The 57,671-nt window shown below is 62.8% G+C and carries 53 protein-coding genes (2 of these 53 cut by a window edge); 33 read left to right on the forward strand and 20 right to left on the reverse strand.

The annotated features are described in order from the left end of the window. The 8 genes from acpA to C0Z18_RS22780 all read right to left on the reverse strand — a co-directional run. A protein-coding gene (acpA, locus tag C0Z18_RS22745; protein ID WP_102647708.1) for an acid phosphatase crosses the window boundary here: on the reverse strand, nucleotides 1-92 show its start. The gene continues 1,501 nt to the left of window position 1, outside the view; only the first 92 of its 1,593 coding nucleotides appear in the window; it begins with the start codon at nucleotides 90-92; its stop codon lies off the left edge, out of view. 385 nt (nucleotides 93-477) lie between these two features. Beyond that, nucleotides 478-1,410, reverse strand: a complete 933-nt coding sequence (locus tag C0Z18_RS22750; RefSeq protein WP_332888221.1) for a LysR substrate-binding domain-containing protein — start codon at nucleotides 1,408-1,410, stop codon at nucleotides 478-480. 180 nt (nucleotides 1,411-1,590) lie between these two features. Beyond that, nucleotides 1,591-1,998, reverse strand: a complete 408-nt coding sequence (locus C0Z18_RS22755) for a cupin domain-containing protein (protein ID WP_102647710.1) — start codon at nucleotides 1,996-1,998, stop codon at nucleotides 1,591-1,593. A gap of 59 nt (nucleotides 1,999-2,057) precedes the next feature. Continuing rightward, complete coding sequence (locus C0Z18_RS22760) at nucleotides 2,058-2,537, reverse strand: carboxymuconolactone decarboxylase family protein (RefSeq protein WP_102647711.1); 480 nt, start codon at nucleotides 2,535-2,537, stop codon at nucleotides 2,058-2,060. A gap of 173 nt (nucleotides 2,538-2,710) precedes the next feature. Then, entirely contained in the window at nucleotides 2,711-3,718 is a 1,008-nt protein-coding gene (locus tag C0Z18_RS22765; protein WP_102647712.1) for a bestrophin family protein, read from the reverse strand. Nucleotides 3,719-3,751: 33 nt separating this feature from the next. Next, nucleotides 3,752-5,014 carry a DUF3734 domain-containing protein gene (locus C0Z18_RS22770; RefSeq protein WP_102647713.1) on the reverse strand — a complete coding sequence of 421 codons (1,263 nt, stop codon included), beginning with the start codon at nucleotides 5,012-5,014 and terminating at the stop codon, nucleotides 3,752-3,754. A 10-nt stretch (nucleotides 5,015-5,024) separates the two neighbouring features. Then, nucleotides 5,025-5,807, reverse strand: a complete 783-nt coding sequence (locus C0Z18_RS22775; protein WP_102647714.1) for a 3-hydroxybutyrate dehydrogenase — start codon at nucleotides 5,805-5,807, stop codon at nucleotides 5,025-5,027. An 18-nt stretch (nucleotides 5,808-5,825) separates the two neighbouring features. Beyond that, complete coding sequence (locus C0Z18_RS22780; protein ID WP_102647715.1) at nucleotides 5,826-6,605, reverse strand: acetoacetate decarboxylase; 780 nt, start codon at nucleotides 6,603-6,605, stop codon at nucleotides 5,826-5,828. 410 nt (nucleotides 6,606-7,015) lie between these two features. Here C0Z18_RS22780 and C0Z18_RS22785 point away from each other — a divergent pair, with 410 nt between their 5' ends. Beyond that, nucleotides 7,016-7,312, forward strand: coding sequence for a hypothetical protein (locus C0Z18_RS22785; protein ID WP_102647716.1), 297 nt, complete (start codon nucleotides 7,016-7,018; stop codon nucleotides 7,310-7,312). A 179-nt stretch (nucleotides 7,313-7,491) separates the two neighbouring features. Here C0Z18_RS22785 and C0Z18_RS22790 read toward each other — a convergent pair whose 3' ends face one another. Beyond that, the gene (locus C0Z18_RS22790; protein ID WP_233217441.1) at nucleotides 7,492-8,535 is read right to left on the reverse strand and encodes a LacI family DNA-binding transcriptional regulator; all 1,044 of its coding nucleotides are present in this window, start codon (nucleotides 8,533-8,535) and stop codon (nucleotides 7,492-7,494) included. Between the two features lie 102 nt (nucleotides 8,536-8,637). Between C0Z18_RS22790 and C0Z18_RS22795 the strand changes: the two genes are divergently transcribed. From C0Z18_RS22795 to C0Z18_RS22895, 21 genes are all read left to right on the forward strand, one after another. Then, complete coding sequence (locus C0Z18_RS22795; RefSeq protein WP_102647717.1) at nucleotides 8,638-9,657, forward strand: Gfo/Idh/MocA family protein; 1,020 nt, start codon at nucleotides 8,638-8,640, stop codon at nucleotides 9,655-9,657. 21 nt (nucleotides 9,658-9,678) lie between these two features. Beyond that, a complete protein-coding gene (locus C0Z18_RS22800) occupies nucleotides 9,679-11,274 on the forward strand; it encodes an acyl CoA:acetate/3-ketoacid CoA transferase (RefSeq protein ID WP_102647718.1) in 1,596 nt (531 codons plus the stop codon). Then, a complete protein-coding gene (locus tag C0Z18_RS22805) occupies nucleotides 11,267-12,049 on the forward strand; it encodes an enoyl-CoA hydratase/isomerase family protein (RefSeq protein ID WP_102647719.1) in 783 nt (260 codons plus the stop codon). The genes C0Z18_RS22800 and C0Z18_RS22805 overlap by 8 nt, the downstream gene beginning before the upstream one ends. A 1-nt stretch (nucleotide 12,050) precedes the next feature. Continuing rightward, the gene (locus C0Z18_RS22810) at nucleotides 12,051-13,583 is read left to right on the forward strand and encodes an aldehyde dehydrogenase family protein (protein WP_102647720.1); all 1,533 of its coding nucleotides are present in this window, start codon (nucleotides 12,051-12,053) and stop codon (nucleotides 13,581-13,583) included. 101 nt (nucleotides 13,584-13,684) lie between these two features. Next, on the forward strand, nucleotides 13,685-14,962 hold the full coding sequence (locus tag C0Z18_RS22815) for an ABC transporter substrate-binding protein (protein ID WP_102647721.1): 1,278 nt from the start codon (nucleotides 13,685-13,687) through the stop codon (nucleotides 14,960-14,962). A 76-nt stretch (nucleotides 14,963-15,038) separates the two neighbouring features. Then, nucleotides 15,039-16,007: a carbohydrate ABC transporter permease gene (locus tag C0Z18_RS22820; RefSeq protein ID WP_102647777.1), complete on the forward strand. Its 969-nt coding sequence runs from the start codon at nucleotides 15,039-15,041 to the stop codon at nucleotides 16,005-16,007. A gap of 48 nt (nucleotides 16,008-16,055) precedes the next feature. After that, the gene (locus C0Z18_RS22825; RefSeq protein WP_199189528.1) at nucleotides 16,056-16,919 is read left to right on the forward strand and encodes a carbohydrate ABC transporter permease; all 864 of its coding nucleotides are present in this window, start codon (nucleotides 16,056-16,058) and stop codon (nucleotides 16,917-16,919) included. 4 nt (nucleotides 16,920-16,923) lie between these two features. Continuing rightward, nucleotides 16,924-18,030, forward strand: coding sequence for an ABC transporter ATP-binding protein (locus C0Z18_RS22830; RefSeq protein WP_102647723.1), 1,107 nt, complete (start codon nucleotides 16,924-16,926; stop codon nucleotides 18,028-18,030). Further along, nucleotides 18,027-19,589, forward strand: a complete 1,563-nt coding sequence (locus tag C0Z18_RS22835; protein WP_102647724.1) for an FAD-dependent oxidoreductase — start codon at nucleotides 18,027-18,029, stop codon at nucleotides 19,587-19,589. The genes C0Z18_RS22830 and C0Z18_RS22835 overlap by 4 nt, the downstream gene beginning before the upstream one ends. Further along, nucleotides 19,579-20,364: a 3-ketoacyl-ACP reductase gene (locus C0Z18_RS22840; protein WP_102647725.1), complete on the forward strand. Its 786-nt coding sequence runs from the start codon at nucleotides 19,579-19,581 to the stop codon at nucleotides 20,362-20,364. The genes C0Z18_RS22835 and C0Z18_RS22840 overlap by 11 nt, the downstream gene beginning before the upstream one ends. Before the next feature lie 10 nt (nucleotides 20,365-20,374). Beyond that, nucleotides 20,375-22,084, forward strand: coding sequence for a GMC family oxidoreductase (locus C0Z18_RS22845; RefSeq protein WP_102647726.1), 1,710 nt, complete (start codon nucleotides 20,375-20,377; stop codon nucleotides 22,082-22,084). Between the two features lie 10 nt (nucleotides 22,085-22,094). Further along, entirely contained in the window at nucleotides 22,095-23,267 is a 1,173-nt protein-coding gene (locus tag C0Z18_RS22850) for a dihydrodipicolinate synthase family protein (RefSeq protein ID WP_102647727.1), read from the forward strand. Nucleotides 23,268-23,313: 46 nt separating this feature from the next. Then, a complete protein-coding gene (locus tag C0Z18_RS22855) occupies nucleotides 23,314-23,811 on the forward strand; it encodes a heme-degrading domain-containing protein (protein ID WP_102647728.1) in 498 nt (165 codons plus the stop codon). A gap of 217 nt (nucleotides 23,812-24,028) precedes the next feature. Next, nucleotides 24,029-24,631 carry a dihydroxyacetone kinase subunit DhaL gene (gene dhaL / locus C0Z18_RS22860; protein WP_102647729.1) on the forward strand — a complete coding sequence of 201 codons (603 nt, stop codon included), beginning with the start codon at nucleotides 24,029-24,031 and terminating at the stop codon, nucleotides 24,629-24,631. 3 nt (nucleotides 24,632-24,634) lie between these two features. Further along, nucleotides 24,635-25,024, forward strand: a complete 390-nt coding sequence (dhaM, locus tag C0Z18_RS22865; RefSeq protein WP_102647730.1) for a dihydroxyacetone kinase phosphoryl donor subunit DhaM — start codon at nucleotides 24,635-24,637, stop codon at nucleotides 25,022-25,024. 52 nt (nucleotides 25,025-25,076) lie between these two features. After that, nucleotides 25,077-25,361, forward strand: coding sequence for an HPr family phosphocarrier protein (locus C0Z18_RS22870; protein WP_199189525.1), 285 nt, complete (start codon nucleotides 25,077-25,079; stop codon nucleotides 25,359-25,361). After that, entirely contained in the window at nucleotides 25,354-26,961 is a 1,608-nt protein-coding gene (gene ptsP / locus C0Z18_RS22875) for a phosphoenolpyruvate--protein phosphotransferase (RefSeq protein WP_102647732.1), read from the forward strand. Before C0Z18_RS22870 ends, ptsP begins: the two co-directional genes overlap by 8 nt. Before the next feature lie 49 nt (nucleotides 26,962-27,010). Next, on the forward strand, nucleotides 27,011-27,463 hold the full coding sequence (locus C0Z18_RS22880; RefSeq protein ID WP_102647733.1) for a hypothetical protein: 453 nt from the start codon (nucleotides 27,011-27,013) through the stop codon (nucleotides 27,461-27,463). Next, the gene (gene dhaK / locus C0Z18_RS22885; RefSeq protein ID WP_102647734.1) at nucleotides 27,460-28,446 is read left to right on the forward strand and encodes a dihydroxyacetone kinase subunit DhaK; all 987 of its coding nucleotides are present in this window, start codon (nucleotides 27,460-27,462) and stop codon (nucleotides 28,444-28,446) included. Before C0Z18_RS22880 ends, dhaK begins: the two co-directional genes overlap by 4 nt. Nucleotides 28,447-28,471: 25 nt before the next feature. Next, nucleotides 28,472-29,194 (forward strand): MIP/aquaporin family protein, encoded by a 723-nt coding sequence (locus C0Z18_RS22890; RefSeq protein WP_102647735.1) that lies wholly within the window; start codon nucleotides 28,472-28,474, stop codon nucleotides 29,192-29,194. Between the two features lie 64 nt (nucleotides 29,195-29,258). Further along, nucleotides 29,259-30,977: a dihydroxyacetone kinase family protein gene (locus C0Z18_RS22895; RefSeq protein WP_102647736.1), complete on the forward strand. Its 1,719-nt coding sequence runs from the start codon at nucleotides 29,259-29,261 to the stop codon at nucleotides 30,975-30,977. Nucleotides 30,978-31,056: 79 nt separating this feature from the next. Here the strand turns inward: C0Z18_RS22895 and C0Z18_RS22900 are convergent, their stop codons facing one another. Then, on the reverse strand, nucleotides 31,057-31,584 hold the full coding sequence (locus C0Z18_RS22900) for a hypothetical protein (RefSeq protein ID WP_102647737.1): 528 nt from the start codon (nucleotides 31,582-31,584) through the stop codon (nucleotides 31,057-31,059). 280 nt (nucleotides 31,585-31,864) lie between these two features. Between C0Z18_RS22900 and C0Z18_RS22905 the strand changes: the two genes are divergently transcribed. Further along, a complete protein-coding gene (locus C0Z18_RS22905; protein ID WP_158244280.1) occupies nucleotides 31,865-33,412 on the forward strand; it encodes a methyl-accepting chemotaxis protein in 1,548 nt (515 codons plus the stop codon). A gap of 86 nt (nucleotides 33,413-33,498) precedes the next feature. On the opposite strand, the gene C0Z18_RS22910 is transcribed toward C0Z18_RS22905, so the two are convergent. The 4 genes from C0Z18_RS22910 to C0Z18_RS22925 form a co-directional block, all read right to left on the reverse strand. Then, nucleotides 33,499-34,026, reverse strand: a complete 528-nt coding sequence (locus tag C0Z18_RS22910) for a hypothetical protein (RefSeq protein WP_102647739.1) — start codon at nucleotides 34,024-34,026, stop codon at nucleotides 33,499-33,501. Between the two features lie 156 nt (nucleotides 34,027-34,182). Beyond that, nucleotides 34,183-35,046 (reverse strand): class I SAM-dependent methyltransferase, encoded by an 864-nt coding sequence (locus tag C0Z18_RS22915; RefSeq protein ID WP_102647740.1) that lies wholly within the window; start codon nucleotides 35,044-35,046, stop codon nucleotides 34,183-34,185. 17 nt (nucleotides 35,047-35,063) lie between these two features. Then, on the reverse strand, nucleotides 35,064-35,441 hold the full coding sequence (locus tag C0Z18_RS22920; RefSeq protein WP_102647741.1) for a VOC family protein: 378 nt from the start codon (nucleotides 35,439-35,441) through the stop codon (nucleotides 35,064-35,066). A 4-nt stretch (nucleotides 35,442-35,445) separates the two neighbouring features. Then, nucleotides 35,446-35,622: a CopG family transcriptional regulator gene (locus C0Z18_RS22925; protein WP_102647742.1), complete on the reverse strand. Its 177-nt coding sequence runs from the start codon at nucleotides 35,620-35,622 to the stop codon at nucleotides 35,446-35,448. Nucleotides 35,623-36,275: 653 nt separating this feature from the next. Here C0Z18_RS22925 and C0Z18_RS22930 point away from each other — a divergent pair. Next, nucleotides 36,276-40,523, forward strand: coding sequence for a hypothetical protein (locus C0Z18_RS22930; protein WP_146014076.1), 4,248 nt, complete (start codon nucleotides 36,276-36,278; stop codon nucleotides 40,521-40,523). A gap of 121 nt (nucleotides 40,524-40,644) precedes the next feature. On the opposite strand, the gene C0Z18_RS22935 is transcribed toward C0Z18_RS22930, so the two are convergent. The 5 genes from C0Z18_RS22935 to C0Z18_RS22955 form a co-directional block, all read right to left on the reverse strand. Next, complete coding sequence (locus C0Z18_RS22935) at nucleotides 40,645-42,117, reverse strand: NAD-dependent succinate-semialdehyde dehydrogenase (RefSeq protein ID WP_102647744.1); 1,473 nt, start codon at nucleotides 42,115-42,117, stop codon at nucleotides 40,645-40,647. Nucleotides 42,118-42,176: 59 nt separating this feature from the next. Continuing rightward, nucleotides 42,177-43,265: a tartrate dehydrogenase gene (locus C0Z18_RS22940; RefSeq protein WP_102647745.1), complete on the reverse strand. Its 1,089-nt coding sequence runs from the start codon at nucleotides 43,263-43,265 to the stop codon at nucleotides 42,177-42,179. Between the two features lie 99 nt (nucleotides 43,266-43,364). Beyond that, nucleotides 43,365-43,856 (reverse strand): Lrp/AsnC family transcriptional regulator, encoded by a 492-nt coding sequence (locus C0Z18_RS22945; RefSeq protein WP_102647746.1) that lies wholly within the window; start codon nucleotides 43,854-43,856, stop codon nucleotides 43,365-43,367. A gap of 43 nt (nucleotides 43,857-43,899) precedes the next feature. Then, entirely contained in the window at nucleotides 43,900-45,297 is a 1,398-nt protein-coding gene (locus tag C0Z18_RS22950) for an aspartate aminotransferase family protein (RefSeq protein ID WP_102647747.1), read from the reverse strand. Nucleotides 45,298-45,489: 192 nt separating this feature from the next. After that, nucleotides 45,490-46,350, reverse strand: a complete 861-nt coding sequence (locus C0Z18_RS22955) for a GNAT family N-acetyltransferase (protein WP_102647748.1) — start codon at nucleotides 46,348-46,350, stop codon at nucleotides 45,490-45,492. Nucleotides 46,351-46,795: 445 nt separating this feature from the next. On the opposite strand from C0Z18_RS22955, the gene C0Z18_RS22960 reads away from it, so the two are divergent. The 7 genes from C0Z18_RS22960 to C0Z18_RS22990 all read left to right on the forward strand — a co-directional run bounded on the left by C0Z18_RS22960 (nucleotide 46,796) and on the right by C0Z18_RS22990 (nucleotide 54,883). After that, the gene (locus tag C0Z18_RS22960; protein WP_102647749.1) at nucleotides 46,796-47,464 is read left to right on the forward strand and encodes a haloacid dehalogenase type II; all 669 of its coding nucleotides are present in this window, start codon (nucleotides 46,796-46,798) and stop codon (nucleotides 47,462-47,464) included. 47 nt (nucleotides 47,465-47,511) lie between these two features. Then, the gene (locus tag C0Z18_RS22965) at nucleotides 47,512-48,789 is read left to right on the forward strand and encodes an NAD(P)/FAD-dependent oxidoreductase (RefSeq protein WP_102647750.1); all 1,278 of its coding nucleotides are present in this window, start codon (nucleotides 47,512-47,514) and stop codon (nucleotides 48,787-48,789) included. A 100-nt stretch (nucleotides 48,790-48,889) separates the two neighbouring features. After that, on the forward strand, nucleotides 48,890-50,509 hold the full coding sequence (locus C0Z18_RS22970; protein ID WP_102647751.1) for an ABC transporter substrate-binding protein: 1,620 nt from the start codon (nucleotides 48,890-48,892) through the stop codon (nucleotides 50,507-50,509). Nucleotides 50,510-50,600: 91 nt separating this feature from the next. Next, on the forward strand, nucleotides 50,601-51,557 hold the full coding sequence (locus C0Z18_RS22975; protein ID WP_102647752.1) for an ABC transporter permease: 957 nt from the start codon (nucleotides 50,601-50,603) through the stop codon (nucleotides 51,555-51,557). Next, nucleotides 51,554-52,468: an ABC transporter permease gene (locus tag C0Z18_RS22980; RefSeq protein WP_102647753.1), complete on the forward strand. Its 915-nt coding sequence runs from the start codon at nucleotides 51,554-51,556 to the stop codon at nucleotides 52,466-52,468. Before C0Z18_RS22975 ends, C0Z18_RS22980 begins: the two co-directional genes overlap by 4 nt. After that, on the forward strand, nucleotides 52,465-54,312 hold the full coding sequence (locus C0Z18_RS22985; RefSeq protein ID WP_102647754.1) for an ABC transporter ATP-binding protein: 1,848 nt from the start codon (nucleotides 52,465-52,467) through the stop codon (nucleotides 54,310-54,312). Before C0Z18_RS22980 ends, C0Z18_RS22985 begins: the two co-directional genes overlap by 4 nt. Nucleotides 54,313-54,532: 220 nt before the next feature. Beyond that, nucleotides 54,533-54,883: a helix-turn-helix domain-containing protein gene (locus tag C0Z18_RS22990; RefSeq protein ID WP_408647101.1), complete on the forward strand. Its 351-nt coding sequence runs from the start codon at nucleotides 54,533-54,535 to the stop codon at nucleotides 54,881-54,883. Here C0Z18_RS22990 and C0Z18_RS22995 read toward each other — a convergent pair. Then, nucleotides 54,771-55,718: a LysR substrate-binding domain-containing protein gene (locus C0Z18_RS22995; protein WP_102647756.1), complete on the reverse strand. Its 948-nt coding sequence runs from the start codon at nucleotides 55,716-55,718 to the stop codon at nucleotides 54,771-54,773. The two genes, C0Z18_RS22990 and C0Z18_RS22995, sit on opposite strands and share 113 nt — an antisense overlap. A gap of 173 nt (nucleotides 55,719-55,891) precedes the next feature. Between C0Z18_RS22995 and C0Z18_RS23000 the strand changes: the two genes are divergently transcribed. Together C0Z18_RS23000 and C0Z18_RS23005 are read left to right on the forward strand one after the other, a co-directional pair. Continuing rightward, nucleotides 55,892-56,296 (forward strand): RidA family protein, encoded by a 405-nt coding sequence (locus tag C0Z18_RS23000; RefSeq protein WP_102647757.1) that lies wholly within the window; start codon nucleotides 55,892-55,894, stop codon nucleotides 56,294-56,296. 85 nt (nucleotides 56,297-56,381) lie between these two features. Beyond that, nucleotides 56,382-57,671: the 5' portion of an aldehyde dehydrogenase family protein gene (locus tag C0Z18_RS23005; RefSeq protein WP_102647758.1), read on the forward strand. It continues 168 nt past the right edge of the window; only the first 1,290 of its 1,458 coding nucleotides appear in the window; its start codon is at nucleotides 56,382-56,384; its stop codon lies off the right edge, out of view.

Here is a 57,671-nt window from a genome sequence, read left to right on the forward strand (position 1 = left end):
CCATTGCAGCCCGCCAGCGATACGAGCAGAACCGATGCGGCAAACAGGCTGCGCAGCGCAACGGTAATCGGTCGCAAATGGTTTCCTTCCATGGGTTGTACCTTGTTTTAAAAATAGTAAGCGAGCAGGGCAGAGTTCCGTTACTCGAGCCACCCCAAATCGACGAGACAGTCCGCTAAACGGATGAGTCTGTCGCGGCGACAAAGGCTAAGCGTCGATCGTGACAGTTTCATAAAAAATAATCGCGAATCAAAATAAATCGTCGGGCCGGGAGCCTGATTGAGCGATTCACCCAAAAAAACTAATACCACCATCGGAAAATTTCCATTAATAAAAATATTGCGTTCGTGGTATAGCCGTTTATGGATTGATTCTAAAAAAGCTGATACCTGTATCGGGGAGTTTTTGTGAAGGGAAATGCGGATGTCGCGCGGCTTCGCGAGAGGCCGCGCGGTTACTCGGGGACGGGGGGCGCAGCTATCGTGCGGGTGTCGACGCGCTCTCGCCAACGCACGCGACGTTGGCGATGAAGGCGGAGATGAGCCGGGTGCCGGCGCGGGCATCGAGGTAATACAGGTATTCGCGCATCGATGGCATGTCGTCGGCGATGGCGATTGCACGCAGATCGGGATTCTCGCCAACCTCGCCTCGCGGCATCAGCGTGCAACCCATTTCGCAGCGAACGGCCTCGCGAACCGCCTCTCGGCTCCCGAGCTCGATCACGCTCGGCGGTATATCGACGCCCGCTTGCTCCAATACCTGCTCCATGAGCATACGCGTGCGCGATCCGGGCTCGCGCACGAGCAACGTGTGTTCGCCGACTTCCTCGAGCGAGACGGCATCGCGTAGTGCAAGCGGGTGAGCACGATGAACGACGGCGACGAGCCGATCGTTGGCGATCGTGTGCCGAATGAAGCGCTGATCGTCGTTCTGTTGCGACGACACGGCAATGTCGATACGAAAATCGACGAGGGCCTCGAGCACCTGCTGCGAGTTGCCGATCTGGATGCTGATTCGGACGGCCGGATATTGACGCCGGAATGCCGCAATGGCGGGAAGGATATAAAACGGCCCCGTCGTGCCGACACGTAGGGTACCCGTTCGCAGCTCTTGTTCGTTACGCAGCGTCAAATCGATATCGTTCTCGATTTGCAGCATCTGACCGATCAGCGGCATCAACGACGCGCCGGTCTCACTGAGATCGAGGCGATTGCCGCGACGATGGAAAAGCTCGACGCCATAGTGGCGCTCTAGCTGCTGGATGCGCGAGGTAATCGTCGGCTGGCTCACGTCCAAGCGCTTCGCCGCGGCCGTGACGCTACCCTGGCGAGCAGTTTCGTAGAAAGCGGCAGCAAGCAGCGCGAGCATGGTGGGGCCGGGGATGTAATGCCCGAATATTACAAAAAGCAAATGACAAATCGATGTCGGCTCAATGTAAGAATCGTTTGGGCTTCCGGCAAGGGCGCGGGTGCCCAAGGGTTGGCATAGTCCATAGGCCGATCGGGTCGAAGGGCCGCTGCCGTGCATCAGGGCAACGGCCCCTTGGGCGCTCGGGATCCGCGCGTCAGGCCTGTCTATCGCCGGTCGATATCACTTCACCGGCACCAGCACGGGCGCGTTCTTGTCCTTCAGTAGCAGGACGAGAAATTTTGCCGGCTGCGTCCGGCTTGCGTTGCGTCCCACCGTATGAATGTCGTTCGGGCCTTCATAGAAGGTTTGACCAGGCGTCAAGGTGACTTCTTTGCCGCCCTTGACCTGCATCACGATAGATCCTTCGAGGACATAGACGAATGCGGACGCATTGTGCCGGTGGACCGGATCGACGGCACCGGGCGGGTACTCGACCGCGATCATCACGGCCTCCTTGCCCGGATACTGATCGAGCGCTTTCGTCATGAGCGGCGTGACGACAGCTTCGGGCTCGGCGGCCCACGCCACGCCGATGAACGGACCGGCGACGACGGCGAGGGCCAGTGCGATGCGCTTGAAGCGAACCATGGTGATGTGCTCCCAAAATGACCGGAGGCCCGTACGCGCGGGCCGCCGATGCTGAACGTTCAGGCGAGGTTCGCCTTGTCGAGGCCGTAAGCCTTGTCGGCCGATCCCGGTACGGCTTTGAACGCGATGCTCGCGCGGTTCCATCCGTTGATAGCCATCACTAGGAAGGTCAGATCCGATAGTTCCTTCTCGGAGAGCTGCGCTCGTACGTGCTCGTAGAGGTCGTCGGGCACGCCGTGCTCGGGAAGCTTCGTCAGCACTTCAGCCCATGCGAGCGCGGCGCGTTCGCGTGGCGAGAACAGGGGAGAGTCGCGCCAGATCGCGACATGGTGCAACCGCAGTTCGCGCTCGCCGTGGATATGCGCTTCCTTGACATGCATGTCCACGCAAAAGCCGCAGCCATTGATCTGCGATGCGCGGAGCGTGACGAGATCACGAATAGACGCTTCGATTGCGCTCTCGTGCAACTGATTGTTGAAATCCAGGAACTTCTTGAACAGTTCCGGCGATTGCTGCATGTAGTTGATACGCTGAGTCATGATTTCTCCTGGAAACAGTGGGCGAACGTCCGCGTACCGCGGGTGATGTTGGCGGCAATGCGCCGCGTCGAGTCATAGTACGAGCGAGTGAAGTCCGGGAGTAGAGCGGCGAACGGACTCATCGTGTTGCCTTCGCCGCACCAATCGGCGATGTGCGCAGCGCAGGCGTACGCCTAGAGGATGACGCTCGCCTCGGGCTCGAACACCGGGAGCGCGTCGACTTCGCCTAGGATCTCCTTCAAATCGCGCTCGGCGCGCAGACACAGCATCGAGATCGGCACATCATTGGCGCCGCCCTCGAAGGGGTTTTCAGTGCTGCTCCCCACCTGTTCGAGGGAGGTGTACATCCACGACACGACGACACTGAACGGGACGACGAGCCAGATCATGTTGCCGTGCATGACCCCCGTGACGCTATCGTTGAGCTTGTCGAACTCCTGAAGCAAGCCGAACGGAAAGAACAGGCAAAAGAAGCGAACAAAAAGCGTGTTCACCGTCGCGTATTGACGGGGGTAAGGAAAATTCTTCAGTTGCTCGGCTTTGGCTTGCAGCTCGATCAAATCGCGCAGCGCACGCTCCATTTCCATATAGAAGTTGCCGCTGATCTGCGCGGACGTAAGGAGCAAACGGATCGCGGCGCCTTGCAAACTGATGATCCTCGTGGCCCTGTTCGCGCTTGACAGGACCTGCTTCAGTTCGGCTTCGGGCAAGTACGCGGGCAGCAGGTCTTCAATCGCCGTTTCACGTTCGGGGATGCGGTAGAAGCGCTGGTATTCCATATTGAACGAGCGGTTCATGCTTTCCCAGATACGCGGTTGCCTGAGTTCGTAGCGCAACGCCGTCAGCCAGGCGATGTGCCGGTTCACGAGTTCTTTCGAGCGTGCACGGTCTTCCGGGAAATCTCTTGCGATCATGCCCCACAGCCGGCTTCCACTCAAAATCGCCGTCCAAACGGCTTGCGCTTCCATTGCGCGGTTGTAAGTCTGGACGTTCTTGAAGCCGACGATAAACGATGTCGCGGTGCCCAGCAGTGCAACGACCGTCATGGGAACGGATAACCAGGTGAACCCAAGGAACCGATAAAGCACGACCGGCACGCACCCCCAAATGAGTAGGACGTAGATCTGTCTCCTGGTCCAGATCAAAAACTCAGAAAACTTATATGATTTTCCCAGGTGCATGGCGAGTGGGGCAGGCAACAACGGCTGGTTCGTTCAGGACAACTCTTTCTCGGTCACCGATTCGGACTCCGGCGAAACCCGCTTGACGGGCGGGATCGCTTCGTTGACTTCAGGCCGATAGCGGTGCACGTCGCGCGTGACGAAGCCGACGTCGCGGCTGGGAATGTCGAACCACTCCGGGTGGCCGAAGGAGCGGCGAATATCCTCGAGACCACTCGCCCAATGTTCGCCCATTGTGCTCTTGCTGAACTCATAGTCCTTGTAGTGCCCCTCGAACGCCTTGTTCTTGTAGATCAGATGGACGACGTTTACCGCGCTGCCGTCCGCCGTTTTCTGTGCTTCCTGGACGATGGGATGAGTACGCCGCACATTTTCCGGAATATGCTCGAGCAGCGCCTTGATCATCTGTGCGTGCTTCTGGTTTTGCGACATGAACGCCGTGATCGCCCGCGTACGGCTCGAATACTGAATGTCTTTGGTGCGTTCGCTGACGGCCAACAGGTTGTCCGGCAACTTACCTCGCGAGCTCCACAGATCGACCTGAAAAACGAGCGTGTCTTTATGCTGGCTCTCTCGGACGATCTCCGTGAGGGGAGTGTTCGAAACGAGCCCGCCGTCCCAGTAGAATTCGCCATCGATCTCGACCGCCGGGAACCCCGGCGGCAGTGCACCGGATGCGATGAAGTGCGCGGGCGCGAGGCGCATGGTCGCGTTGTCGAAGTAGACGAGATTGCCCGTCCGCACGTTGACCGCCCCGACGGAGACGCGAATGTTCCCGTTGTTGATGCGATCGAAGTTGGCATATTTCAATAGTGTTTCGCGCAATGCCGAGGTGTCGTAGTAACTCACTTGATCGGGCCGTTTCTTGACGAGCCCTGCAAAAGGCACGTCCACGCGTGGAGCGAAGAACCCCTGCTGACCCTCCACGAGCGTGCGCGTGGCAGCCCAAGCGCTCCACCAGCGGAGCTTCGCATCCTCGAGCCCCGGCCACGCCGGAATGCGCGCACTGAATTGCGAGAAGAAATCGGCTTTTTGGCTGATGGTGGCCCAGAACCCGCGCAGCGCCTCCACCCGATCCGAGGGTGCGTTGCCGGCGATGATCGCGGTGTTCAGCGCGCCGATCGATACCCCCGATATCCGCGTCGGCTCCACCCCGACTTCCGCCAGACCTTCGTATACGCCGGCCTGATATGAGCCCAGGGCCCCGCCGCCCTGGAGCACGAGTCCGATTTCGTCATAAGCGGGAAGCGTCACGGCGTGCGGACGGCGTAGCTTGTTGCGCTGGCTGGGCTGCATGTCCGTCTCCTTATTGCATGTACCAACCGTGGCTGACCACGATCGATTGTCCGGTCAGCGCGCTCGATTCGAAGCCGGCGAGGAATGCGACCGTGTTGGCAACGTCGGCAAGCGATGTGAACCCGCCATCCACCGTGTCCTTCAACATGACGTTCTTCACCACTTCCTGCGGCGAGATGCCCAGTGCCTCTGCCTGCTCGGGGATTTGCTTATCGACCAAAGGCGTCCTGACGAAACCCGGGCACACGACGTTCGCGCGCACGCCTCGGATGCCGCCTTCCTTTGCCACCACGCGCGCGAGACCGAGCAGCCCGTGTTTCGCGGTGACATACGCCGACTTCAGCTGCGACGCTTCGTGCGAATGGACCGAGCCCATGTAGATCAGCGAGCCGCCCTTGTTGGACGCATACATGTGCCGGATAGCGGCCTTCGTGGTGAGGAAGGCACCGTCGAGGTGAATCGCCAGCATCTTTTTCCAGTCGGAAAAGGCATAGTCTTCGATCCGGTTCACGATCTGGATGCCCGCATTCGACACGAGAACATCCAGGCCGCCCACGCGGCTTATGGTCTCGGCCACGCCCTCGTTGACCGCTTCCTCGCTGGTGACATCCATCGCCACGGCGATGGCTTTCCCACCGCTCGCAACGATATCCTCGGCGACCCTTTGCGCGTTCACGAGATTCAAGTCCGCAATGACGACGGTCGCGCCGTCTACCGCAAGCTTGCGGGCACAGTGTTCGCCGATACCGCTTGCCGCGCCCGTAATGAGCGCTACCTTGTCTTTCAGTGTCATACGTCCTCCTTTATGCACTTACTGATTGACCGCGAGCCTCACGGGCTCTGCGGGCGCGAGATAGTCATAAGCCACTTCGCCGAGATCGAGCGTCAGATTCGCCACGATGTGGCGTGCGCCGATGACCTTGCGAACGGGAAGCTCGGCGACCGGCGCGAGCGCGTGCGGGTGCAGCTCGAGCGCCGCGGGTCCCTCCCACGCGCCGATGACCTCCACATCGCGCAGGAAGAAGCGCACCAGTTCGCAAATGCGCGGGGAGCCGTCGACGTGCGGAATGACCTTGAGCAGATAGTTGGGCGTATCGGCAAGCTTGCGGCTTTCGATCGCCGTATCGAGTGCGCGATACTTGTAGCCCATCGTTCCGGTGGCAATGCGCTGCGTCCCGTAATCGAGCGTGCCGAGCACGGTGTCCTTACCGTCGACGCACAATCGCGGCGAAGCGAGCTTCTTCGGAAACCCCCATATTTCCCGGCCGCCTGCGATGGGGCCTTCGTCGTCCAAATACATGGCGTGCGTGAAGTTCGCACGCTTGCCGTCCTCGTCGAGGACCGAAATCACCTGGCCGCTTTCCGTGTAGTCGCCAAACCCCGATGAATCGGGCATGCGGATGAACTCGTAATGGACGATCGCATTGTCGACCGTCAGGGGCTCGGGAACGACCGCCTCCAGCGCGTCCCGGTCCGTCTCATACGAAATGATGAAGTACTCGCGATTGATGAAGCGAAAGGGCGGACGCGGATACGCGGGATTGAGTACCGGCATGGCAAACGCATGCTTGCGGATGTCTTCTTCTGTCACGAATCGCTCCTGGCTAGGGTGTCGTATTCACTGGATCGCCGGCAGCTTGCATAGCCGTCTTGAGCACGGATCATAGGCGTGGGTTTCGGACGAGAGTAGCCTCGCGATAGGGCTCATGATGTTGCCGGCGCGACAACAATCGAGATGGCGGTTTCTTCGGCCACTCGCGATTCGGTTTGCCGAGGCCTTACCGCAATTTCGTTCCGTCGACGGCGTGCCGCACGCCGGCCAATCGGCGCAATTCCGCCGGCATAACAGAAACTATTTAAATATCAAGGACTGACTGCTGACAGATCTATCAGGCCAATATCAATTAGACATTGCTATATTGATTCGGGGAGGCAACTTAGGATGCGGACCGCCTTTGAAGCGGTCAATAGACATCGACCAGGGTACGTGGAGATCATCAAATGAGCAGAATTTTCATCACCGCTGGGGATCTTGAAGACGGCCGGATTCAAGTTTTTGCAATCGACTCGAATGGAAACATCGAGAGCCGCTGGAAGGAAACGTCCGATCCGAATTCCGGGTGGACGGGATGGTCGTCATTTCAAACGCCCCCCGGCGGGGCGTCGACGATGGCGGTCGGTTATCTTTCGGATAAACGCATGCAGTTATTCGTCACGGATAGGGGCGGCAATACGTTGAGTTGCTGGAAACAAACGACGAACCCGGACGCGGCCTGGACGCCGTGGACGGGCTTCTGAGTGCGCGGACACCATCCGAACGCGCAACGACGACCCATTAGCAGCCGCTAAGGCAATGGCCCGGGGAATATAGCCGTCTCCGGGCCGCGCCAATTGGCTTTATATACCGAGGTGCCGAGCACGGGCGGACGTGATCGCGTGTATCGGATCGGCTATTCGGCGTTTCCCTTCCCATCAAGTCACTGAGCTGGCCCTGTGCTCGATTCCCGCACGACGAGTTTTGGCTTGGCGAAATACTGCATGATGGGCTGCTCGTTATGCGCCGACTCTTCGAGGCGCGAAAGCAAGGTTTCGCTGGCGATCGTGCCGAGCGTATCCGCGCCGGCGGACAACGTAGTGAGCGGCGGGTTGGTGTGCTCGGAAGCAACGACGTTGTCGCAGCCCACCACGGCCAGCGCTTTACCCGCGCGCTTGCCCATGCGGTCCAATTCGCGCAGCACGCCGAATGCGACCTGATCGTTGTAACAGACCACGGCGGTCGGAGGAGACGCCAAATCGAAAATGGCGCGCACCGCTTGTCGTCCTCCCTCCGGCGTCAGCTCCACGTCGATGATCCATCTCGGGTCCACCTTCAAGCCATGATCGGCCATCGCCTTCAAATATCCCTGCCTTCTTTGCGTGGCGACCGTATAGCCGGCGCGATTTCCGGCGAATGCGATGCGCGTATGGCCCTGTTCGATCAAATGCTCAGTCGCGAGCTGGAACCCGACGAAGTTATCGACGCCGATCGTGTCGACGTCCGTCCCCATCGGTCGCATGACGAGCACCAGCGGAATGCCCCACGAGCGAATCTCGGCGGGAAGCGAATCGGGCGTGCCGAGCGCGGGCGACATCACCAATCCGGCGACGTTTTGTTCACGCATCGACTGCAATACGCGGGTTTGCATCTCCAGGTCTTCCGCCGTATGCGCCATGAGCGTCGTGTAACCCGATTGAGCCAGCACGCGTTCGATTGCGACGAGCAGCTCGACGAAGAAGGGGTTCGTCAGGTCGTTGATGACCATGCCGATCGTCGTGCTGCGCCTGCCGCGAAGGGTAGCCGCGCCCCGGTTGTAGACGTAGCCGAGCGCACGCGCGGCTTCGCGGACCTTTTCCGCCGTTTCCGCGCGGATCTTCGGGCTTTGCTGCAGCACGAGCGACACCGTGGACTTAGAAACCCCAGCAGCCGCGGCGATGTCCTGAATCGTCGGACCAGACTTCACATTGCTTTGCACAATTGGCACGTTCCAAAAATCGTTTGACACAGTAGGGTGAGTCTACTACAGTTCGTTGGAACGATCCAACGCAGCAATTGGAACGATCCAATAAATGAAACGGAGGACGACATGACGAAGACGATCGGTTGGGCGCTCGTCGGGGCGAGCACCATCGCCGACGAATGGATGGTGGACGCGATTCGCACCCAGCGCGACGGCATCGTCAAGGCGGTGGTGAGCGCAAGCGCGCAGCGAGCACGCGAATTCGCCGACAAGCATTCGATCGAGCGAACCAGCACGGCGCTCGAGAGCGTCCTCGCCGATTCGTCCATCGACGCCGTCTATATCAGCAGCACCAACGAAAAGCACCTGCCGCAAGTCATCGCAGCTGCCGCCGCGGGCAAACACATCCTGTGCGAAAAGCCGCTCGCGCTGTCCCAGCCTGATGCCGAAAAAATGATCGAGGCCTGCGCCGCCGCGGGTGTCGTGCTCGCCACCAACCATCACTTGCGTTGCGCGGCCACGCATCGGCGCTTGCGTGAACTCATTCGCGCCGGGGAGATCGGCACGCCGCTTTATGCACGCGTGTTTCACGCGGTTTCGCTGCCGCCGCATCTGCGCGGTTGGCGCATCGATCGGAAGGATGCCGGCGGCGGTGTCGTACTCGATATCTCCGTTCACGACGCGGACACCCTGCGATTCGTGTTGGACGCCGAGCCGGTCGAAGTCATGGCGATGTCCGCATCCTCGGGGATGGCGCAGGCCGGACTTGCCGACGGCGTGATGGGCATCATCCGCTTCGACAACGGCGTACTCGCCCAGATTCACGACGCATTCACCGTGCCCTATGCGCCGACGGGATTGGAGGTGCACGGCACCGCCGGCTCCCTGATCGCGCGCGACGTCATGACGCAACGCGCGGCAGGCGAAATCGAGCTGCGCTCCGAGCGCGGCGTGCAGGCGATCGACGTGGACCACCGCAACCTTTACGTGACCGCCGTCGAACAATTTCATCGCGCGGTATCCGCGGGCGAAGCCCCGGCGGCGACGGGCGAGGACGGTTTCCGCTCGTTGGCCACGGCGCTGGCGCTCGAGCAATCGGCCGAGCGCGGCGAGCGTGTGGCCGTCACGCGGCAATTCGCGCATTGAAACGAAACTAGGAGTCAGAACGTGCGTTCAAGCAAAGTGGTGCCGGCGGAAGCGGCGGCGCGCCTCATCGGCGACGGCGACGTCGTCACGGTCAGTTCGTCGAGCGGCTTGGGATGTCCCGATGCGATGCTCGCCGCGATCGGCGAGCGTTTCCGGCAAGAGGGGCACCCGCAGCGGCTGACGCTGCTGCATCCGATCGCCGCAGGCGACATGTACGGCATCAAGGGCATCGACCATCTCGCGAAGCCAGGCCTCATCGATACGATCGTCGCCGGCTCGTTTCCGAGCGGCTCGTCGAGCCTGCCGATGCCGGACATTTGGCGCATGATCGCCGGCAATGAGATTCGAGCCTACAACTTGCCGAGCGGCGTTTTGTTCGACATGCATCGCGACGCGGCGGCCAAGCGCCCCGGCGTCTTGACGAAGGTGGGCCTCGATACCTTCGTCGATCCGGCGCGCCAAGGCGGTGCGATGAATGCGCGTTCGCAAGCCGAACCGATCGTACGCAAGTTGAATTTCGAAGACCAAGCATGGCTCTTCTTTCCCAACATCGTTCCCCGCGTAGCCATCATCCGTGCGACGACCGCCGATGAGCGCGGCAACCTCTCGTACGAACACGAGGGAGCGCTATTGGGCGGGTGCGAGCAGGCGCTCGCGGTGCGCAACAACGGCGGGATCGTCATCGCGCAGGTCAAGCGGGTCGTCAAAGCCGGCTCGCTGCCTACTCAATGCGTGCATGTGCCTTGCAATCTCGTCGACTATATCGTCGTCGATCCCACGCAAAAACAAACGACCCAGATCGATTACGACCCGGAGATCAGCGGCGAGATCAAGGTGGCGGACGACACGTTCTCGTTCGCCGAGTGGAGCGCCGAGAAAGTGATTGCGCGCAGAGCGGCGATGGAGCTCGCGCATGGCGATGCCGTGAACCTCGGGTTCGGCATCTCGGCCAACGTGCCGCGCGTGCTGCTGGAAGAGGGACTCGACGGTCACGTCACCTGGGCGATCGAGCAGGGTGCCGTCGGCGGAATGCCGTTGCTCGGTTTTGCGTTCGGTTGCTCGGCCAACGCGGATGCCATCGTACCCTCGCCGACGCAGTTCACCTACTTCCAGGGCGGCGGATTCGACATTTCGTTGCTTTCGTTCATGCAGATCGATCGAGCCGGGAACGTCAATGTTTCCTGGTTGCCGAGCAAACCGTATTTGACCGCTGGCTGCGGCGGTTTCATCGACATCACGACGCATGCGAAACGCCTCGTATTTTCGGGTTTTTTCACGGCCGGTGCGCGATTGAGCGCGGGTGCGGGGCGCCTCACGATCGAGCAAGAAGGCCGCTCGAGGAAGTTCGTGCGCGACGTGGACCATGTCACGTTCAGCGGCGCGATGGCGCTCGAACGCGGACAGGAAGTGCGCTACGTGACCGAGCGTTGCGTCATGCGCCTCGCGCCCGATGGTCTTGAAGTGATCGAAATCGCACCCGGCATCGACGTGCGGCGCGACGTACTCGAACAAGCCGACTTTCCGCTTGCCGTCGCAAGCGATCTAAAGACGATGGATGCCGCGCTATTCGAGGACGCACCCTATGGCCTGCAATTGAAGGAGCCTCGCCGTGCGTGAATGCGATTCGATCAAGCTCGAAGCGGACGGTAGCGTTGCGATCGTCACGCTCGAGCGCCCCGACAAACTCAATGCGCTGACACCGGCGATGCTGCAAAGACTCGAAGCCGTCGCGGACGAACTCGATGCATCGAGCGAATTCCGCGCCGTCGTGCTGACCGGCGCAGGCAGCAAGGCGTTTTGCGTCGGCGCCGACATCAACGAATGGTCGGCGCTAGCCGCGCTCGATATGTGGCGTGCCTGGGTGCCGCGCGGGCATCGCGTCTTCGCGCGTTGGGCGACGTTGCGGCTGCCGGTGATCGCCGCCGTCAACGGCCATGCGTTCGGCGGGGGGCTCGAGCTCGCCGCGGCCGCCGACCTTCGTGTGGCCGACCCCGCCGCAACGTTCGCGCTCCCCGAAGCGGGCATCGCCACGTGTCCCGGCTGGTCCGGCACCCAGCGGCTCGTGTCGATCGTCGGCGCCAGCAAGGCGAAGCTGCTTGCGCTGACGGCCATGCGCATCGACGCACGGCGTGCGAGCGAGATCGGTCTCGTGGACGAAGTGAGCGAGCCTGGCGGCGCGCTCGCCGCCGCGCTCGAACTGGCGCAACGCAGTGCGCGCCTCGCCCCGGTATCGGTGCAATTGACCAAGCAATTGATCAACGCGGCCGCTGGTGAAGGCGTCGCCGTCACGCTCGAAGCGATGGCGGGCGCGCTGGCCGCAACCACCGCCGATGCGCGCGAAGGCATGACGAGCTTTCGCGAAAAGCGCCCGGCCCAATTCAGAGGCAACTGACATGAAGACCGTGGATTCCAAACCCAACCTCGCGCCGCTGTTGAAAGGCGCACCGCTCAACGGATTCGAGCCGTATTACGGCCGGCTCTTCATCGACGGGCAATGGCGCGAAGCGAGCGACGGCGCGCGCGTCGAACGCACGAGCCCCGCGCATGGCACGCCGGTATCGAGCTACAGCGCGGCGACGCCCGAGGACGCTCAAGCCGCGATCGAAGCGGCGCATCGCGCGTTTCGCAATGGACCCTGGGCGAAGATGAAGGGGGCGGAGCGGGCTCGCGTTTTATTGGCGGTTGCCGACGGCATTGCCGCTCGCATCGATCGCCTTGCACTGATCGAATCGCTCGAGAACGGCAAGCCCCTCGCGCAAGCTCGGGCGGAAGTGGCGGGATGCGTCGATCTTTGGCAATACGCGGCCAGCCTCGCACGGACGCTGAGCGGCGATGCGTACGACACCCTTGGCGATGACATGCTCGGCCTCGTGCTGCGCCAGCCGATCGGCGTCGTCGGCATCATCACGCCGTGGAATTTTCCGCTGTGGATTCTGTGCCAAAAGTTGCCGTTCGCGCTGGCCGCCGGCTGCGCTTGTGTCATCAAGCCGAGCGAGCTGACCTCGGGTACCACGGTCATGTTGATGGAGATTCTGGAGCAAGCCGGTGTGCCGGCAGGCGTCGCCAACGTCGTCACCGGGAAGGGCGCGAGAGTGGGGCAGCCGCTCGCGCAAAGCGAACGCGTGGATATGCTGTCGTTCACCGGTTCGACGGCCGTCGGCTCGATGCTCGCGAGCGTCGCCTCGAAGGGACTCAAAAAGGTGGCGCTAGAGCTCGGCGGCAAGAATCCGCAGATTGTCTTCCCCGATTGCGATTGGGACGCGATGATCGACGCGGTCGTATTCGGCGTGTACTTCAACGCCGGCGAGTGCTGCAACAGCGGCAGCCGCGTGATCGTGCACGAATCGATCGCCGAACGATTCACCGCAGCCGTGATCGAGCGCGCCCGCCAAGTACCGGTTGGCGATCCGCTGCATCCCGACGCGAAAGTAGGCGCGATCGTCAGCGAACAGCAGATGGCCGACATCCTCGATCACATCGAACGCGGCGTGTCGGCAGGTGCAACCGTGCGTCTCGGCGGCGGTCGCTACGACGACGCAAGCGGCTTCTATCTGGAGCCGACTGTGCTGGCCGACGTGACGCCCGAAATGAGCGTCGCGAGAGAAGAGATCTTCGGGCCGGTACTGAGCGTCATCGCGTTTCGTGACACCGAGCACGCAATCGACATCGCCAACGATACGGCTTACGGACTGTCGGCGGCCGTCTGGAGCCGCGATCTCGATACCTGCCTCACGGTGGCACGGGGCGTGGACGCCGGCACCATCTGGGTCAATACGTTCCTCGACGGCTACCCCGAACTGCCGTTCGGCGGCTTCAAAGCGAGCGGCGTGGGGCGCGAACTCGGGAAGCAAGCGGTCGAGGATTACACGGAGACGAAGACAGTGCAGTTGCACATCGGCCCTCGCCGTCAGTTTTGGCTTAAATAAAACGCTTAGTAGTACTTAGCGATAGCGAGACCCTGGACGGGGTCTCACCCGTAGGAAAACAACCATCTCCGGCAGAGAGAGAATCCATTTGGAGCGAGACGATGACGAAAAAAACCATATCGGCGGCGATAGCGGCGATAGCGGCGCTAGCGGTTTGCGCAAGCACGACGGCGGCCGCGGCCGCGGCCGCGGCCGACAGCAAAACGGTGGAGGTCATGCACTGGTGGACGTCCGGCGGCGAGGCGCGCGCGCTGTCCGTCCTGAAAGACGGCGTGAAGCAACGCGGCTTCGGCTGGAAGGACGCACCCATAGCAGGCGGGGGCGGGGAAGCGGCCCGCACGGTGCTCAAGGCGCGTGTCGCTTCGGGTAATCCGCCCGAAGCGATGCAGATGCTCGGGTTCACCATCGCCGAATATGCGTCGCAAGACCTACTGACGAATCTCGATCCGCTTGCCGCGAAGGAAGGTTGGGACAAGCTCGTGCCCGGTCCGATTCAACGCTTTTCGAAAGTCGATGGCCATTGGGTGGCCGTACCCGTCGATATTCATCGCACGAACTGGATCTGGGCCAATAAGAAGATTTTCGATCAGCTTCATCTGACGCCGCCGAAGACGTTCGACGAACTCGTCGCCGATGCGGCCGTGATTCGCAAGGCCGGCTACATCCCGTTGGCGCACGGCGGCCAGCCGTGGCAAGAGGCAACGCTTTTCGACAGCGCGGTCATGTCGGCGGGCGGACCGAAGTTCTATACGCAGGCGCTCGTCGATCTCGATCCGAAAGCGCTCGGTTCGAAGACGATGGAAAAGGCTTTCGATCAAATGCGTGCGTTGCGGGCAATGGTCGATCCGAGTTTCCCGGGACGCGATTGGAATCTCGCCACGGCGATGGTGATCAACGGCAAGGCGGCCATGCAGATCATGGGCGACTGGGCCAAGGGCGAGTTCGCGAATGCGGGTAAGAAGGCGAACGTCGATTACCTGTGCTTCCAATACCCGGGTACGCAAGGCGACTTCATCTTCAATACGGATCAATTCGCGACGTTCAAGAAGAGCGATGCGAGCCTGGCCGGCGAATACGCTTTCGCGTCGACCGTGCTGGATAAGGACGTGCAAGCGAAGTTCAACCAGATCAAAGGCTCGATTCCGGCTCGCCTGGACGTGCCGCAGGACGGCTTCGACGAATGCGGGCAAAAGTCGATGGCGGACCTGCGCGCGGCTGTGAAGAGCGGAACGATGGTCGGCAGCTTCGCCCATGGGCACGCGATGACTGACGGCCCGAAGAACGCCGTGTACGACGTCGTGACGCACTTCTTCAATTCGAACCAATCGTCGGCCGATGCGGTGAAGCAGCTCGTCGACGCGGTCGCGAACGCCAAGTAGCGCGCACGACCTTAGCCGAGCGTGCGGCGGCGCATCGCCGCGCGCATTCCTAGCCTCCGCAGCAAAGGTGGTTGCCATGCATACGACACAACAGGCCGCGCATGTCCCGGCGCGGGACGCGGCGCAAAGCGTGCGCCTCGGTGCGCCGCGCCGCACGCGCTGGCTCACCGAGCTGGAAAAAATCCTTCCGAAGCTCGTGCTCTCGCCGACCCTTATCGCCACGCTCATTTTCGTCTATGGATTCATCGCGTGGACGAGCGTCCTCTCATTCACGAAATCGCGCGCTTTCGCCAACCTGCATTTCGCGGGGTGGCAGCAGTACGTGCGCGTTTGGGCGCATCCGCGCTGGCACGTGGCGATCGTCAACCTGGGCGTCTACGCTTCGCTCTATGTCGTTCTGTGCATGGCGATCGGCCTCATGCTGGCGATTTTCCTCGATCAGCGTATCCGCGCCGAAGGCGTCCTGCGCGCCATCTTCCTGTATCCGATGGCGATCTCGTTCATCGTGACGGGCACGGCATGGAAGTGGATCTTGAACCCGGGCCTCGGCCTCACGAAGCTTTTTCACGACTGGGGTTGGGCGAGTTTCAAGTTCGATTGGATCGTAGACGATCGCATGGCCATTTACACCGTCGTCATCGCGGCCGTCTGGCAAGCGTCGGGCTTCGTTATGGCGATGTTTCTCGCGGGCCTGCGCGGGATCGACCAAGACATGATCAAAGCTGCTTCGATCGACGGCGCGCGCATGCCGGCCATTTATCGGCGCATCGTGATTCCGCAGTTGCGTCCCGCGTTCATCTCGGCCTTCGTCATCCTCGTGCACCTAGCCGTCAAAAGCTACGAGCTCGTGGTGGCATTGACCGGAGCCGGTCCCGGCTACTCAACCGAATTGCCTTCGACCTTCATGTACTCGTTCACCTTCACACGCAACGAACTGGGCATGGGCGCGGCAAGCGCGGTGATGATGCTTTGCACCGTCGCGGCGGTGATGGTGCCCTACCTGTATTCCGAATTGAAACCGCGCAGCACCGGCGGCGCGCACTGAGTCGCGGGGGAGATAACCATGTCGACCAATAGCTGGGATGCTCCGCAGATGGTAGCGGGCAAGCACAACACCCTCACGCGTCTCGTCATCTACGGGTTGTTGACCGTATTCGCGGCCGTTTATCTCGTGCCGCTCGCGGTGATGCTGCTGACCTCCGTCAAACCGCTGCAAGAGGTGTACAGCGGCAACATCCTCGCGCTGCCGCGCCACTGGACGATCGAACCTTGGCTCAAGGCCTGGGGCGAAGCGTGCGTGGGCCTGGACTGCTCGGGCGTCAAGGGATTCTTCTGGAATTCGACGCGCATGGTCGTATCGGCCGTCGCGATCTCGACGTTCCTCGGCGCCTTGAACGGCTATGTGCTGACCAAGTGGCGCTTCAAGGGCGATAACGTGCTGTTCGGACTTATTTTGTTCGGCTGCTTCATCCCGTTTCAGATCGTACTGATTCCGATGGCCGCGTTTCTCGGCAAGATCGGGCTCGCGCAATCGATCGCGGGGCTCGTCCTGGTTCACGTCGTTTATGGGTTGTGCTTTACGACGCTGTACTTCCGCAATTTCTACATCGCGTTTCCGGACGAGCTCGTCAAAGCCGCCATGATCGACGGCGCGCGGTTCTTCACGATCTTCTGGCGCATCTTGTTGCCTTGCTCCGGCGCGATCGCGACCGTCACGGTCATTTGGCAGTTCACGAATATTTGGAACGACTTCCTGTTCGGTGCATCGTTCACGACCGGTAGCTCGGCGCCGATCACCGTTGCACTGAACAACATCGTCAACACGTCCACGGGCGTGCGCGAATACAACGTGCAGATGGCCGCGGCGGTAATCACCGCACTGCCTACGCTGCTCGTCTACGTGGTGGGTGGCCGCTATTTCGTGCGCGGCATGATGGCCGGTTCTGTAAAGGGGTAAGCACATGGCTTCGCTGCATATTTCCAATGTCCGCAAGGCATTCGGCGCGACCGAAATCCTGAGGAACATCAATATCGATGTCGGGGACGGCGATTTCCTCGTGCTGGTGGGCCCGTCGGGGTGCGGAAAGTCGACGTTGCTGTCGCTGATCGCCGGCCTCGATACGATCTCCGACGGCGAAATCCGCATCGACAACGATCGCGTCAACGATCTTCATCCGAGCGAGCGCGATATCGCGATGGTGTTTCAAAGCTATGCGCTCTATCCCAACATGACCGTGGGCGAGAACATCAGTTTCGGTCTCGAGATGCGCAAGGTGCCCAAAACGGAGCGCAAACAAGCCGTGGCGAACGCTGCCCGTCTGCTGCAAATCGAGCACTTGCTGAATCGGCGGCCCGGACAGCTTTCAGGCGGACAGCGTCAGCGCGTAGCGATGGGACGTGCGCTCGTTCGCAATCCTAAAGTGTTTCTATTCGACGAGCCGCTTTCGAACCTGGACGCCAAACTGCGCGTGGATATGCGCACCGAGATCAAGAAGCTGCATCAACGGCTCGGCGCAACGATCGTCTACGTGACTCACGATCAGATCGAGGCGATGACGCTGGCGACGCGCATCGCAGTGATGAAAGGCGGGGTCATTCAGCAGTTCGGCACGCCGGCGGAGATTTACAACGCGCCAGCCAACACGTTCGTCGCGACCTTCATGGGCTCGCCGTCCATGAATCTGCTACCGGCCACGCTCGTGGCAGCCGAAGGGGCGCTGGCATTGCGGATCGGCGACGCGGGAGGCGCGCTCGAGATCGCGCTGCCCGCTCAGCCGCGCGCGGTCGAACGCTATGTCGGCCAGCGCGTGATCGCCGGCTTGCGGCCGGAAGCGATCGGCGTCGAAAGCGCGCGCGCGCCGGACGCGGTGCGCGAGATCGACGTCAAGGTGCTCGTGATGGAGCCGACGGGGCCCGACACGTACGCCATGCTGGAAATGGGCGGCATCGAGGTGGCGGCCCGTCTGGGCGCGGATATGCCGCATACGGCCGGCGAGCGCTGCAGCTTGCGCGTCGATCTCACCAAGCTCGTCTTGTTCGACGCGCAGACGGAAGAGAGGATCTCGTGAAACGGGCGGACGTCGTCATCATCGGCTCGGGCGTCGGCGGCAGCGCGGTGGCGTGGCAGCTTGCCGGGACGGGCCTGGACGTGCTCGTGATCGAGCGCGGCGAGGCCTTGCCTCGCGAGTTGGAGAACTGGGATGCCGAGGCCGTGTTCGGGCAGTTGAGGTACCGCGCGAAGGAGACGTGGACGGACGGCGATGGCCATCGCTATCGGCCCGGCCAGTACTACTTCGTGGGCGGGCACACGAAATTTTTCGGTACCGCGATGTTTCGGTTCCGAGAGGCCGATTTCGACGAGCTCGAGCACGAAGATGGCGTTTCCCCGGCGTGGCCCATCAAATACCGCGACCTCGAGCCGTACTACGACCTGGCGGAGCGGCTTTTCGGCGTGCGCGGCGCGGCGGGCGAAGATCCGACGGAGCCATCGCGTTCGCACGACTATCCGCACGCTGCCATACCCGATGAGCCGGTCGTAGCGCGGTTACGCCGTTTGCTGCAAGCGCAGGGCCTGCATCCGTTCCATATGCCGTCGGCGATCGATTTCGGCGACGGCGGACGCTGCGTGCGTTGCGCGACTTGCGACGCATTCCCCTGCCGCATCGATGCGAAGGGCGATGCCGAGACGCGGCTGCTACGTCCCGCGCTGCAAAAGGGTGCGGTCAGGCTCATGACCGGCGCGCGCGTGACGCGGTTGGTGACGGACGCGTCGGGGCGCCGGATCGAAGCTGCGATCGTCGAAACACGCGAAGGGACGCAAACGATCGGCGGTGGGTTGTTCGTTTTGTCGGCGGGTGCCGTGAACAGCGCGGCGTTGCTGCTCGCCTCCAAGAACGAGAAGTGGCCGCGCGGCCTCGCGAACTCCTCCGATGCGGTGGGCCGGTACTACATGAACCATAACTGCACCGCGATCCTGGCGGTCGATCCGCGCACCGTCAATGACACGCGATTTCCGAAGACGCTGTCCGTCAACGATTTTTACTTCGGCGGCACGCACGATCGTTGGCCGCTCGGCAATTTGCAGATGCTCGGCAAGATTCGCGAGCCCATGCTACGCGGCGTCATGCCGTACATGCCGGGCGTCGCGCTGCGCTATCTCGCGGACCACAGTGTGGACTTGTATGCGATGTCGGAAGACCTGCCGCGTCCGCAAAGCCGTGTCGAGCTTGCCGCGGACGGACAGATTCGACTCGCTTGGCGCCGAACGAATCTCAAGCCGCATGAACGGTTGGTACGCCAGGCGAAGCGCATGCTCAAAGATGCGGGCTTTCCGTTGGTGATGAGCCGCCGGTTCGGCGACGACACACCTTCTCATCAATGCGGCACCGTGCGCTTCGGCGCCGATCCGTCAATGGCGCCGCTGGACGAGCAATGCAAAGCCTACGACCACGAGAACCTTTACGTGGTCGATGCGAGCTTCTTTCCTTCGTCGGCCGCGCTCAACCCGGCGTTGACGATTGCCGCGCAGGCGTTGCGTGTGGGCGAGCATCTTCGCGCGGCGATCGGCGCGTCGCCCGCTTCCGTAGGTGTGCCGCCGTCGTCGCAGGGAGACCGTCATGTTTCGTAACGATGCGCATGCGGCCACCGCGTTGGTGACGGGCGGCCGCCGAGGAATCGGCCGAGCGATCGCGCTCGAGCTTGCCACGCGCGGCTACGACGTGGCATTCACCGACGCCGCCGGGGACAGCGAAGCGCAGGCGACGGTCGAGCAGATCGAGGCGTGCGGGCGCCGCGCGCTGTTCGTCGAGTCGCGGCTCGAGGATGTGGCCTCACACGGGCGAGCGTTGGACCAGATCATCGCTTGGGCGGGTGCGGTGGATTGCTTCGTCAACAATGCCGGAATTGGATCGCCCGTACGCGGCGACCTGCTCGATCTCACGCCTGAAGCGTTCGATGCTGTCCTCGGCGTCAATTTGCGTGGGACGTTTTTCATGACCCAAGCGGTCGCGCGACACATGCTCGCGACGGCACGCGAAGGCGGCCCCGCCAGGTCGATTATTTCGGTCTCCTCGGTATCGGCGCGCATGGCGTCTCCCGAGCGCGCCGAGTACTGCCTCTCGAAGTCCGCGTTACCGATGTTGACCCGGCTGTTCGCGTTGCGATTGGCCGCCTCCGGCATTGGTGTGTTCGAGGTGCGGCCCGGCATCATTCGCACGCCGATGACCGCCGCTGTCGCCCAGCGTTATGAGGCTCGCTTCGAACAGGGACTCGTGCCGATGCGCCGATGGGGCGAAGCGAGCGACGTCGCGGCCGCTGTCGGCGTATTGGCCGACGGCTCGCTGCGGTTCGCGACGGGCAGCGTATTGAACGTGGATGGCGGCTTGTCCATTTCCGCCTTGTGAGGGGCGAAGCATGAAGAACTCGACCTACGATTACATCGTCATCGGCGGCGGTTCGGCGGGCTGTGTGCTGGCCAACCGTCTGAGCGCCGATCCGTCGGTGACCGTCTTGCTCGTCGAAGCGGGCGGGCGCGACAGCCATCCGCTATTTCATATGCCGGCGGGCTTCGCTAAGATGACGAAGGGCATCGGCTCTTGGGGTTGGCACACCGTGCCGCAAAAGCACCTCAAGAACCGCGTGCTGCGATTCACGCAAGCGAAGGTGATCGGCGGAGGTTCGTCGATCAATGCGCAGATCTATACGCGCGGCGTGCCGGCCGACTACGACGAATGGGAGTCGCTCGGCGGCGCGAGCGGATGGCGATACCGCGACGTACTGCCGTATTTCAAGCGCTCCGAAGACAACGAGCGTTTCGCGAATGCGTTCCACGCCTACGGCGGGCCACTCGGCGTATCCAATCCGATCAGTCCTTTGCCGATTTGCGAAGCATTTTTTCGCGCCGGGCAGGACATGGGGATTCCGTTCAATGGCGATTTCAACGGAGCCGCGCAAGAGGGGCTCGGCTATTACCAACTGACTCAGCGCAACGCGCGTCGCTCCTCGGCATCGAGCGGCTTTCTCGATCCGGTTCTCGGCCGGCCGAACCTCTCGGTCTGGTTGCGCACGCAAACGTTGCGCGTCGTCATGGAAGGCCATCGCGCGATCGGCGTGGAGCTCGCAACGTGCGGCGAGCGCGTGCCGAAGATCGTGCGCGCCCGGCGGGAGGTCATCGTTTCGTCCGGCGCGATCGGAAGCCCGAAGCTCTTGTTGCACTCGGGTATCGGCCCCGCGGCTCACCTTGAGGCGGTGGGGGTGCGCCCGTTGCACGACCTCCCTGGCGTCGGTGAGAACTTGCAGGATCACCTCGACTTGTTCGTCATCGCCGAGTGCACCGGAGAGCACACCTACGACAAGTACAACAAGCTGCATCATGCGGCCCTCGCCGGGCTTCAATATCTCGTGCAAAAGAAGGGGCCCGTGGCATCCAGCCTGTTCGAAACGGGCGGCTTCTGGTACGCGGACGGCGTGGACACGACGGCACGCTCGCCCGACATCCAATTGCATTTGGGCCTCGGTTCCGGCATCGAGGCAGGGATGGCGAAGCTCCAGCACGCCGGTGTGACGCTGAATACGGCGTACTTGCGTCCACGCTCGCGCGGCACCGTGCGTCTAGCGAATGCGGACCCGGCGAGCGCCCCGCTGATCGATCCGAACTACTGGGCCGAACCTTGCGACCGGGCGAAATCGATCAAGGGATTGCGGCTGGCGCGTGAACTCATCGCGCAAAGCGCGCTCGCGCGCTTCGTCCAATCCGAAGTGCTTCCCGGTGCCTCGGTGCAATCGGACGACGACTTGTTCGACTATGCGTGCGCGAACGCCAAGACCGATCACCACCCGGTGGGCACGTGCCGGATCGGGCATCCGAACTCCCGCGAAAGCGTCGTTGCCCCTGACCTGCGGGTCATCGGCATCGAAGGGTTGCGTGTCGTCGACGCGTCGGTCATGCCGTTCATCCCATCGTGCAACACGAATGCGCCGACGATCATGGTGGCCGAGAAAGCGGCCGACCTGATTCTCGGGAAAAGCGCGAGTGTCGAGCCCGCCTTCGTGCAACCGGCAGGTGCCGGACGTTCAGCGTCGGGGGCAGGGCAGCACGCGACTAAGGCACTAATCGCTTCTTGAGAGAGAAAACATGCAGATCTTATTGCCGGCCGGGAACGCCGAGTTGTATCGCCACACCATGAAGCATGCGGAGTCCCACGCGGCACCGGCCGATAGCAGCGCATTCGGCCGCGTGGCCTATGCGGCCGCTCATGTCGTGATCGACCCTCGCGCCGAATACGAGCCTTGCTCGAATGCGCCGGCGATCGACTGGGACCGCACCTTGGCGTTTCGCACCAACCTATATGGCCTCGGGTTCAAAGTCGCCGAAGCGATGGACACCGCGCAGCGAGGCATGGGTCTGGGCTGGCCCGCGGCGGCCGAATTGATTCGGCGCAGCGTCGCGCATGCGCGCACGATCGACGGCGCGGACCTCGCCTGCGGCGCGGGCACCGATCAACTCGACGATCGAGCGCGTCATAGCTTGTCCGACGTGATTGCCGCCTATCGCGCGCAGTTCGAAGTCATCGATCATGCCGGCGGCCGCCCGATCATGATGGCCAGCCGAGCGTTGTGCGCGGCCGCGCGATCGCCGGAGGATTACGTGAACGTCTACGACGCGGTGCTCGCTCAAAGCAACCGCAAAGTGGTGTTGCATTGGCTCGGCGAGGCTTTCGATGCTTCGTTGGCCGGGTATTGGGGCAGCCGCGACGTACGAGAGGCGATGAACACCGTGCTCGAGATCGTGCGGCTGCATCGAGCAAACATCGAGGGGATCAAGATTTCGCTGCTCGATGCGCAGTACGAACGCGAGTTGCGGGCTCGACTGCCCGAGGGCGTGCGCATGTATACGGGCGACGACTTCAACTACGGCGATCTCATCGCCGGTGACAGCACAGGTGTCTCGCACGCGCTGCTCGGCATCTTCGACCCGATCGCCCCGATAGCGGCGCGGGCACTGAAAGCACTGGGGCGCGGCGATGTGGGCGGTTATCGCGATCTGATCATGCCGACGCAGACGCTCTCACGCGAGCTTTTCCGCGCGCCGACCCAATACTACAAAGCGGGTGTCGTCTTTCTCGCATGGCTCAACGGCCATCAAGAACACTTTTCGATGGCGGCCGGCATGCAGTCGGCGCGGTCGGTCCAGCATCTCGCGCGTCTGTTCCGCGAAGCCGATGCGTGCGGCGTGCTGGTCGATCCCGAGCAGGCGGTGCGTCGGATGAAAGCGTATCTCTCCGTTCACGCGGGCATCGAGGCCTAGGCGTGGCCGTGGGTGGATCAGAAGCAATCGAACACGGGAGTGGATCATGGTCAAGGCAATCGCCGCCCCTAGGGTAGAGACGTTCGACGAACAAGCATCGCGCACGACGTTGCCGACCTTTGGCGAAGACGTTGCGCGCAAGCTGGGCGAAATTGCCGTCAATATCGCGGCACGCCGTACGTTGCCGATCGTCGTCAGCGTCAAGAGTGTGCACCGCACGCTGTTTTACTGTGCGTTGGAAGGCAGTTGCGCGGACAACGACAAGTGGATACGGCGCAAGGAAAACACCGTCTTGCATTTCGGTAAGAGTTCGCTCGAGGTGGGGGCACAATTGAGGCGAGACGGTCGCACGTTGGCCGACTCCGGGCTTTCCGAAGAGCATTACACCGTCTATGGCGGGGGCGTGCCCTTGCGGGTCGCCAATGCCGGCATCGTGGGCGTGATGTCGGTCTCGGGCCTCGAAGACTTCAAAGATCACGAACTCGTGATCGAGACGCTGCGCTGGCATCTGGATCTATCGCTGAACTCAACTTTTGTTCAGTAAATTGAGCGCCCCCCCACCGCGCGGCTCAATACCCGCCGACCATACGGCGGGTTTCCCCTACTAACATCACTAAACTCTCCTGCTAGACTTCAGTCAAAGTTTAGTGAATTCAGTTCGTCACTAAACAGATGCCCAAGCCAAGCGCAGCCGACCGAGGCCCCGTGCCGGACCACGGTTTAGCAAATCGCGTGGCGTGCATCAATAACGGAGACGAGCAGTGGAACAACAGACACTCAAGGCGTTGCTGCAGGCAGTCGCGCAGACCGTGATCGCGCATGCGGAGGAGCTAACCACGCTCGATCAGGCGATTGGCGACGGCGATCACGGGCTCAACATGAAACGCGGTTTCGAGCGCGTGTCGGAATTGGCCGACAGCATCTCGCAACAACCGCTGCCGCAAGCGCTGACGGAAGTCGGCAAAACGCTCGTGATGACGGTCGGCGGCGCATCGGGGCCGCTCTACGGCACGTTCTTCATGACGTTCGGGAAAGAGCTGCCGGTCGAGCCGACCGTTGCCGATGTTAGCCAGGCATTCAATGCCGCGATTGCGGCGGTGGAACGTCGCGGCAAATCCAGCGCGGGACAAAAGACTCTAATCGACGTGCTCGTACCGGTTCAGGAAGAACTATCCGCCGGCGCGCAAGACGTGCTCCAGCGTGTGAATCGCACAGCGCAGGCCGCCGCGGCTGCCACGATTCCGATGCTGGCCGTGCGCGGACGCGCGTCGTTTCTCGGCGAGCGATCGATCGGTCATATGGACCCCGGCGCGCGTTCGTCCGCGCTGGTCATTTCCGCCTTATGCGATTTTCTTGGAGATTGAATTGTGCCGAACGTAGGAATAGTCATCGTGTCGCACTCGGCGAAGATCGCCGAAGGGGTCGCGGATATGGTGCGTCAAATGGTGGGTGACAGTGTGTCGGTGGCGTATACGGGCGGGAACGTCGACGGCGGGCTCGGGACGGACGTCGGCGCGATCATGAGCGCGATCGATCGGGCGTGGTCCGACTCGGGCGTCGTGGTGCTGGTCGATCTCGGCGGCGCCGAAACGAATAGCGAAATGGCGATTGAAATGCTCGACGTGGATCGGCGAGACAAGGTGCTGCTGTGCGATGCGCCGCTCGTCGAAGGCTCGATCATCGCCGCGGCGGAAGCGTCCGGCGGCGCCCCGGTCGAGCAGGTCAAGAGCATGGCCGAAGAAATGCATCGGCAGTGAAACAAGAGGAGAAGGGTACATGTCGCATGCGGTTGCCATCGGAAGCGCTCGCTTGATCAACGAAACGGGATTGCATGCCCGGCCAAGCGTCAAGCTAACGCAGCTTGCCAAATCGTTTCATGGGCATGTCGAGTTGGCTATTTCGCCCGATGGTCCTTGGATCAACGCAAAGAGTCCGGTGAAGGTGATGAGCTTCCAGGCCGAAGCAGGGATGTCGCTTTACTTCCGCGCAACGGGCGAGGGTGCGAGCGAGGCGGTGGCGGCGATGGTGGCGCTGGTCGAGCGAAACTTCGATGAAGGCAATCTGTGCGGCACCAACGGAGATTGTCATGGCTAGCTTGATTTTCGAAGGCCGCCCGGCATCCCTAGGATTGGCTGCCGGCCCCCAGATGCGGCTCGCGGCGAACGATACGGTAGCGCGAAGGCGTACCGCTCGCTTGGATTCGGAATTGGAACTGGCCGACTTGCGCGCGGCTATTGAGGCAGCGACGCTTCAACTCCAGGCACTAATTGCCCGCGTCGATGCGCATAGCGCCGAGATCATTGGATTTCAAATTGCATTGGCCGAAGACGAAGAACTGTGCGAGCCGATCTTCGCGGCGATTCGGCAGGGCGCCGCCGCGGACGAAGCATGGCGCGGCGCGCTCGACGACGAGATCGAGACTTACGAACGTTCGCCCAACGATTATTTTCGGGCGCGCGCTTCCGATCTAAAAGATTTGCGCGATCGAGTCCTCGCTTGTCTGTTCGGGCTCGACGCTCAAGATGGGCTGCCGAGCGGGGCGGTCATCGTCGGCACGGATTTGTCGCCGTCGCGATTTCTATCGATCGATTGGACGCGCGGCAGCGCGATCGTGTTGACGCAGGGGAGCGCCACGAGTCACGTTGCCATGTTGGCGCGTGCCCGGGGCGTGCCGATGATCGTCGGGCTGCAGGGCAGCATCCCCGCCGACGCGAACGAGATTCTCGTCGATGCCGTGCAGGGGAAGGTAATCGTGGCACCAACCGAGGATGAGCGGCGGCGATTTGATCGGCGAATGCAAAGCGATGCAGCAGAGCGCGTCGTCAACGAAAGCGCCGCGCGTTGCCCCGCCGTCACGAAAGATGGCGTTCCGATTGCCGTCTCGATCAACGTTGCCGGTCTCGACGAACTCGATCGGCTCGATCCGGCGATGTGCGACGGCATCGGCCTCGTGCGCACGGAATTGCTGTTCGCCGATGCGTCCGCACAGCCGACCGAAGACGTTCAGTACGACGTGTATCGGCGCCTGCTGAATTGGGCCGCCGGGCGCCCGGTGATCGTGCGCACTGTCGATGCGGGCGGAGACAAGCCGATCGCGGGCCTCACCATCGACGGCGAGAGCAATCCGTTTCTCGGTGTGCGGGGCGTGCGTTTATCGCTCCTGCGTCCCGAACCGTTTCGCGTGCAGCTTCGCGCGCTCGCTCGCGCAGCCGTGCATGGACCTTTGAAGGTCATGGTCCCGATGGTGACGGTGCCCGGCGAGTTGGACGCGGTCCGGTCGATGTTTCGCGAAGAGGTGCAAGCGCTGCGGCAGGCCGGGACAGCGGCCGAGGTGCCCGCGTTGGGCATGATGATCGAGGTGCCTGCCGCGGCGATCGCACCCGAACTCTTCGCATCGGATTTCTTCTCCATCGGCTCGAACGACCTGACGCAATATGTGACGGCGGCGGGCCGGGATAACGACGCGGTCGGCGCGTTGGCCGATCCGTTGAATCCCGCTGTGCTGCGCCTGATCGAGAACGTCGTCCGCTACGGCGAACGCGCCGGCATTAGCACGAGTTTATGTGGAGACGCTGCGGCCGATCCGCGTGTGCTGCCGCACTTGCTCGCCTGCGGCTTGCGATCGATTTCGGTGGGAGTGGCGAGCCTCGGACGCGTCAAGGCGGCCATTGCAACGATCGACTTGAACGCATGAAATCCTCCGCGCCCATCGCTTTCATTGAATACGCCATCAAGCATTCGCCATGAACCAAGAAGAGAAGTCTCCCGCGCGGCAAGATCTGGTAGCCGAATATAAGCGCGTCCTAACCGGCGTTTTGGACAACCGTCCTTCGGGCACCCGCCAACACTTGGCTCAGGCGCTGGGAAAGCATCGTTCGTTCGTTTCGCAGATTACCAATCCTGCGTATACGACGCCGATTCCCGTCGATCACCTGAATACGATTTTCTCGGTGTGCCATTTTTCCGCCGCCGAGCGCAGTGCTTTTCTCGAGCTTTATCGGCAGGCGCATCCGCGCCGCCAGTTGCCGACCGGTTCGCAGCATCGCACACGTATGGTCAGCGTGACGTTGCCGGACCTCGACGATGCCGAGTTGAACCTGAAGCTCGATCACCTGATTGCCGATTTTGCTCGAACACTGACACAAATGGCGAGCACGTTTGCTTCATCGCCAGATGACACGGAGGAGACGCAATGAAGAAATTGATTAATGCGCCGGAGAAAGTGCTTGATGAGTCGCTCGATGGTTTCGCCGCGGCTCACGCAAACCTGATTACGTTGGGGGCGGAGCACAAGTTCGTCAGGCGCAAAACGTTGAAGCCGGGCAAGGTCGCGCTCGTATCGGGCGGCGGCGCGGGGCATGAGCCGCTGCACGCGGGGTTCGTGGGCGCGGGGATGCTCGATGCCGCCTGCCCGGGCCAGATCTTCACGTCTCCCACGCCCGATCAGATCGCGGGCGCAATCAAGGAGGTCGATTCCGGCGCGGGGAGTCTCGTCATCGTCAAGAACTACGAGGGCGATGTGATGAACTTCGAGATGGCCGCCGAGCTGGCGGACGGGCACGTCATGACCGTGGTGGTGGACGACGATGTCGCCGTCGAAAAATCGACCTACTCGACAGGGCGTCGCGGTGTGGCCGGCACGTTGGTCGTCGAGAAGATCGTCGGTGCCGCCGCGGAAGAAGGGCGGACGCTCGAGGCGCTTCATGCGCTCGCGCAAACCGTCAATAGCCGCACGCGCTCGATGGGCGTAGCACTGAGTTCATGCACGGTGCCAGCCGCAGGCACGCCGACATTCAAGCTCGCCGACGATGAAATGGAGATGGGCGTGGGCATTCACGGCGAGCCCGGCCGCCGGCGGGTCAAGCTGCAAAGCGCTGACGCGATCGCGGCGGAATTGGTCGAGTCGATCATCGAGGATCTGAAGCCGGGCAGGGGCAGCGATTGCTTGTTGTTCGTCAATGGCTTTGGCGGCACGCCGTTGATCGAACTGTACTTGATGGTGAATTCGGCGAAGCGAATTCTAAGCAGCCACGGCATTTCGGTGACGCGCTTCTTGACCGGCAACTACGTGACTTCGCTGGAGATGGCGGGCTGTTCGATCACGGTGACCGAACTCGACAATGAATTGATGAAGCTCTGGGATGCGCCGGTCCGTACCGCTGCGCTGAACTGGGGTTGATCCAAACAGGAAGACGGAGGAAGACATGGAAAACGGATTCGTTGGCGAGTTGGTTGGAACGGCACTGCTCGTGCTGATGGGCAACGGCGTGGTGTCGAACGTATTGCTGACCAAATCGAAGGGGCAAAACTCGGGTTGGATCGTGATCGCTACCGGCTGGGCTTTCGCGGTGCTGGCAGGCGTGGTGACCGCAGTGGCGCTGGGGAGCCGGGGCCACCTCAATCCGGCGGTGACCCTAGCATTCTTCGCGCTGGGACATTTTCCGAAAGAGGAGCTATTGCCGTATTTGTCCGGCCAGCTCGTCGGCGCCATTTTGGGGTCCGTGCTGGTTTGGCTGGCGTATCTCGCGCACTGGAAGAGCACGGAAGATGCCGGGATCAAGCTGGCTTGCTTCTCGACGGGCCCCGCTATTCGCGCGCCGTTTGCCAACGTTCTCACGGAGTTTATCGGCACGTTCGTCTTGGTCTTTTTGGTCGTCGCGATTTTCAATAAGTCGGTCGGGACGACGGGCGTGCTCGGCCCGCTTACCGTGGCGCTGATCGTCTATGGCATCGGCCTCTCGCTGGGCGGTCCCACGGGTTTTGCGATCAACCCCGCACGGGATTTCGGCGCGCGAATTGCCCATTCGATCTTGCCGATTCCGGGCAAGGGATCGTCCGACTGGTCGTACGCCTGGGTGCCCGTCGTGGGCCCGATTCTGGGTGGCATAAGCGCGATCGGCATCGCCAGGCTGGCCGGGATGATGTGATCGCACCGCGTGATTAGCGACGGGCTTTGCCCGCCGCTACGCCGACTTTACCGAGGGACTGCCAATGAAGAAACTCATCAACGAACCATCCGCTGTCGTTCGAGAAATGCTCGAAGGCATCGCACGGCAAGCGCCGCACGTCGCGATTCTCGGCGACGAGAATGTTCTCGTTCGCCGGGCGCTCGCTGAAACCTCGAAACGTCCCGTTGCGCTGATTTCCGGCGGCGGCAGCGGCCATGAGCCGGCACACGGCGGCTATGTCGGCAGCGGTATGCTCAGCGCGGCCGTATGCGGCGAGGTGTTTACCTCGCCGTCCACCGATGCCGTGCTCGCCGCGATTCACGCCACGGCTGGAGAAAACGGCGCTTTGCTGATCGTGAAGAATTACACGGGCGACCGTTTGAATTTCGGTCTGGCTGCGGAGTTGGCCCGATCGGAGGGCGTACCCGTGGAAATCGTGACCGTCGCGGACGACGTATCGTTACGCGGACGTGTAGAGCGCCATCAGCGCCGCGGCATTGCTGGGACGGTACTCGTGCATAAGATCGCCGGCGCCGCCGCGGCGAAGGGGCTCGGGTTGAACGAAGTGGCGGCCATTGCGCGCAAGACGGCGGAGAACCTCGGGACGATGGGCGTTGCGTTCGACGGCTGCACCTTGCCGGGCGCGGAAAAGGCCGGCTTCCACCTCGCGGACGACGAGATCGAGCTCGGGCTCGGCATCCATGGCGAGAAGGGCGTCGAACGCACCGCCCCGATGAAAGCGAAAGAGCTGACGGACACGCTGCTCGGCAACATCATCGAAGATCTGGGATTGAGAAACGGGGACCGGGTTGCACTGCTGGTCAATGGGTTGGGCGCGACACCGGAAATGGAATTGGCGGTGGTGCTGCGCGATGCGTTTGCGAGCCTAAGTCAAAGACAGATCAACGTCGAGCGCGCGTGGGCCGGGACGTTCTTGTCGGCACTCGATATGCCTGGGTGTTCGATATCGGTGCTGCGTCTCGACGATGAGATGCTGGGGTTGCTCGATGCCGATACCGAGGCGCGTGCATGGCCGGGCGGTGGAGCGGTCAATCACCGGGTTCGCATCGAGCCCGCCGCTGCGGGCGCGAGCGCGGCGATCGGCTCATCGGAGATGGGCGAGGGTAACGCAGGGCCTTGGTCCGCGCGGTTCAAGCCGGCATTGCAGGCGGTCGCTCACGCGCTGCTCGACCAAGAAGCCGTCCTCACCGAACTCGATTCGAAAGCCGGTGACGGCGATCTCGGTGCCAGCATGCGGCGCGCGGCCGAAGCCATACTCGCGGTGCCGGCCACTGCGCTCGGCGGACCTGATAAGGCGCTCGCCGCGCTCGGCTTGGCATTGCGCCGAGCCATCGCGGGAAGCTCGGGGCCGTTCTATGCGACCGCATTGATTCGCGCGGCTCGCATCCTCGCGGATCATACGGCACCGACCGCGTTGGATTGGGCCGCGGCGATGCGCGGCGCGGCCGACGCCATCGGCGAACTCGGCGGCGCGAAGCCCGGCGACCGCACGATGCTGGATGCGCTCGTACCTGCCGTAGATGCATTCGAGCGTGAGTTGAAATCGGGCTACGACGCGTACAAGGCCTGGGCCGCGGCAGTCAGTGCGGCGGAAGCAGGGGCCCGCGAGACGGCAAACATGACGCCGCGCGCGGGGCGGGCAAGCTATCTGGGTGCACGCGCAATCGGATCGCCCGACGGCGGCGCGGTCGCCATCGCGTGCTGGTTGAAGGCTTTGCAGCCGTATATCTCGGCGCGCTAGGCGATCTTTGAGGCAACCGGGTGCGCCGGCAAGATGTTCTTGTCGACGCCCTGCTTTCCCAGGCCTTTCACTGATCGAATCAACCAGCTAGGTGCTCGGTAATTTTTTGGACCGCTGGGATATCCGGAGCGCTTCGCGCTGGCAAATCACGTGGGCACCACGGGTAGGGCAGCGTCTGCACCCATTCGAGAATCAATGGACTCAGTTCGCCAGGCAGGTTTTTCATCTCGTCGATGGTTATCTTGAGTTCAGAGACTTTTCCCGATTCATCCTCACAGACCCATTCGTATTTGCCAAAACCCACGCGCACCGCACCTGATGCCTTCTCGGTCATGCATACGAGCCAATTGCAGCGAAATACGCTTTCCCCGTCTGGCGGCGTACCCATGCAAAGCGTGTAGATGTTCTCGTAGCGCTGCGCGAACTGGCTCACCAGAACAGCCGAAATGTTGCCTACTCCTTTAACCGACGACGGAAACGATATCTCTTCGGTTTTGACTTGCATCACAAGCTCGGCGTCGACCGTAAACGCGCTATGCATCAAATGCGGCCGGTTTCCGTCTTTCGCATGAATATATGTTTCGATCGACTGTCGTAGCGATGTCATTTCGGCATCCGGAAGCTAAGGGGCGGTGTTCGGTACTGGAGTCTACCGTGGCGAACCTACACTGCGATCGATGTCCCTACGGCGTCACGGATATGAGTTAGACGGGGCGATAGCCCAGGTGGAAGTGGCCCCTCCACCAATAATGAAATGGTTCCATGTGGTGGAGCCGAACGCTTCTATATTAGGCTTCGGAATCCATGGTAGGCCCTCGGGTTCCTCGATGAGTCCAGTTTAAATAGGACTTCTAACTAATTGAAGGCGAGATTCGGGGAGCATGGCCATGGGCTATTTGTCTAGGATTTCGGTCGGCCGCAAGCTCCAATGGGTACTGGGTGTCGCCCTCGTCAGTCTGGGATTGGTCGGTGCATTCGGAGCTGCTCAAATCGCCCGGATTGCCTCCAGCACCGCCCAGATCGGCGGAAGCTGGCTGCCGGCCGCGGTGCAGGCCCAGCGTATGGCCCAACTGGCGGCTGCGGTTCGCAACAGGGAATTCGCCTACATCCTCGTGAGCTACGACGAGCGCGCACAAGTGTTGCCGAAGCTACAGCGAAATATCGAGCAGATGTCTGAGCAGTTGCAACGCTTCGGCACCCTGCCACTCGACCCACGCGAGCGCCGAACCTACGAGCGCGTCGTCAACGAGTGGCATACGTATCAATCGTTCACCGCGCAAATCGAGGATGCTATCGACCGCGCGGCGCATGCATCGGCGCGACAGATCATCATGCAAGACAGCGCGAAAAGTTTCGAGCGTCTTACCGGCGAACTCGATGAACTGTCGCAGGCGAGTGAGCGCGCCGCGGATCGAGCCGGCGCCGAGGCGGGCGGTCTCGCACACCGTTCGCTTGCATGGATCGTTGCCGCCGTGATCGTGGCGGCGGCCGTTGCCGCGGCGTTGATGACGCTGGTCGTGCGCGCGATCACGGTCCCGCTCAAGCGCGCCGTCGATATCGCACAGACCGTCGCACGAGGCGACCTGACACTGAGGATCGACACCCGGGGGGAAGACGAGACCGCTCGACTGATCCGGTCTCTGGCGGAAATGTCGGAGCGGCTGAGGAAATTGATTGCCGAAGTTAGCGACGGCGTGCAGTCGGTCAACATCGCTTCCGGCGAGATCGCATCGGGCAATCAGGATTTGAGCTCCCGCACGGAGAACGTCGCTTTCAGCGTGCAGCAGACGGCCGAGTACATGAGCCAGGTCAACGCGGTGGTCGCGCAGTCGGTCGATACAGCGCAGCAAGCGAGTGTTCTCTCGCGTCAAGCGTCGGACGCTGCCGAGCGCGGCGGTGAGATGGTGTCGCGAGTGGTGGGCAGCATGGAGGCAATCACCGACTCGTCGCGCAAGATCGGCGAAATCACGACCGTGATCGACGGCATCGCCTTCCAAACCAATATCCTCGCGCTGAACGCGGCGGTCGAGGCCGCACGGGCCGGCGAACAGGGGCGCGGGTTCGCCGTCGTCGCTGGCGAAGTGCGCATGCTCGCGCAGCGCGCAGCGGCGGCCGCGAAGGAGATCAGGGAACTGGTCGGATCATCGTCGGCCAACGTGGAGGCTGGCGGCCGGCTTGTGAACGAAGCCGGGGCATCGATGATCGATATCGTCGATGCCGTGCGCCGAGTGAACGCCTTGATCGAAACGATCGCCGATTCGGCGCAAGCGCAACAGCGCGATCTGAACCACGTGCGTGAGGCCGTGGAGCATATCGACGAAACGACGCAGCAAAACGCGGCGCTCGTCGAACAATCGGCTTCGGCCGCGGTTGCACTGCGTGAGCAGGCAGACCGGCTTGCGGAACAGGTTTCGGTGTTCCGGTTGCACGCGTAAGCGAGCGTCGTCGCGCCGTGCTTCTGAAATCGCCCGCGGCAATACCATTTGGAGTGCGGGCAGCATCCCGCTGCAGCTACGGTATGTTACGCCCGCCTCATTCTGCGGAATCCGATCACGCTCCCGGCAATTAAGAGAACCGCAATGCCCAAAACAATGTAGTCGAATCGCTTCCCTTGAGCATTAATTGCATCGAACTCCTCTTGCGTCGTCGGCGTAAAGCGTAGGTCGTTCTTCGAAATAGTCAGCCGTGTGACAGTCTTCCCGCAGAACTCCACGTGAACAGGCTCGTTCGTGTGGCCTTCAACGTATTCCACCGGCCCGTGACAATCCGGTCCTCCCCGATGCGGGAAACAGGCCGCGATAAACACGTCGTCGCTGCCATCTCGATGGGAATAGTAAATATCCCCGACGTTCTGGAGCACGCCGTCCGCCGAGCGGGTGGGAATAATTTGGCCTTCCGCGTTCGTGTTACAACGGTCGGCTGTTTCCGGCCTTTGCAAGATACCTGCCGTCGAAGCGCAAAGTAGTATCAGGCCGCCTGCCGCCATGAACAGTAGCAACCCAAAGATGCTTGTGCGACGTTCCTCCGCCGTTAATTTATTTTTTCTCATGCTGCCGAACCTTTATTTGATGCTTATGGAACTTGCCACAGACTTTCTGGACCGCGATTGTCAGCGATTTACACGCCAACGTCGAGCGTCCGGACTTGGCCCCAACAAAGACAAGGTTCGGATCGACAGCGGACGTGACCATCATTCGATGGACGGCTAGACAGTCGCGATCAACAGTTCTTCGGCGTTGCCCGGCGGACGCAAGCCATCCGTTCGCCCCGTGAAGTATCGTTGGGTCAGCTCATCGGCGGAAACATGATGGGCATTGCTAAACCCGGCTTCCTTTGCGAGCGCGAGCATTTGAGCGGGCGTGAAGAAGCTGATGAACGGCGTTCCGCTTGCGCTCGCCCCTCGCGCAGCCATCTCTAGCGCCGATCGAACGTCCGGATCGGCTAGTTCAAGAGGAAGCAGGAAGGTCATCGCGAGCACCGACCCGCGGGCGAGGGCCGCGACTTCGCGCAGCGCGGCGCGGTTCGCTTCGTCGGTCAGGTACATGCTGACGCCCGTCGATACGACCACGGCGGGTTTGCCTGCGTCGAAGCCGGCCGCGGTGAGGGCATGGCGCCACGAATCGCCCGCCTCGAAGTCCACTGCTACGAAGCGTAGCCAGTCCGGCGTACCGAGGCCGAGCTCGGTGAGGCGCCGGCGCTTCCACTGCTGCGGAGCAGGCTGGTCGACCTCGAAAACGGTCATTTGCGAAGCGAGGCCAGGGTGTCGTTGCGCGAAGCTATCGAGGCCGGCGCCCAGAATCACGTATTGGGTCTGCCCTTGCGCGGCACGGTCGATGACGAGATCCTCGATGAAACGCGCGCGTGCAACGATCGATGCACGAAATGGCCGCGTGAACGTCGGGTCCATGTCGCCGCGTTGCGGCCAGTTCGGCGAAGGGGCGAGCAGTTGAAGGCCGATCGTATCGTCGAGCACATGCGGGGGCGGGTCGATCGTCGCATGCAGCGCTCGCCACAGAGCGACACGGGCGGCAGTGCTTTCCGGGCCGATATCTGCGTTGTCTTTGCTCATGTACGGCTCCTTGCCGGTTACCGATCGCCGGCTTTGCCGGGGGCCTGCAATCGCCACACGCGCCCATCCGGATCGCGTACCGTCATGTCTCGCGTTCCCCAGTGCGTGTCCTCGAATGGGGTCAGCACTTCGACGCCCGCGCCGGGCTGGAATTCGCGCTCGTCGGGGATGGGGATGACGACCTGCGCTTGCGGTTGCTCGCTCGCCGGAACCTCCGCGACGAATAAATACGGGCCATCGCCTTTGGTCAGCCGCCCCGATTGATGATCGGTCTCGAAGTCCAATGTAAAGCCGAGTGCTTGGAAGAACTTCGCTGATTTCCCCCAGTTGTGCGTGGTGAGGAAGACGGCCTCGATACCTTCGGCCGCGCTATTGCCGGTTTTCGTGTCGGACATGGGGTCACTCCTTTTCCGAAGAGCTGCGTTTGGATGTCCTCGCCGCGAGGTACTCGCATAGCGCATCGGCCACCAAGGCCGAAAGCGACTGCTCGGATTCGATCGCGTAATGCTTCACCTCCCGTATCAAGCCGATCGGGAGGTAGACGTTGAATTGTTTGACTGCTTCGTTTTCGCTCATGAAGCTAGTTTGCTAGCATCCTAGCAGCGTGTCAATACGGGCTTGGGCGGCGACGGTGTGCGCGTTTGGAAGTGCTTTGCGACGGGCGGCCTTTATCGAGGAAGCGAGGCTGAACCCAGCATCCGGTTGCGGTTTCTACGAAATTTCGCCGCCGAATTCAGGAATTCGCCGGGTCCGCCGACGCCGATCTGCCGACTGACGAGAATCGCTCGGCACGCCACAGAAGCCACAGAACGCGCTACCGGCCAACGTGGCCCGAGTCGGCTACCAGGCTTGAAAGAGCGCAATTGCGATTGCCGTTGCGTGTTTGCGGTAAATCTTCGTGCTTTCGACCGATTGAATACGCGACCTCAAGCAAAACGAAATTTTGAGGGGATAAAACGATGGTCTCACCGATTTCGCGGCCCGCACGAGCACAACGGGACGCGGGCCAGCCAGACGACCGCCGACCGGTAGGGCGAGTCAAGTCCGAACCGTTGTCAGTCGGCCGCTCGGACGCTCGGTTCGAAAGCCTGCGTAAACGTAAGGCCGTCGTCGATCCCACAACTTCGCCCCCGGCTGCGCCCCGTAGCCATTCTTTGCCGTCCCGCCTGGATTTTCGCGGCGATGGGAACAGTGACCACGCCGTGAATATCGAGGCGGACGAGCACGCGGTGGAAGCTTCCATCGTCGGCACGCGCGGGCATGAACGTAACGACACCGACGCGCCGCGTGGCGCGACAGCCTCAACGAGCGAGGCATTTTTGGCGCCGCCGGCCACGTTGCCGGACGCTGTGCCGGAACGCCCCAGTATGGCGAAGCGGGCCGGCGCAACGCTGCGCGCACACGTCCAACGCGCGTTCAGCTGCTTTACCGCGGGCGGTACTGCCCGGCGCGATTGGGAGACACCGTTCACGTCGCGCTCGCGGATCGGCGCAACGACCCCATTGCGCGATTACGCCGCGGTCAAACACGAGGTCGAGCAATCCGCCGCCGCGCGCAACAGCGCAGCCGAGAACCCGGCCGCGCGGCCTGAGGTGCCCCCGGAGTTGGGCGCCGCGATGGACAAACTGAAGACAGAGCTCACGAAGTCGACGCAAACCAGCGCCAAAACTCACGCAGCCCCGCCGTCGCTGCCAGGTGAACGGCCGGTGCAGGCGGAGGATGTTCTCGGGTTCTGGCGGTCGCCCGCGGGGCAGGCGCTGGCCGCGAAGGCCGGTACGACGCCCGAAGCGTTCCTCGACCAGGTCGATGCGATGGCAGCCGCCCATTCGCCCGAGACCGCGCTGCTCGTGTCGCTTGCGCTCGCATCGGCGAAATTGCAGATTGATCCGGAACGTACCACGTCGGTCGACGAGGACGTCTTCTCCTATTTGAAGTCTGCCGATCTGCGTTCGGAAATTCTGAACGCTAGAGGGGCCTCGACCACTTCGCGCGAAACCCACATTCTTAAGTTGCGTGCCGGACTGGACAAGATATTTCAAACTTTGCAGCAGAACCGTCTCACGTCGCCATCGCCGGAGGGCCCGCCGATGGTCGACGTCCGGGCGCTGCAAGCGTTCACGCAGGCCGCACGCGACTTGCCCGTTGCCATGCGCAGCGCGGCGCTACCCGAGCTCGAGCCGCTGCGCTCTTGGCCGAGCGTCCACGACAGCGCATCGCGCTTTCACAACCGCAATGCCACCGCCGCCGTGGAATACCTGGCGGCAATCGATGCGCTGGACGGCGAACTGAATGCACGTGGGGGCGAGAAGATCGCCGTGTCGCACGACACGGCAGATCTCATCAAGCGCGCTCAGGAATCGCTGATCTCGTTCGTCTCGAATCCAATTCACTTGCGCGAATACGACGCGCGGCTCAAGCAGGCCGAGATGACGCGGTCGGTCGCATGGGGCGCATTGCAGCACGCTGCCGCTACCAGCGGTTTTAGCGAAGCGCTTGCCGCCGTCGGAAACCACGGGCTCACCGATGCGGATAAGGAAAACTTGCGCTTCTATCTCCAGGCGAGTTCCGTCGTGGCCGCGGCGCTGAATGCGAAGCCGACGCCGGAAGCGCTGATCATCGCACGCCTGGAAAGGCAAGCGCCCATGTCGAGCGCCGCCAACTTCGCTCAGCGTGTGTCGGAAGCCAGCGAAAAGCTTCTCGCGCACGCGGCCGACCCCACGGTTCTGAGCCCGTCCGACAAGGCGGATCTATTTTCATGGCGCAACGGCTTTACCGACGATGCGCCGGGGTCCGATCTGCGCCGAACCAAAGAGCGTTTGTATAAGTGCTTGACATGGATTGACCGGCGAGAACACGACGGCAGCGGGCTGTTACCGCGCAAGCACAAATCGCCTCTATCCGCGGCACGAAGCGGTATCGCGGGCGGCAACCGCGCTGTGCTGGCCAATGAAGAGAAAAAGCTGAAGAGCGAGCTCACCGCGCCGGAAGTCGATCAAGTCGTGAAGGCCCTCGCCGAGGCAATGGAAAAGTGGTACCAGACGAAGCCGGCTACCGATGCGAACGCCGACAACCAGGTTGGTCAGCCCGCCGATTCCCTGAGCGATCAGCACTGCGAGTGGATCGCATTGCGTGTGGCGCTGGAAGACTGGTTGCCCGAGCATGCGGCCAAGCGAACGCTCAATCAACTGATCTCAGGTCGCAGCTATTCGGACGGTGACTTGCCCGAGGCGGTCGTTGCACTGGTGCGCGAACATACGAAGCGTGCGGTCGAAAAGGTGGTCGGAGGCTCCCCCGAAGCGATCGAACGCGCGGTCGACCAGGCGGCGATGAATGTCCAACAGCGACTCCGCAACAAGCGCATCGGCTTCAAGAGCATCGACGCGCTTGCGGATTACGTCCTGCACCTGGAAGACGGCAGCGCGTTCAAAAAAGCGATGCGGGCGACGGAAAACATCGCAGATGCGTGGCCGCGCACCCCCGCAGACACGACGCCCGAAAGCGTCCGCGACATGCTGATCGACTTCGTCAAGGACATTCCCGGCGGCAATACCGTGCGCCTGATCCACGGCAGTTCCAAGGGATTCAGCACGAAGGGCATCACCAAGAGTGCCTTGAGCACCACGAAACGCATCTTCGCCCATATTCCCGTCGCCCTCACTGCCCGGGTCGAGGTGCGCTATGAAGGCGCGCGTGACGCGGTGGTGTCGTTTGCCCTTCCCGTGCACGCTGCGGAGATCTTCGTCGGTACGGAAAAGCGGCACCGCGGGCGCCTTGGCGCCGGCGGATTTTTCGGCGTGAAGCTTTGGAAACTCTACCGAGCCGGCTACAGCGTCGACGTTACGCCCTACGAGCACGAACGCATCAAAGCGGCGGGTGCGATGCTGCGCATCCCGCGTCGAGATGCAGCGCGTGACAAAAACGTGCGCGATCTGGCCGCGCGCATAACCGAATTCCTGTTCGCCGCAGCCAAGACGAGACAGCAAGTGCCCGGTAGCATGGCAGACGCCGATGCGTTCTTCCGCGACTTCGCCGACGAGTTTTACGCCGAGCGGGATCTCTCGCTGAGCTGGGTCGAGCAGAAGAGCCGCGGGCATCGCAGCGAATTTTCCACCGGGCTCGGCGCGTCTGCGGTGAAAGTGCTCGACAAGCATGAACCGCAGAGCGGATCGATCGCACTTTCTCTCGGCTACGCGTTCGAGAAGCAATGGGATGGATCCTATTCCCAACTCGATGAATCGGGCACGTTTCGAATCCTCAATTTGCGCGCGCTAAAGTACACTCGACACAAAGTGAGCGCCGCGCTCACGACGTCGACAATCACCGGCTCGACCGGCGATACGTCCGCCGACCTATTCGGGGCGACGGCGGTGTTGGCCGAGACCGGCGCACAGGCGAAACTGCGCCTCGCGGTGGACAACAGGAAGCTGCTTCCGCTGAAGTCGGTCGCGGATTTCGAATTCGATAGCGCCCGCTACTACATCCGGTATATCGAATCGACCAAGCAAGAGTGGATCGACATGTTCGCCCATCCGCACCGGAACGATCCCGATAACGGACAGGCGAAGGGGCTCGCGGCCGTCAATGAGCACATCGAGACGATCCGTCGCCTGAACAAGCCCTACAACGCCTTCTACGCGCGCCGTCATCTCACGGAACAAGCCGCCGACACGCTGAACCGCCTGGAACAGCTCTCGCGCGTTACGCCGCCCGGCGAACACGCGCTGCACCGGCAAATCGCGGCGCAGTGGCAAAGCACCATTGCGGCACCCGGCTCATGGCTGCCGGTCGGGCTGCGATCGTACGAGAAATACAGCGAGGCCGACAGCTTTAAGGTCAGTGCCGGATTCCGCTACGCGCAGACCACCGGCCTGCGGGTCGAGCGCCAAACCATCTTCGATACGATCGGCGTGCCCGCGCTGAAAGAGCGCGAGCAGATGTTGAAAGCGAAGGCTGTCGAAATGGCCAGAGAGACCGATATTCCCTCGACCTCACGCGAGACAGGCGAGACGCCGGCCATACGAGAAACGACAACGACGCCGACGCCGGCGTTCGACGCTACCGTGCGCCCCCCCGAGCCGGAGACGGAAGCGCCGGAAGCTTCTTTCCGGCCGGACGCAGCCGGAGTAGCGGCGCGCCGCATCGCCTCTGCCGAAATCGAAGAAGCGGCGCCTGAGCACGGTCACTCGGTCGGCAGATCCGAGGGGGACGAAACCGTCGGCCGCCAACGCCGTCGACCGACCCTGTTGGACTTGTTCAACGAGACGGAGGCCGAGCCGCCGCGTCCGCGCACCGGCGTCGGGTCGGAACGGCCAGCCGGGGCGGCGCGTGGGGGATCTACCGATCACACCGCGGCCGAGACGCGCGCGCATCTGCAACGCATCAAGGAGCAGTTGGATACCAAGGCCGGAATCGCACCCGCGGCGAAAAAGAGCCGCGGTCTGTCGCGGTTGCTTGGACGCCGAAGCAAGCCCCGATAGGGAGCGCGATCAGCGCGAAGCTGTTGCCGCGATTGCATATGAGCCGGAATCGAGCGGATCGCACAAGTCGCCACGAGCACCGGTACGGGGGACGGCGCCTGCCATTCGCCGCCCCCGCTCGTTATGCCAAATTGCCCTGGCACAGATACTTGATCGACAAATAGTCGTCGAGGCCGTACTTCGATCCTTCCCTGCCGTAGCCGGATTCCTTGACGCCGCCGAACGGTGCGGCCTCGCTCGAAATCGCCCCTTCGTTGATGCCGACGAGGCCGGCTTCGAGCGCGCGCGACACGCGCTCGATCCGCTTCATGTCGTTGCTGTAGAAGTACGATGCGAGCCCATAAGGCGTGGCGTTGGCTGCCTCGATGGCTTGCTCTTCCCGTTCAAAGCGAAATAGCGGGACGATGGGGCCGAACGTTTCTTCATCGCACAGTTGCATGCTCGAGTTCGCATCGGCTAGCACGGTCGGCGTGTAGAAATTCGGGCCCAGTTCGGTGATTCGCTTGCCGCCCGTCACGAGCCGTGCGCCATGCGTGAGCGCGTCGTCCACGTGCCGCGCGATTTTGTCCACCGCGCGAGCGTTGATCATGGGCCCGATTTGCGTGGCGCTGTCGCTGGCGGGGCCGACCTTCAACGCGCCCACGCGCTCGGCCAACAACGCAGCGAAGCGTTCGTAGACGCCGGCCTGCACATAAACGCGATTGGGGCAGACGCAAGTTTGACCGCCGTTGCGGAATTTCGCCGCGAGGAGCCCCGCAACGGCCGCATCGAGATCGGCATCGTCGAACACGATGAACGGAGCATTCCCCCCCAATTCGAGCGAGAGCTTCTTGAGCGTGCCGGCCGATTCGCGCGCTAGATACTTGCCTACCGCCGTCGAGCCCGTGAACGTGATCTTGCGCACGCGGCCATCATGCAGCCAATCGGCCACGGCATCGATGCCGCGCTCGCGCGAGGCGGTTACGAGGTTCAGCACGCCGGGCGGCACGCCCGCTTCGTGGGCGAGCAGCACGAGGGCCGACGCCGTGAGCGGCGTATCTTCGGCGGGCTTGCCGATGACGGTGCAGCCGGCGGCTAATGCGGGCGCGATTTTGCGCGCGATCATCGCGAGCGGGAAATTCCAAGGCGTAATCGCGGCGACGATTCCGATCGGCTCCTTGACGGCGCTCATGCGCTTGCCGTGCTGCTGCGGCGGGATCAAGTCGCCGTAGATGCGCGTCGCCTCCTCGGCGAACCAGGCGACGTACGATGCACCGTAAGCCACTTCGCCGCGCCCCTCGGCCAGCGGCTTGCCTTGCTCGCGCGAAATCAGCGCGCCGAGCGCGTCTTGATTCGCAACGATGAGCGCGTGCCAGCGCCGCAGGATTTCCGCGCGCGCCTTGGGCAACGTATCGCGCCAGGCGGGCAGGGCGGCCGCGGCGGCATCGGTCGCCGCGCGCGCATCGGCTGCATGGCTGTCGGCCACTTCGGCGATGATCTCGCCCGTGGCCGGATCGGTGACCGCGAAGCGCTTACCGTCGGTGGCCGGCACCCATTGGCCGCCGATGAAGTTTTCCGTGCGGATCAAGGCGTCGGGCGAAAAGGTTCGCGTCATGTTCGAGACTCCTCTCGTAGTGCTGTGTCTGTCGTTAGTCGTTAGTCGTTAGTCGTACGTCATGCGCGGGCGACGCGTTCGGCGATTGCCGCACCGACTTCAGCGGTGCTGGCCTTTCCGCCGAGATCGCCCGTGCGCGGGCCTTCCCGCAGCGTCGCTTCGATCGCGGCGAGGATCGCGTCGTGCGCTTCTCGCGCCTTGCCTTGGTGCTGCCCCAAGAAGTCGAGCATCATCGCCGCGGACCAGATCATCGCGATCGGATTGGCGATGTTCTTGCCGGCGATGTCGGGAGCGGAGCCGTGCACGGGCTCGAACAGCGACGGGAACGCGCGGTCGGGATTGAGGTTCGCCGACGGCGCGAGGCCGATCGTGCCGGTGCAGGCGGGACCGAGATCGGACAAGATGTCGCCGAACAGATTCGTCGCCACGACGACGTCGAAGCGATCGGGGTTCAGCACGAAGCGCGCACAGAGAATATCGATGTGCTGTTTGTCCCATGTCACGTCCGGGTAGCCAGCGGCCACCTCGGCCGCACGCTCGTCCCACCACGGCATGCTGATCGCGATGCCGTTACTCTTCGTGGCCACGGTCAGCTTCTTTCTCGCACGCCGTTGTGCCAAATCGAAGGCGAACTTCAGCACCCGCTCGCTTCCGCGCCGAGTAAAAATCGATTCCTGCACCACGAACTCGCGGTCGGTGCCTTCGAACATCACCCCGCCCACCGACGAATATTCACCTTCGGTGTTTTCGCGCACGATCCAAAAGTCGATGTCGCCGGCGCGGCGTCCGGCTAGCGGCGACGACACGCCTTCGAACAGCCGTGCCGGCCGTAGATTGATGTATTGGTCGAACTCGCGCCGGAACTTGAGCAGCGAACCCCAGAGGGAAATATGATCCGGCACCTTGGCGGGCCATCCGACGGCGCCGAACAAGATAGCGTCGCAACCGGCGAGCTGAACTTTCCAATCGTCCGGCATCATCCGGCCGTGCTTTTGGTAGTAATCGCAGCTTGCCCACTCGATATGTTGGTATTCGAACGCGATGCCGAAGCGCCGGCTCACTGCATCGAGCACGCGCAAACCTTCGGGCATGACCTCGGTGCCGATGCCGTCGCCGGGAATGACGGCGATTCGATAGGTGCCTGCCATGATGGAAATGCCTCCAAATATGGAATAAGCGAAAGCGGCCGCCCGTCGCGAATCACGAAAGCTGAAACACGCATGAAGTCATGGCGGCGGCGACCGGATTCAAGAATGCGGAAACAGCACCTCGAGCGGGTAGTGCGTTTTCACGAAAGGCGATTTGATGATGACGTAACTGAAATATTTCTCGATGCCGATATCGCGCTCGAGCAAGCCTTCGATCACGCTTTGATAGTGGCTCACGCTGCGCGTGACGAACTTGAGCAGATAGTCGTAGCCGCCGCTCGCGAGGTGGCATTCGATGATCTCGTCGACATCCTTGATCGCGGCGACGAAGCGGACGAAATCTTCGCGCCGGTGATCGGCCAGCGTCACTTCGGTGAAGACGATCTGCACGTCGCCCAGTTTTTCGAGCTGGATCTGCGCGCCGTAGCCGACGATGTAGCCGGCCTTCTCGAGCCGCTTGACCCGGATCAAGCAAGGGCTCGGCGATAGGCCGACGGCATCGGCGAGTTCGACGTTCGTGATGCGTCCACGCTTTTGAAGTTGCGAAAGAATCCGCAAGTCGATCCGGTCAAGCTTGCAATCGCCGCTCATCGTATTGTTGCCCGAGTCATGCCACGAATGGTGAGCGATTACTTTAGCACTCGGCCACGCGGGTCCGACGATCGAGTGCCGCCCGGACCTCGGGTTCGGCGAGCGCGTCGTCGAGCGTGCGGCGCAAGCGTTCGAACAGCAGGTCGAATTCGCCCGCGGTGTAGGACAACGCTGGGGCGAAGCCGAGGATGTTGTCGCCGAAGGCGCGAAAGATCAGCCCGTTGCGATACGCGGCGGCCGCGATCCGGTCAGGCAGCTTCAGTGCGGCGTCGAAGCCGGCTTTGGTGTCCTTGTCGGCGACGAGTTCGAGCGCGCCCAGAAACCCGCGATGACGCGAATCGCCCACGAGCGGGTGTTCGAGCAACGCGTCGAGCCCCTGCGCGAAGCGCGGGCCGAGTGCGGCCGCATTCGCGAGCAAGCCTCCTTCGTGATAGAGCCGCATCACTTCGAGCGCAATGGCGGCGCTGACCGGGTGCGCCGAGTAGGTGTAGCCGTGGCCGATCGCGGCGTCGGGGCTGCCGTCGGCGATACCGCGGTACACCTCGTCCGAGATCAAGACCGCGCCCATCGGCGCATAGCCCGACGTCAGTCCCTTCGCGACGGTCATCAAATCGGGCTCGACACCCTCCGCTTCGCAGGCGAACAACGGCCCGGTCCGCCCGAATCCCGTGATGACCTCGTCGGCCACGAACAGAATGCCGAGCTTGCGGCAGGCGTCGCGCATCGCCTTGAGCCAGCCGACGGGAGGTACGATGACACCGCCCGAACCTTGGATCGGTTCGCAAAAAAACGCCGCGACGCGCGCCGCGCCGAGTTCCGCCACTTTGGCTTCGAGCGCGGCGACCGAGGCCGCGATTAGGGCCGCGTCGTCGTCGAAATTGCTCCGATACGCATACGGGGACGCAATGTAATGCTGCTGCGGCAAGGGCAAATCGAAATTGCGGTGAAACGCGGGCAGGGCGGTCAGGCCCGCACCGAACGACGATGAACCGTGATACCCGCGCGCGAGCGAGATGAACTGCTTCTTGGCCGGCTGGCCGATCGCATTGAAGTAGTGCGTGATGAAACGCACGGCCGAATCGACGGCGTCCGATCCGCCCAGCGTGAAGTACACATGCTGGAGCGATGCGGGGGTACGTTCGACGAGTTGCGCGGCAAGCTCGATCGCGGGCTCCGAACCGAAGTGAAAATAGCCGGTCGCGTAGGGCAACTTTCTCATCTGCGCGCAAGCGGCCTCGACGATGCTTTCTTGGCCGTAGCCGACATTGACGCACCAAAGGCCGGCGAACGCATCGAGCAGTTCGTTGCCTTCGGCGTCGCGGACGAACGATCCGTGCGCCGATTCGAGGAGGGTGACGCCGCGCGCTTCGTGCGCGCGATAGTTGACGACCGGGTGAATCAGGTGCTTACGGTCGGCTTCGGTGAGCGAGGAAATCGACATGGTGGCGGGCCTGTGCGAGTAGGAACGATGACGAGTCCATGGTACCGGTGACCTACTCCGCTCCTTTTCCGAAAATCGCCCCTGAAAAGTGCACGCCGCGCGTTTTGATCGTTGCGGTCAGCATTTTCTGCTGACCTTCCGTCGGGCCGGCTCCGGTGGCCGCGGCGAATGATCCGCTACGCACGGCAGCGGTCAGCCGATCGCTTGATTGATGATGCCGTACTGGGCGAATTCGTCGTCGCGCGCGGGCATTTGCTCGGCGTTGCGCACCATTTTGACGACGCTGTCGACGCGTGTCAGGCCGAGCGATTCGAGCCAATCGGTCAGCCCGCTGTCGCCGGGCGTATCGAGGCGAATGAACATGCCGGGGTTCGAGCCTAGCCAATGACCGATGAGCGCTTTGGCGCGCACGGGGTCCCCATCGCGCGGGACGACGACCGGGCCGATCGCGCGACCGCGCCCGAACCGGCGAAACAGCGCAAAGCCGATCAGTTCGCCGTCGCGGTCGAGACCGATGCCTTCGGCGGATTCGAGCAGCGCGGGCAGCACGGACGAACGATCGAGGCCGCTCGCGCGCGAGGCCAACTCGATCAGGCGCGGGGCGTCGTTGGCCCCCAGCGGGCGCAAGCGTTCGCGCGGCGGCAACGGCAGAAGCGGCGGCTGCAGCGCCGCGCCCTGATGCTGGTCGAGGGTGCCGATGGGCGCGAAGCCGAGCTTTTCGTAGAGCGGGCGCCCAGCGGGTGTCGCATGCAGCAGCGTGGCACGCGCGCCGAGCGCGTCCAGCGCCATCTCGGTGAGTCTGCGGCCGATGCCGAATCCCTGATGGGCCGGCGACACGATCACCATGCCGAGCGACGAAGTGCGCTCGCCGTATTTCCAGCAGAGCACGGTGCCGACGAGACGCGAGTCGCGCTCCGCGACGAAGCCTTCCCCGATGCCGGCTACGAACTGCCAGTCTTCCGCGCGATGCGGCCATTTGAGCTCGACGGTCAGCGCATGGGCGGCTTCGATATCCGCCGCGGTGAATCGCCTGTACTGAATGGAGTCGGACACGCACACCCCCTCATGGTCTTGATTGGTACGAACTGTGTCACGCGCCACGCGGCGTGACTAGGACGATCTTTTCATCGGAACGACGCGTCATGCGTTGATTTTGGTGCAATGCAATCTCGCTGGTTCGCGACGCGACGACGCGCGCGTTGTGCGGTCGGGCGAATTTTGTCGGTGACATATGCTGTGTCCGCCGACGTACGATTTCATCCATGGAGCCGACAGGCCGCTTCGCCGGCGCGTTCGCGTGGCACGTGCCGCCGGCGCCGCAGACTGTGCTGTCGCGGCGGGCGAAAACGAGCGCTTTGTGTGGCCGGCACCATTCAAATTGGAGACATTTTTGTTTTTGCATTGATTAAATGGATTGATGACGCAAGCGATCGGTACCGACGCACGAACGCAACGAAGTTCGCAATCCGCTGAAGAGCTTACTAGAGGAAACACCGAGATGATCGACTTCGAGCCGAAATACATTACTTTCGATTGCTACGGCACGCTGACTCGTTTTCGCATGGCGGAGATGACACGCGAACTCTATGGCAAAGCACTCGATGCCGCGACGCTCGAACGTCTCGTCACCTTCTTCGCCGGCTACCGCCGCGACGAAGTGCTGGGCGCGTGGAAGCCTTATCGCGACGTCGTGGTCAATGCGCTGCGTCGCGCCTGCGAGCGTGTCGGCGTACCGTTCGACGAGAACAAGGCCGAAAGCATCTATCTGGCCGTGCCGACGTGGGGCCCGCACCCCGACGTGCCGGAAGGGTTGGCGCGCTTGGCCAAGAAGTACAAGCTCGTCATCCTCTCCAATGCGTCCGACGATCAGATCCAAAGCAACGTGGACAAGCTCGGCGCGCCGTTTCATGCCGTGTTCACGGCCCAGCAAGCTCAGTCGTACAAGCCGCGTATGCAAGGCTTCGAATACATGTTCGAGCGGCTCGGCTGCAATCCGGAGGACGTCCTGCACGTTTCGTCGAGCCCGCGCTACGACCTCATGACCGCGCATGACCTGGGCATCAAGCACAAAGCCTTCGTCAACCGTGGACACGAACCGGCTGCACCCTATTACGAACACTACGAGGTCAACGACATCCCGCACTTGGCGTCGATGCTCGGGCTTTGAAGGCGCCCCCGGTTGAAGGCATTCGAGATCGATTGAGGAAACCCACGATGAAGTTAGAGTCCTACTGGCTCGATACCGCGCCCGCCGCACCGCTCGGCGACGAAGGGCCCGTGCAGGGCCGCGTGGACGTCGCCGTGATCGGCGGCGGCTTTACGGGGCTGTCGGCCGCGCTTGCGCTGTCGCGCCGCGGCGCGACAGTCGCGCTGCTCGAGGCCGGGCGGATCGGCGGCGGCGCATCGGGACGCAATGGCGGACAGGTCAACACGGGGGTGGCGCAAGACTTTTCGGCGCTCGTCGCGCAACTCGGGTTGGACCGCGCGCGGCGCTATTACCTCGCTTACGCGGCAGCGGTCGACACCGTCGAGCGCATCGTTCGCGAGGAAGCGATCGATTGCGACTATGTCGCGACAGGCAAGCTCAAGCTCGCCGCGAAACCGCATCACTTCGATCATTTGGCCCAGACCGCCGAGCTGATCCGTCGAGAAGTCGATCCCAACATCGAACTGATCGACGCGGTGCGTATCGGCACCGAAGTGCAGTCGGACCGATTCTACGGCGGCTTGCTGCAGCGTCACGGCGGCCAGATGCACATGGGCAAGTTCGCGGCGGGCTTGGCGCAGGCCGCGCGCCGGAACGGCGCAACGCTGCACGAGCACGCGAGCGTGTCGACGATCGCCAAGCAGGGCTCGGGCGGGTATCGGGTCGTCTCATCGCGCGGAGAAGTGAGCGCAACGAACGTGCTGATCGCCACGGGCCCGTCCAAGCACGGCCCGTTCGCCTGGTATCGGCGCCGCATCGCGCCGATCGGGTCGTTCATCATCGTGACCGAGCCGCTCGGCGAGCAGGTCGTTGCGCGGATGTTTCCGAACCGGCGCGCCTATACGACGACGCGGCTCATGCACAACTACTTCCGCGTGACGGCCGATAGCCGGCTCGTTTTCGGCGGAAGGGCACGCTTCACGGCATCGGAGCAGCCTTCCGACGAGAGAAGCGGGCGCATTTTGCAGCGCAGTCTCGCCGAGCTGTTTCCGTCGCTGGCGAGCGCGCGCATCGACTACTGCTGGGGCGGCCTGGTCGACATGACGGCCGACCGGTTGCCGCGCGCCGGGCAGCACGACGGCGTGTATTTCTCGCTGGGATACAGCGGCCACGGTACTCAGATGTCCACGCACATGGGCCAGGTGATGGCGGAAGTCATCGGCGGGCGAGAGGACGTCAATCCGTGGCGCGATCTGCCGTGGCCCGCTATTCCCGGGCATACGGGCAAGCCGTGGTTTTTACCGATCGTCGGCACCTACTACCGGATCAAAGATGTCTTTTATTGATGTCGGCGACTTTCGTCGAACCCAGTCCCGGATCGAATCATCGAGTTGACCGCCGGTTAACTACTTTTGCCAGCCTTGGCTTACATCGCGGAGAAGTGCAATGAAAAAGGAAGCCTCACAATACGGTGCTGTCGGGGCCGAGACCACGCTCGAACGGTTGACCGCGAAAGGCGCTTCGCGCCGCGATGCGCTGCGTGCGCTCGTCGCGGCGGGCCTCGTCACGGTGACGGGCGGCGGTTTGCTCGTCGCCAGCGCGTCCGCGCAAGCGCAAGGCACTCCCAAGCAGGGCGGCAAGATTCGCGTGGCTACGCAATCGTCGTCGACTGCCGACACCCTCGATCCGGCCAAGGGCGCACTCGCGACGGATTACGTTCGCTGCAACATGATCTACAACGGACTGACCGAACTCGATTCGCACCTGGGCGCCAACATGGCGCTCGCCTCTTCGGTCGAGACGCAAGATGCGAAGGTGTGGGTCGTGAAGCTGCGCCCGGGCGTGCACTTCCATGACGGCAAAGCGCTGGAGCCGGCCGACGTGGTCTACTCGCTGATGCGCCACAAGGACCCGGCCACCGCGTCGAAGGCCAAGACGCTCGCCGATCAAATCGGCGATGTCAAAGCGAGCGGGCCGAACGAGGTGACCATCACGCTGACGGGACCGAACGCCGACTTCCCGGTCATCCTCGCCGACGCTCATTTCCTGATCGTCAAGGACGGCACGAAGGATTTCACGAAAACGGCCGTGGGCACGGGCCCGTTCAAGCTGAAGGAGTTCACGCCGGGCGTGCATACGGTCGTCGTCAAGAACGCGCATTATTGGAAGCCCGGCTTGCCGCACCTGGACGAGATCGAGCTGATCGGCATCAGCGACGAAGCGGCGCGTGTCAACGCGCTCCTATCGGGCGACGTGCAACTCATCAACCAGGTGAGCCCGCAGTCGACCGGCCGGATCAAAGGTACGCCCGGCTTTGCCGTGCTAGAGACGAAGACGGGGCAATACACCGACCTCATCATGCGCAACGACGGCGGCATCACGGGCAACCAAGACTTCCGCCTCGGGCTCATGCACTTGCAAAACCGCGACCAGATGCGCCAGGCCGTCTTCCAGGGCTATGGAGCGATCGGCAACGATCAGCCGATCGACCCGACGAACAAGTACTACTTCGCCGGGTTGCCTCAACGCAAGTTCGATCCGGACAAGGCCAAGTTCTACTTCAAGAAGGCGAATCTCGGCAGCACGCCGCTGCAAGTGTTCGCATCGCCGGCCGCCGACGGCTCGGTCGATATGGCGATGTTGCTGCAACAAGCGGCGCCGCAAGCGGGCCTGAATCTGCAAGTGATGCGCGTGCCCTCCGACGGCTATTGGTCCAACCATTGGATGAAGCACCCGCTCAGCTACGGCAACATCAACGCCCGGCCAACCGCAGACATGCTCTTCACGCAGTTCTTCGCGTCCAACGCGCCCTGGAACGAAGCGAACTGGAAGGACCCGCAGTTCGATCAGATGCTGCTCGCGGCGCGCAGCGAGCCCGACGAAGCCAAGCGTAAGAAGATCTACGGCGACATGCAGGTGCTCGTGCACGAGAAGGGCGGACTCGGCATCCCGATGTTCCTGAGCTCGCTCGATGCGCATTCGTCCAAGCTGAAGGGCCTCGGATCGATTCCGCTCGCGGGCCTCATGGGCTTCGCGTTCGCCGAGCACGTATGGCTGGAAGCCTGATCGAACTACGCCTGCGCGTTCGGATGGCTTAGCCGTCCGGACGCCGACGAGGGATACAAGATGCAAAGCATGATGAAGGAGACGACCGCCCATGAAACAGCAAGCCTATAGGCTCATCGTCAGCCGCCTCGGCCTGGCCGCGCTGACCTTGCTGATCGTTTCGGCCATCGTCTTCGCGATGACCGGCTTGCTGCCCGGCGATGCCGCGCAGCAGGCGCTCGGTCAGGCCGCCACGCCCGAAGCCGTCGCCGCCTTGCGGCATCAGTTCGGCCTCGACCAGCCGGCGCTCCAGCGCTATCTGCAGTGGCTCTTTCATATCGTCAGAGGAGACTTCGGCATGTCGCTGTCGAACAGTCTGCCCGTGAGCGAGCTCATTGCCACCCGCTTGCCGAACTCGTTGACGCTGGCAGGGTTGACGACGGTCGTGGCGGTGCCGATCGCCCTCGCGGTTGGAATCGTGTCGGCGATGTATCGCGGCTCGTTGCTCGATCGCGCCTTGAACCTCTTGACGCTGTCGACGGTGGCCGTTCCGGAATTCCTCGTCGCGACTATCGCCGTGCTGATCTTCGCCGTGAGTCTTCATTGGCTGCCCGCGCTGTCGTATCTGTCCTCGGTGTCCTCGTTCGGCGATCTAGTGCGCATTTACGCCATGCCCGTGATGACGCTGTGCTGCGTCTTGGTCGCGCAAATGGCGCGCATGACGCGTGCGGCGGTGCTCGACCAACTGAATTCGGGCTATGTCGAAATGGCGTCGCTGAAAGGCGCGTCGCAAGTGCGCATCGTCCTGCGTCACGTGCTGCCCAATGCGATCGGGCCCATCGCCAATGCCGTGGCATTGAGCTTGTCCTACTTGTTCGGCGGCGTCGTCATCGTCGAATCGATTTTCAACTATCCGGGACTCGCGAGCTTGATGGTCGATGCGGTCACCAACCGCGACATGCCGCTCGTTCAGGGCTGCGTCATGGTGTTTTGCGCCGCGTATCTCGTACTCGTATTGATGGCCGACCTATGTCAGATCATTTCCAATCCGAGGCTTCGTCAACGATGAATCGCTCCGCTCGATCCTCGATTCCGCACCCCGGCACCCAGATCCAAGACGAAGCGCCGCTCGACACGGCCAAGCCTTCGCGGCGGGGACGCCGCCGCCGCATGTCGCTGTTCGGCAAGATCGGTCTCGCGCTCGTCGGCTTCTGGCTGCTGATGGCCGTCTTCGGCCCGATGCTCGCCCCGTATAAGGAAGGCGCGCTCGCCTCGCCGTTCAGTTTTGCGAGCTACAGCGCGGCGCATCCGTTCGGCACCGACTACCTGGGCCGCGACATGCTCAGCCGTATTTTGATCGGCGCGCGCTACACCGTCGGGCTCGCCCTTGGCGCCGCCGTTCTGGCGAGCGGTATCGGCACCTGTTTGGGACTCGTGGCCGCCGTTTCCGCGCGCTGGGTGGACGAAGCCATGAGCCGCTTCTTCGACGCCTTGATTTCGATTCCGAGCAAGGTGCTGGCGCTGGTCGCCATCGCGGCGTTCGGCTCGTCGATCCCGATGCTGACGATCATCGCGGCGGTGGCATACATCCCGGGTGCATTTCGAATCTCGCGTTCGCTCGCCGTCAACTTGATGACGCTCGAGTACGTGCTCGTCGCCCGTGCGCGCGGTGAGCGGCTCTTTTACATCGCTCGCGTCGAAGTGCTGCCGAACATGATCCATCCCGTGTTGGCCGATTTCGGGCTGCGCTTCGTTTTCATCGTGCTGCTGTTGAGTGGATTGAGCTTCCTCGGGCTCGGCGTGCAACCGCCGAACGCGGATTGGGGCTCGCTCGTGCGGGAGAACATCGGCGGCCTGTCGCAAGCGGCGCCCGCCGTGCTGATGCCGTCGATCGCCATCGCGACGCTCACGGTCGGGATGAATTTGCTGATCGACAGCTTGCGCCGCCATGCGGGCTTCGGCCAGGGAGGCTCGAAATGAGCGACGTGATGATCGAAGTGAAAGGCTTGCGCATCGTCGCGGGCAGCGAAACCGAAGGCATGAGCGAGATCGTCAAGGGCGTCGACTTCGCCGTGAAAAAGGGCGAAGTGCTGGCGTTGATCGGCGAATCGGGCTCAGGCAAGACCACGATCGCGCTGTCGTTGCTCGGCTACACGCGGCATGGGTGCGCCTTCGCGGGGGGCAGCGTGCGCGTGGGCGGGACCGATGTGCTGTCGCTCGACGACGCGGGCAGACGCGCGCTGCGTGCCCGCACGGTCGCTTACGTTGCACAGAGCGCGGCGGCCGGCTTCAATCCGGCGCGTACGCTGATGGATCAAGTGATCGAGCCGACGCAGCTGCATCGCTTGATGACGCGCAAGGCGGCACGCGCCAAGGCTGTCGAGCTGTTTCGCGCCTTGGCGCTGCCGGCCCCGGACAGCATCGGCGACCGGTATCCGCATCAAGTGTCGGGCGGGCAGTTGCAGCGCGTGATGGCGGCTATGGCGCTGATCACCGACCCCGCGGTCGTCGTCTTCGACGAGCCGACCACCGCGCTCGACGTCACGACGCAGATCGAGGTGCTGGTCGCTTTCAAACGCGTCATCAAAGAGGTGGGCGCGACGGCCGTGTACGTGTCGCACGATTTGGCGGTCGTGGCTCAGATGGCGGACCGGATCGTGGTCCTAAACGGCGGCGAGGTGCAGGAATGCGGCGAGGTCGATCAAGTGCTGGATGCGCCCGCGCATGCGTATACGCGTGCGCTGCTCGCGGCTTCCGATCATCGGCAAGGGCGGGGCGCGGACGAGCGCGCCGCGGCCGTGGACGGCGGCACTGAAGCGCCGCTCTTGGAGATACGTGGCTTGTCCGCCGGCTACGGCCGTATCGACCGGCACGGCCATCCGGCGGTGTGCGTGCTCGATGACGTCAATCTTTCGATCGCGCGCGGCAGCGCGCTGGGCGTGATCGGCGAATCGGGCTCGGGCAAGACCACGCTTGCGCGGGTCGTGGCAGGCCTCGTCGAGCGCGCGAGCGGCGAGGTGCTGTTTGAAGGTCAACCTTTGTCCGCGCAATTGGGCGGCCGAACGGCCGACCAGTACCGCAGGATCCAACTCGTCTTCCAAAACGCCGATACGGCGCTCAATCCGAGTCATACGGTGGCGGACATCCTGGGGCGCCCGCTCGCGTTCTACAAAGGGTTGCGCGGCGCAGCCGCGAAGCGGCGCATCGGCGAACTGCTCGATCTCGTGAAGCTACCGGCATCCACGGCGGGGCGGCGACCGGGTGGCCTGTCCGGCGGCCAGAAGCAACGCGTCAATCTCGCGCGTGCGCTGGCCGCGGAGCCTTCGCTGATCTTGTGCGACGAAGTGACGTCGGCGCTCGACACGGTCGTGGGCGCGGCGATTCTCGAGCTGCTGCGCGATCTGCGCCGAGAACTGAGCGTCTCGTACATGTTCATCAGCCACGACATCTCCACGGTGCGCGCAATCTGCGACGACGTGTTGGTGTTGTACGCAGGACAGGGTGTGGAAGGGGGGCAACGCAAGCTTCTCGATCGGCCGCCGCACCATCCCTATACGGGCTTGCTCGTCGATTCGGTGCCGGCGCTCGAGCGCGGCTGGCTCGATGCGCATCGCAACATCGGTTCGTGCGCGCTCCCGCCGCTTTCGGCCGATTCCGGTAGCGGCCGGCTTTGCAGTTTCCGCGCGCGCTGTTCGGTGCGCGTGGACGGCAAATGCAACGCAGTGCCGCCGCCGTTGAGAACGCTGCCCTCGGGTGCGCAAATTCTCTGTCATCGTTCCGCGGACGAGTTGCAAACTCTTCAGCCGGTACGGGGCGCCGCATGAACGGCCGATTCGATCGGCCCCGGCGTGAGCGGGACATCGACCGCGTCGATGTCGATCGGTACGACGCCGATCGCTCGCGATACGTTTTCAAGCGGCCGTCTCGTCCGACGGGCGGTCGCGCAATGGACGAAGCAGGTGCGAAATGAGGCGAACGGAAGGACTGGATCAGGCGCGAGCATTCATCGAGGCGCATTTCGCGGAGCCGCTGACGCTCGAGCAGATGGCCGCGCCCGCGGCGCTTAGCATTTCACGTTTCGCGACGGCGTTTCGAGAGCGTTTCGGCTCGTCGCCCTATCGCTATCTGTGCGGCTTGCGCATCGAGCGGGCGCAGTCTCTGCTGCTGGCCGGCGTGCCGAGTGTGGCGGTCGCCACCGAAGTCGGTTTTTTCGATCAAAGCCATTTCGGCCGGCACTTCAAGCGGATGTGCGGCATGACGCCGACCTTATTTGTCGCGGTGACTAAAGCGGGCGGCTGCCCCGATGGGGCGAAGCCCGCCAAGGCACTGGGTCGAAGGCGCGTTTCGCGGCGTCCAGAAACACACGCTGACGGATCGTCAGGCCCTGGCGTGTAGGCGTCAGGGCGATGACCGGGGCGGGTTCGAGACGCCATGCGGGCAACACGCGCTTGAGCTTGCCTTGCGCGATCAGCCGCGCGCAGTCCCATTCGGATCGCGCGACGACGCCCAGGCCGTCCACCGCCCAGTCCCTCACGACGGTGCCGTCGTTCGACGACAATGCGCTGTCGAGCCGAACCGTTACCGCCTTGCCGGTACGTTTGCCCGCGGCATCGTACTGCGTGAGACGCAGGCGGGTCACGTCTTCATCGTTCTCTCGCAAGGTCAAGTACGGATGCATGTTGAGTTCGGAGGGATGCTTGAGCTTCGACAGGCTGCGCGCCAAGGCGGGGCTCGCGCACAGAAAGCGGTCGTTCGGGGCCAGAAAATGCCCGACCCAGGACGACCCTTTGATATGCCCGATGGAAATGACCGCGTCGGCGCCCGATGCCGCAGCGAGCGGGCTCTCCACCAAAACGAGCGAAATCGCGAGATTGGGATGGGAGCGATGCAGGTCGCGAACGAGTGGGGCCACGTATTCGCGGCCGAAGCCGAACGGGGCCACGACGCGCAAATGGCCGCTGACGCCGCTCGATTCTCCGGAGAGGCGGGAGGCAATGGACTCGATTCGCTCGAGAATCTCGATCGCTTCCTGAACGAGGCGCTGTCCCTCGTCCGTCAGGGAGATACCCCTCGCCGCGCGCGTGGCCAGGCGCATCCCCATGCGCTCTTCGATGCGTTGAAGCCGCACGGTAACCGCGGGCGGCGTCAGATCGAGCAAACGTGCGGCCGCGGCGAGCGATGGCGACGCGCCCAGCGCGCGCAGCAGTTGCATGTCTTCGAGTTGAAGCATTAATACCTCGTTAACGATGGATTCATTGCATATTAAACACGGCGAAGATACTTTTTTCTACAGTAGGGGTCGCGCGCGCTCGACAGTCGGCGGCGGCGCCGCTCGATAAGCGAGGACTCCCGTCCCTCTAGGCGAGACGGGCAGCGATTTTCTTTCTACTTAAAGTGGCTTTTATGGATCAGCGAGAACGCGGTGCGCCGCACCTAAGTACGGTGAACCCCGCTGGACTAGCGGCACCGGGCGGGCATTACAGTCACGTTTCGATCGCCAATGGTCTCGTCTTCGTCTCGGGTCAGCTACCGATCGACGCGAGCGGACGAAAACTCATCGATGAGCCGTTCGAAGTTCAGGCCGAACAGGTGTTGGCCAATCTGGCGTGCGCGCTCGCCCGCGCGGGCAGCGAGGTCGCGAAACTCGCTCAGGTGCGTGTCTATATCGTCGATATCGAGTACTGGCCGAGCTTCAACGAGATCTACGCGCGTTGGGCGGGAGAGGCGAAACCCGCTCGCGCGGTGGTCCCGGTCCCCGCGCTGCATTTCGGTTTGAAGATCGAGGTCGAGGCCGTCGCAGTGCTGTAGCCGGCCAGCCGGATCGAATCGGCGCGCCGCAGGCGTGTCGGTCGTTGCGTGCGGTTCTCTAGTATCGACTCAAGGATATGTTGCGATGACATCACCTATTTCTCATCTGATGCAAGCAGGAAGGCTGGAGCGGTTCTTTATCGACGGCGCATGGGTCACACCCGAGAGTGCCGATCGCATCGCGGTAATCTCGCCTTCCACCGAGGAGACGATCTGCGACATTGCGTTGGGAGACGAGCGCGACGTCGAACGGGCGGTGCGCGCGGCGCGCAAAGCCTTTGCCGGTTGGTCGGCGACGTCGCCGCAAACGCGCGCCGTGCTGCTCGATCGCATTCATACTTTGATGCGCGAGCGCGCAGCGCTGTTCGCCGCGGCGTTGACAACGGAGATGGGTGCGCCCATCGCCTATGCGCGCACGGCGCATGTGCCGCTGGCGACCGAACACATCCGGGTCGCGCGCGACAATCTCGCGAGCTACCCGTTTCGGACTCAGCGGGGCGCGACGGCGGTCGTTCGCGAGCCGATCGGCGTGTGCGCGCTGATCACACCGTGGAACTGGCCCCTCTATCAGATTACGGCGAAGGTCGGCCCCGCGCTGGCTGCCGGCTGCACGGTGGTCCTGAAACCCAGCGAACTATCGCCGCTCAGCGCACTGTTGTTTGCCGAAGTCATCGAGGACGCGGGCGTTCCCGCAGGCGTGTTCAACCTCGTGAGCGGCAGCGGCGCGACAGTCGGCGCCGCGCTCGCATCGCACCCGGAGGTCGATATGGTTTCGATCACGGGATCGACGCGCGCAGGCGTGCTGGTCGCACAAGCCGCGGCGCCGACGGTCAAGCGCGTGGCGCAAGAACTGGGCGGCAAATCGCCGAACGTCGTCTTGCCCGACGCCGATCTGCCCCGCGCCGTGTCGTTGGGCGTTGCCGCCGCGTTCCGGAACATGGGGCAATCGTGCAGCGCGCCGACGCGGATGATCGTGCCGCGCGCCGCCCTGGACCGAGTCGAAGCGCTGGCCATCGCGGCAGCCGGACAGATCGTCGTCGGCGATCCATTCGCCGAGGCGACCACGCATGGCCCGCTGGCCAATCGGGCGCAGTTCGATAGGGTGCAAGCGATGATCGAAGCCGGAATCGACGAACGCGCCAAATCGATCGTCGGTGGACCGGGCAGGCCCGCAGGGTTCGATCGGGGCTTCTATGCGCGGCCGACCATCTTCTCCGGCGTTCGCACGGAGATGACGATCGCGCAGGAGGAGATCTTCGGTCCCGTCCTTGCCATCCTTCCTTACGACTCGGTCGACGAAGCCGTCGCGATCGCCAACGACACCGTTTATGGGCTCGGCGCGCACGTTCAGGGTGCGGATAAGGCGCTCATGCAG

This window comes from Trinickia dabaoshanensis (genome assembly GCF_002879885.1).
GTDB lineage: Bacteria > Pseudomonadota > Gammaproteobacteria > Burkholderiales > Burkholderiaceae > Trinickia > Trinickia dabaoshanensis.

Coding starts and splice junctions, on each gene's coding strand:
- C0Z18_RS22755 (WP_102647710.1), bottom strand. CDS start 1,998: ATGGTTCGCTTCAAGCGCATCGCACTGGCCCTCGCCGTCGTCGCCGGT.
- C0Z18_RS22760 (WP_102647711.1), bottom strand. CDS start 2,537: ATGACTCAGCGTATCAACTACATGCAGCAATCGCCGGAACTGTTCAAG.
- C0Z18_RS22765 (WP_102647712.1), bottom strand. CDS start 3,718: ATGCACCTGGGAAAATCATATAAGTTTTCTGAGTTTTTGATCTGGACC.
- C0Z18_RS22770 (WP_102647713.1), bottom strand. CDS start 5,014: ATGCAGCCCAGCCAGCGCAACAAGCTACGCCGTCCGCACGCCGTGACG.
- C0Z18_RS22775 (WP_102647714.1), bottom strand. CDS start 5,807: ATGACACTGAAAGACAAGGTAGCGCTCATTACGGGCGCGGCAAGCGGT.
- C0Z18_RS22785 (WP_102647716.1), top strand. CDS start 7,016: ATGAGCAGAATTTTCATCACCGCTGGGGATCTTGAAGACGGCCGGATT.
- C0Z18_RS22795 (WP_102647717.1), top strand. CDS start 8,638: ATGACGAAGACGATCGGTTGGGCGCTCGTCGGGGCGAGCACCATCGCC.
- C0Z18_RS22810 (WP_102647720.1), top strand. CDS start 12,051: ATGAAGACCGTGGATTCCAAACCCAACCTCGCGCCGCTGTTGAAAGGC.
- C0Z18_RS22815 (WP_102647721.1), top strand. CDS start 13,685: ATGACGAAAAAAACCATATCGGCGGCGATAGCGGCGATAGCGGCGCTA.
- C0Z18_RS22820 (WP_102647777.1), top strand. CDS start 15,039: ATGCATACGACACAACAGGCCGCGCATGTCCCGGCGCGGGACGCGGCG.
- C0Z18_RS22825 (WP_199189528.1), top strand. CDS start 16,056: ATGGTAGCGGGCAAGCACAACACCCTCACGCGTCTCGTCATCTACGGG.
- C0Z18_RS22830 (WP_102647723.1), top strand. CDS start 16,924: ATGGCTTCGCTGCATATTTCCAATGTCCGCAAGGCATTCGGCGCGACC.
- C0Z18_RS22840 (WP_102647725.1), top strand. CDS start 19,579: ATGTTTCGTAACGATGCGCATGCGGCCACCGCGTTGGTGACGGGCGGC.
- C0Z18_RS22845 (WP_102647726.1), top strand. CDS start 20,375: ATGAAGAACTCGACCTACGATTACATCGTCATCGGCGGCGGTTCGGCG.
- C0Z18_RS22850 (WP_102647727.1), top strand. CDS start 22,095: ATGCAGATCTTATTGCCGGCCGGGAACGCCGAGTTGTATCGCCACACC.
- C0Z18_RS22855 (WP_102647728.1), top strand. CDS start 23,314: ATGGTCAAGGCAATCGCCGCCCCTAGGGTAGAGACGTTCGACGAACAA.
- ptsP (WP_102647732.1), top strand. CDS start 25,354: ATGGCTAGCTTGATTTTCGAAGGCCGCCCGGCATCCCTAGGATTGGCT.
- C0Z18_RS22880 (WP_102647733.1), top strand. CDS start 27,011: ATGAACCAAGAAGAGAAGTCTCCCGCGCGGCAAGATCTGGTAGCCGAA.
- dhaK (WP_102647734.1), top strand. CDS start 27,460: ATGAAGAAATTGATTAATGCGCCGGAGAAAGTGCTTGATGAGTCGCTC.
- C0Z18_RS22890 (WP_102647735.1), top strand. CDS start 28,472: ATGGAAAACGGATTCGTTGGCGAGTTGGTTGGAACGGCACTGCTCGTG.
- C0Z18_RS22895 (WP_102647736.1), top strand. CDS start 29,259: ATGAAGAAACTCATCAACGAACCATCCGCTGTCGTTCGAGAAATGCTC.
- C0Z18_RS22900 (WP_102647737.1), bottom strand. CDS start 31,584: ATGACATCGCTACGACAGTCGATCGAAACATATATTCATGCGAAAGAC.
- C0Z18_RS22905 (WP_158244280.1), top strand. CDS start 31,865: ATGGGCTATTTGTCTAGGATTTCGGTCGGCCGCAAGCTCCAATGGGTA.
- C0Z18_RS22910 (WP_102647739.1), bottom strand. CDS start 34,026: ATGAGAAAAAATAAATTAACGGCGGAGGAACGTCGCACAAGCATCTTT.
- C0Z18_RS22915 (WP_102647740.1), bottom strand. CDS start 35,046: ATGAGCAAAGACAACGCAGATATCGGCCCGGAAAGCACTGCCGCCCGT.
- C0Z18_RS22920 (WP_102647741.1), bottom strand. CDS start 35,441: ATGTCCGACACGAAAACCGGCAATAGCGCGGCCGAAGGTATCGAGGCC.
- C0Z18_RS22925 (WP_102647742.1), bottom strand. CDS start 35,622: ATGAGCGAAAACGAAGCAGTCAAACAATTCAACGTCTACCTCCCGATC.
- C0Z18_RS22935 (WP_102647744.1), bottom strand. CDS start 42,117: ATGACGCGAACCTTTTCGCCCGACGCCTTGATCCGCACGGAAAACTTC.
- C0Z18_RS22940 (WP_102647745.1), bottom strand. CDS start 43,265: ATGGCAGGCACCTATCGAATCGCCGTCATTCCCGGCGACGGCATCGGC.
- C0Z18_RS22945 (WP_102647746.1), bottom strand. CDS start 43,856: ATGAGCGGCGATTGCAAGCTTGACCGGATCGACTTGCGGATTCTTTCG.
- C0Z18_RS22950 (WP_102647747.1), bottom strand. CDS start 45,297: ATGTCGATTTCCTCGCTCACCGAAGCCGACCGTAAGCACCTGATTCAC.
- C0Z18_RS22960 (WP_102647749.1), top strand. CDS start 46,796: ATGATCGACTTCGAGCCGAAATACATTACTTTCGATTGCTACGGCACG.
- C0Z18_RS22965 (WP_102647750.1), top strand. CDS start 47,512: ATGAAGTTAGAGTCCTACTGGCTCGATACCGCGCCCGCCGCACCGCTC.
- C0Z18_RS22970 (WP_102647751.1), top strand. CDS start 48,890: ATGAAAAAGGAAGCCTCACAATACGGTGCTGTCGGGGCCGAGACCACG.
- C0Z18_RS22975 (WP_102647752.1), top strand. CDS start 50,601: ATGAAACAGCAAGCCTATAGGCTCATCGTCAGCCGCCTCGGCCTGGCC.
- C0Z18_RS22980 (WP_102647753.1), top strand. CDS start 51,554: ATGAATCGCTCCGCTCGATCCTCGATTCCGCACCCCGGCACCCAGATC.
- C0Z18_RS22985 (WP_102647754.1), top strand. CDS start 52,465: ATGAGCGACGTGATGATCGAAGTGAAAGGCTTGCGCATCGTCGCGGGC.
- C0Z18_RS22990 (WP_408647101.1), top strand. CDS start 54,533: ATGGCCGCGCCCGCGGCGCTTAGCATTTCACGTTTCGCGACGGCGTTT.
- C0Z18_RS22995 (WP_102647756.1), bottom strand. CDS start 55,718: ATGCTTCAACTCGAAGACATGCAACTGCTGCGCGCGCTGGGCGCGTCG.
- C0Z18_RS23000 (WP_102647757.1), top strand. CDS start 55,892: ATGGATCAGCGAGAACGCGGTGCGCCGCACCTAAGTACGGTGAACCCC.